Source organism: Tabrizicola sp. T46 (assembly GCF_057219895.1).
The window spans coordinates 1-55,932 of the sequence record NZ_JBXVVV010000001.1 but is presented as its reverse complement, the minus strand read 5'-3'; the positions used below and the strand labels follow the sequence as shown (position 1 = coordinate 55,932).

Annotated in this window: 51 protein-coding genes (1 of these 51 only partly in view); 28 read left to right on the top strand and 23 right to left on the bottom strand. The window is 65.6% G+C overall.

Annotated features, from left to right (window positions below):
• Positions 1–1,191, bottom strand: partial view of a DEAD/DEAH box helicase gene (locus AC2D9V_RS00255; protein WP_484712026.1) — the 5' portion only. The gene continues 402 nt to the left of window position 1, outside the view; only the first 1,191 of its 1,593 coding nucleotides appear in the window; the start codon lies at positions 1,189–1,191; its stop codon lies off the left edge, out of view.
• Between the two features lie 217 nt (positions 1,192–1,408).
• On the opposite strand from AC2D9V_RS00255, the gene AC2D9V_RS00250 reads away from it, so the two are divergent.
• Positions 1,409–1,855 carry a hypothetical protein gene (locus AC2D9V_RS00250; RefSeq protein ID WP_484712025.1) on the top strand — a complete coding sequence of 149 codons (447 nt, stop codon included), beginning with the start codon at positions 1,409–1,411 and terminating at the stop codon, positions 1,853–1,855.
• Here AC2D9V_RS00250 and AC2D9V_RS00245 read toward each other — a convergent pair.
• Positions 1,827–3,422, bottom strand: coding sequence for a peptide chain release factor 3 (locus AC2D9V_RS00245; RefSeq protein WP_484712024.1), 1,596 nt, complete (start codon positions 3,420–3,422; stop codon positions 1,827–1,829). The two genes, AC2D9V_RS00250 and AC2D9V_RS00245, sit on opposite strands and share 29 nt — an antisense overlap.
• A 105-nt stretch (positions 3,423–3,527) precedes the next feature.
• Between AC2D9V_RS00245 and AC2D9V_RS00240 the strand changes: the two genes are divergently transcribed.
• The 3 genes from AC2D9V_RS00240 (at position 3,528) to AC2D9V_RS00230 (ending at position 5,886) form a co-directional block, all read left to right on the top strand.
• The gene (locus tag AC2D9V_RS00240; RefSeq protein ID WP_484712023.1) at positions 3,528–3,893 is read left to right on the top strand and encodes a SnoaL-like domain-containing protein; all 366 of its coding nucleotides are present in this window, start codon (positions 3,528–3,530) and stop codon (positions 3,891–3,893) included.
• Between the two features lie 66 nt (positions 3,894–3,959).
• Positions 3,960–4,736 (top strand): SDR family oxidoreductase, encoded by a 777-nt coding sequence (locus AC2D9V_RS00235; protein WP_484712022.1) that lies wholly within the window; start codon positions 3,960–3,962, stop codon positions 4,734–4,736.
• Positions 4,737–4,806: 70 nt separating this feature from the next.
• The gene (locus AC2D9V_RS00230; RefSeq protein WP_484712021.1) at positions 4,807–5,886 is read left to right on the top strand and encodes an ABC transporter ATP-binding protein; all 1,080 of its coding nucleotides are present in this window, start codon (positions 4,807–4,809) and stop codon (positions 5,884–5,886) included.
• A gap of 136 nt (positions 5,887–6,022) precedes the next feature.
• On the opposite strand, the gene AC2D9V_RS00225 is transcribed toward AC2D9V_RS00230, so the two are convergent.
• The 3 genes from AC2D9V_RS00225 to AC2D9V_RS00215 all read right to left on the bottom strand — a co-directional run bounded on the left by AC2D9V_RS00225 (position 6,023) and on the right by AC2D9V_RS00215 (position 7,602).
• A complete protein-coding gene (locus tag AC2D9V_RS00225; protein ID WP_484712020.1) occupies positions 6,023–6,709 on the bottom strand; it encodes a helix-turn-helix transcriptional regulator in 687 nt (228 codons plus the stop codon).
• A 31-nt stretch (positions 6,710–6,740) separates the two neighbouring features.
• Positions 6,741–7,112 carry a hypothetical protein gene (locus AC2D9V_RS00220; protein ID WP_484712019.1) on the bottom strand — a complete coding sequence of 124 codons (372 nt, stop codon included), beginning with the start codon at positions 7,110–7,112 and terminating at the stop codon, positions 6,741–6,743.
• A gap of 136 nt (positions 7,113–7,248) precedes the next feature.
• The gene (locus tag AC2D9V_RS00215) at positions 7,249–7,602 is read right to left on the bottom strand and encodes a helix-turn-helix transcriptional regulator (protein WP_484712018.1); all 354 of its coding nucleotides are present in this window, start codon (positions 7,600–7,602) and stop codon (positions 7,249–7,251) included.
• A gap of 161 nt (positions 7,603–7,763) precedes the next feature.
• On the opposite strand from AC2D9V_RS00215, the gene AC2D9V_RS00210 reads away from it, so the two are divergent.
• The 5 genes from AC2D9V_RS00210 to AC2D9V_RS00190 are packed head-to-tail and all read left to right on the top strand — an operon-like array spanning position 7,764 to position 11,645.
• Positions 7,764–7,976 carry a twin-arginine translocase TatA/TatE family subunit gene (locus tag AC2D9V_RS00210; RefSeq protein ID WP_484712017.1) on the top strand — a complete coding sequence of 71 codons (213 nt, stop codon included), beginning with the start codon at positions 7,764–7,766 and terminating at the stop codon, positions 7,974–7,976.
• 19 nt (positions 7,977–7,995) lie between these two features.
• Positions 7,996–8,565, top strand: a complete 570-nt coding sequence (gene tatB, locus AC2D9V_RS00205; RefSeq protein WP_484712016.1) for a Sec-independent protein translocase protein TatB — start codon at positions 7,996–7,998, stop codon at positions 8,563–8,565.
• Entirely contained in the window at positions 8,562–9,473 is a 912-nt protein-coding gene (gene tatC / locus AC2D9V_RS00200) for a twin-arginine translocase subunit TatC (RefSeq protein WP_484712015.1), read from the top strand. The genes tatB and tatC overlap by 4 nt, the downstream gene beginning before the upstream one ends.
• Positions 9,470–10,321 (top strand): ATP-binding protein, encoded by an 852-nt coding sequence (locus AC2D9V_RS00195; RefSeq protein WP_484712014.1) that lies wholly within the window; start codon positions 9,470–9,472, stop codon positions 10,319–10,321. Before tatC ends, AC2D9V_RS00195 begins: the two co-directional genes overlap by 4 nt.
• A gap of 52 nt (positions 10,322–10,373) precedes the next feature.
• Positions 10,374–11,645: a hemolysin family protein gene (locus AC2D9V_RS00190; RefSeq protein WP_484712013.1), complete on the top strand. Its 1,272-nt coding sequence runs from the start codon at positions 10,374–10,376 to the stop codon at positions 11,643–11,645.
• Between the two features lie 81 nt (positions 11,646–11,726).
• Here AC2D9V_RS00190 and AC2D9V_RS00185 read toward each other — a convergent pair whose 3' ends face one another.
• The 3 genes from AC2D9V_RS00185 to surE are packed head-to-tail and all read right to left on the bottom strand — an operon-like array spanning position 11,727 to position 14,388.
• Complete coding sequence (locus AC2D9V_RS00185; RefSeq protein ID WP_484712012.1) at positions 11,727–12,878, bottom strand: peptidoglycan DD-metalloendopeptidase family protein; 1,152 nt, start codon at positions 12,876–12,878, stop codon at positions 11,727–11,729.
• A 56-nt stretch (positions 12,879–12,934) separates the two neighbouring features.
• Positions 12,935–13,606 (bottom strand): protein-L-isoaspartate(D-aspartate) O-methyltransferase, encoded by a 672-nt coding sequence (locus AC2D9V_RS00180; RefSeq protein ID WP_484712011.1) that lies wholly within the window; start codon positions 13,604–13,606, stop codon positions 12,935–12,937.
• Positions 13,603–14,388 (bottom strand): 5'/3'-nucleotidase SurE, encoded by a 786-nt coding sequence (surE, locus tag AC2D9V_RS00175; RefSeq protein ID WP_484712010.1) that lies wholly within the window; start codon positions 14,386–14,388, stop codon positions 13,603–13,605. The genes AC2D9V_RS00180 and surE overlap by 4 nt, the downstream gene beginning before the upstream one ends.
• Before the next feature lie 134 nt (positions 14,389–14,522).
• Here surE and AC2D9V_RS00170 point away from each other — a divergent pair, with 134 nt between their 5' ends.
• From AC2D9V_RS00170 to AC2D9V_RS00150, 5 genes are all read left to right on the top strand, one after another.
• On the top strand, positions 14,523–15,296 hold the full coding sequence (locus tag AC2D9V_RS00170; protein ID WP_484712009.1) for an ABC transporter ATP-binding protein: 774 nt from the start codon (positions 14,523–14,525) through the stop codon (positions 15,294–15,296).
• A gap of 30 nt (positions 15,297–15,326) precedes the next feature.
• Positions 15,327–16,094 carry a transporter substrate-binding domain-containing protein gene (locus AC2D9V_RS00165; protein ID WP_484712008.1) on the top strand — a complete coding sequence of 256 codons (768 nt, stop codon included), beginning with the start codon at positions 15,327–15,329 and terminating at the stop codon, positions 16,092–16,094.
• A 195-nt stretch (positions 16,095–16,289) separates the two neighbouring features.
• Complete coding sequence (locus AC2D9V_RS00160; protein WP_484712007.1) at positions 16,290–17,027, top strand: ABC transporter permease; 738 nt, start codon at positions 16,290–16,292, stop codon at positions 17,025–17,027.
• Complete coding sequence (locus AC2D9V_RS00155; protein WP_484712006.1) at positions 17,027–17,803, top strand: ABC transporter permease; 777 nt, start codon at positions 17,027–17,029, stop codon at positions 17,801–17,803. The genes AC2D9V_RS00160 and AC2D9V_RS00155 overlap by 1 nt, the downstream gene beginning before the upstream one ends.
• Before the next feature lie 193 nt (positions 17,804–17,996).
• Entirely contained in the window at positions 17,997–18,176 is a 180-nt protein-coding gene (locus AC2D9V_RS00150; protein ID WP_484712005.1) for a hypothetical protein, read from the top strand.
• Positions 18,177–18,302: 126 nt separating this feature from the next.
• Here AC2D9V_RS00150 and iolB read toward each other — a convergent pair whose 3' ends face one another.
• The 6 genes from iolB to AC2D9V_RS00120 all read right to left on the bottom strand — a co-directional run bounded on the left by iolB (position 18,303) and on the right by AC2D9V_RS00120 (position 25,347).
• Complete coding sequence (gene iolB / locus AC2D9V_RS00145; protein ID WP_484712004.1) at positions 18,303–19,109, bottom strand: 5-deoxy-glucuronate isomerase; 807 nt, start codon at positions 19,107–19,109, stop codon at positions 18,303–18,305.
• Positions 19,110–19,117: 8 nt separating this feature from the next.
• Complete coding sequence (gene iolE, locus AC2D9V_RS00140) at positions 19,118–20,029, bottom strand: myo-inosose-2 dehydratase (RefSeq protein WP_484712003.1); 912 nt, start codon at positions 20,027–20,029, stop codon at positions 19,118–19,120.
• Between the two features lie 7 nt (positions 20,030–20,036).
• Positions 20,037–21,863 (bottom strand): 3D-(3,5/4)-trihydroxycyclohexane-1,2-dione acylhydrolase (decyclizing), encoded by a 1,827-nt coding sequence (gene iolD / locus AC2D9V_RS00135; protein ID WP_484712002.1) that lies wholly within the window; start codon positions 21,861–21,863, stop codon positions 20,037–20,039.
• Positions 21,860–23,770: a bifunctional 5-dehydro-2-deoxygluconokinase/5-dehydro-2-deoxyphosphogluconate aldolase gene (locus AC2D9V_RS00130; protein ID WP_484712001.1), complete on the bottom strand. Its 1,911-nt coding sequence runs from the start codon at positions 23,768–23,770 to the stop codon at positions 21,860–21,862. Before AC2D9V_RS00130 ends, iolD begins: the two co-directional genes overlap by 4 nt.
• Before the next feature lie 76 nt (positions 23,771–23,846).
• Entirely contained in the window at positions 23,847–24,662 is an 816-nt protein-coding gene (locus tag AC2D9V_RS00125) for a MurR/RpiR family transcriptional regulator (protein ID WP_484712000.1), read from the bottom strand.
• Positions 24,663–24,723: 61 nt separating this feature from the next.
• Entirely contained in the window at positions 24,724–25,347 is a 624-nt protein-coding gene (locus AC2D9V_RS00120) for a TetR/AcrR family transcriptional regulator (protein ID WP_484711999.1), read from the bottom strand.
• Positions 25,348–25,514: 167 nt separating this feature from the next.
• Here AC2D9V_RS00120 and AC2D9V_RS00115 point away from each other — a divergent pair, with 167 nt between their 5' ends.
• From AC2D9V_RS00115 to AC2D9V_RS00060, 12 genes are read left to right on the top strand one after another with little or no spacing between them, the layout of a single operon-like run.
• Positions 25,515–26,861, top strand: a complete 1,347-nt coding sequence (locus AC2D9V_RS00115) for an aspartate aminotransferase family protein (RefSeq protein WP_484711998.1) — start codon at positions 25,515–25,517, stop codon at positions 26,859–26,861.
• Complete coding sequence (locus AC2D9V_RS00110; RefSeq protein ID WP_484711997.1) at positions 26,858–28,474, top strand: phytoene desaturase family protein; 1,617 nt, start codon at positions 26,858–26,860, stop codon at positions 28,472–28,474. The genes AC2D9V_RS00115 and AC2D9V_RS00110 overlap by 4 nt, the downstream gene beginning before the upstream one ends.
• Positions 28,461–29,969, top strand: coding sequence for a phytoene desaturase family protein (locus tag AC2D9V_RS00105; RefSeq protein ID WP_484711996.1), 1,509 nt, complete (start codon positions 28,461–28,463; stop codon positions 29,967–29,969). Before AC2D9V_RS00110 ends, AC2D9V_RS00105 begins: the two co-directional genes overlap by 14 nt.
• The gene (locus tag AC2D9V_RS00100; protein WP_484711995.1) at positions 29,966–31,162 is read left to right on the top strand and encodes an aminomethyl transferase family protein; all 1,197 of its coding nucleotides are present in this window, start codon (positions 29,966–29,968) and stop codon (positions 31,160–31,162) included. The genes AC2D9V_RS00105 and AC2D9V_RS00100 overlap by 4 nt, the downstream gene beginning before the upstream one ends.
• Before the next feature lies 1 nt (position 31,163).
• Positions 31,164–32,309: an aromatic ring-hydroxylating oxygenase subunit alpha gene (locus AC2D9V_RS00095; RefSeq protein ID WP_484711994.1), complete on the top strand. Its 1,146-nt coding sequence runs from the start codon at positions 31,164–31,166 to the stop codon at positions 32,307–32,309.
• Complete coding sequence (locus AC2D9V_RS00090; RefSeq protein ID WP_484711993.1) at positions 32,306–33,523, top strand: aromatic ring-hydroxylating oxygenase subunit alpha; 1,218 nt, start codon at positions 32,306–32,308, stop codon at positions 33,521–33,523. The genes AC2D9V_RS00095 and AC2D9V_RS00090 overlap by 4 nt, the downstream gene beginning before the upstream one ends.
• Before the next feature lie 42 nt (positions 33,524–33,565).
• On the top strand, positions 33,566–34,669 hold the full coding sequence (locus tag AC2D9V_RS00085) for a polyamine ABC transporter substrate-binding protein (protein WP_484711992.1): 1,104 nt from the start codon (positions 33,566–33,568) through the stop codon (positions 34,667–34,669).
• 3 nt (positions 34,670–34,672) lie between these two features.
• Positions 34,673–35,779: an ABC transporter ATP-binding protein gene (locus AC2D9V_RS00080; protein ID WP_484711991.1), complete on the top strand. Its 1,107-nt coding sequence runs from the start codon at positions 34,673–34,675 to the stop codon at positions 35,777–35,779.
• Positions 35,780–36,694, top strand: coding sequence for an ABC transporter permease (locus AC2D9V_RS00075; protein WP_484711990.1), 915 nt, complete (start codon positions 35,780–35,782; stop codon positions 36,692–36,694).
• On the top strand, positions 36,691–37,530 hold the full coding sequence (locus tag AC2D9V_RS00070; RefSeq protein ID WP_484711989.1) for an ABC transporter permease subunit: 840 nt from the start codon (positions 36,691–36,693) through the stop codon (positions 37,528–37,530). Before AC2D9V_RS00075 ends, AC2D9V_RS00070 begins: the two co-directional genes overlap by 4 nt.
• Positions 37,496–38,374 (top strand): dimethylsulfonioproprionate lyase family protein, encoded by an 879-nt coding sequence (locus AC2D9V_RS00065; RefSeq protein ID WP_484711988.1) that lies wholly within the window; start codon positions 37,496–37,498, stop codon positions 38,372–38,374. The genes AC2D9V_RS00070 and AC2D9V_RS00065 overlap by 35 nt, the downstream gene beginning before the upstream one ends.
• Entirely contained in the window at positions 38,367–39,971 is a 1,605-nt protein-coding gene (locus AC2D9V_RS00060) for an amidohydrolase (protein WP_484711987.1), read from the top strand. Before AC2D9V_RS00065 ends, AC2D9V_RS00060 begins: the two co-directional genes overlap by 8 nt.
• 58 nt (positions 39,972–40,029) lie before the next feature.
• Here the strand turns inward: AC2D9V_RS00060 and AC2D9V_RS00055 are convergent, their stop codons facing one another.
• From AC2D9V_RS00055 to AC2D9V_RS00035, 5 genes are all read right to left on the bottom strand, one after another.
• Positions 40,030–41,121 (bottom strand): LysM peptidoglycan-binding domain-containing protein, encoded by a 1,092-nt coding sequence (locus AC2D9V_RS00055; protein WP_484711986.1) that lies wholly within the window; start codon positions 41,119–41,121, stop codon positions 40,030–40,032.
• A gap of 260 nt (positions 41,122–41,381) precedes the next feature.
• Positions 41,382–42,491 carry a hypothetical protein gene (locus tag AC2D9V_RS00050; protein ID WP_484711985.1) on the bottom strand — a complete coding sequence of 370 codons (1,110 nt, stop codon included), beginning with the start codon at positions 42,489–42,491 and terminating at the stop codon, positions 41,382–41,384.
• Positions 42,492–42,599: 108 nt separating this feature from the next.
• Positions 42,600–42,761, bottom strand: a complete 162-nt coding sequence (locus AC2D9V_RS00045; protein WP_484711984.1) for a hypothetical protein — start codon at positions 42,759–42,761, stop codon at positions 42,600–42,602.
• 15 nt (positions 42,762–42,776) lie between these two features.
• Positions 42,777–45,113 (bottom strand): serine/threonine-protein kinase, encoded by a 2,337-nt coding sequence (locus AC2D9V_RS00040; protein ID WP_484711983.1) that lies wholly within the window; start codon positions 45,111–45,113, stop codon positions 42,777–42,779.
• 193 nt (positions 45,114–45,306) lie between these two features.
• Entirely contained in the window at positions 45,307–45,861 is a 555-nt protein-coding gene (locus AC2D9V_RS00035; protein WP_484711982.1) for a gluconokinase, read from the bottom strand.
• A 291-nt stretch (positions 45,862–46,152) separates the two neighbouring features.
• Here AC2D9V_RS00035 and AC2D9V_RS00030 point away from each other — a divergent pair, with 291 nt between their 5' ends.
• Positions 46,153–47,334, top strand: a complete 1,182-nt coding sequence (locus AC2D9V_RS00030; RefSeq protein WP_484711981.1) for a porin — start codon at positions 46,153–46,155, stop codon at positions 47,332–47,334.
• A 35-nt stretch (positions 47,335–47,369) separates the two neighbouring features.
• The gene (locus AC2D9V_RS00025; protein ID WP_484711980.1) at positions 47,370–48,485 is read left to right on the top strand and encodes an alpha/beta hydrolase; all 1,116 of its coding nucleotides are present in this window, start codon (positions 47,370–47,372) and stop codon (positions 48,483–48,485) included.
• On the opposite strand, the gene AC2D9V_RS00020 is transcribed toward AC2D9V_RS00025, so the two are convergent.
• The 4 genes from AC2D9V_RS00020 to AC2D9V_RS00005 all read right to left on the bottom strand — a co-directional run bounded on the left by AC2D9V_RS00020 (position 48,471) and on the right by AC2D9V_RS00005 (position 55,552).
• Positions 48,471–49,718, bottom strand: coding sequence for an MFS transporter (locus tag AC2D9V_RS00020; protein ID WP_484711979.1), 1,248 nt, complete (start codon positions 49,716–49,718; stop codon positions 48,471–48,473). The genes AC2D9V_RS00025 and AC2D9V_RS00020 overlap by 15 nt on opposite strands.
• Positions 49,711–52,776: an efflux RND transporter permease subunit gene (locus AC2D9V_RS00015; RefSeq protein WP_484711978.1), complete on the bottom strand. Its 3,066-nt coding sequence runs from the start codon at positions 52,774–52,776 to the stop codon at positions 49,711–49,713. The genes AC2D9V_RS00020 and AC2D9V_RS00015 overlap by 8 nt, the downstream gene beginning before the upstream one ends.
• A complete protein-coding gene (locus AC2D9V_RS00010) occupies positions 52,773–53,861 on the bottom strand; it encodes an efflux RND transporter periplasmic adaptor subunit (protein ID WP_484711977.1) in 1,089 nt (362 codons plus the stop codon). Before AC2D9V_RS00010 ends, AC2D9V_RS00015 begins: the two co-directional genes overlap by 4 nt.
• Positions 53,862–53,974: 113 nt before the next feature.
• The gene (locus AC2D9V_RS00005) at positions 53,975–55,552 is read right to left on the bottom strand and encodes an AbgT family transporter (RefSeq protein ID WP_484711976.1); all 1,578 of its coding nucleotides are present in this window, start codon (positions 55,550–55,552) and stop codon (positions 53,975–53,977) included.
• Positions 55,553–55,932 lie beyond the last annotated feature (380 nt).

Here is a 55,932-nt window from a genome sequence, read left to right as displayed (position 1 = left end):
GCGCGGACGCTCCGGACGGCCATCATCCTCGCTGGGCGCGAAGCCTTCCGGCAGGGCACCACGCGGAATCTCGGCCTTGATCAGGCTTTCGATCGCCTTGAGATACTTGTCGTCCGAAGGCACCGCGATAGTGAAGGCCTTGCCCAGCCGCCCCGCCCGCCCGGTGCGGCCGATGCGGTGGACGTAGTCTTCGGGGTGCGAGGGCACGTCGAAGTTGAAGACATGGCTCACCGCCGGGATATCAAGGCCGCGCGCCGCCACATCCGAGGCGACCAGAAGGTGCAGCGTCCCGTCGCGGAAGGCGTCCAGCGTCTTCATCCGTTCGGACTGCGCAAGGTCGCCATGGATCGGCGCCGCATTGAACCCGTGCGATTTCAGCGACTTCGCCACCACATCCACATCCATCTTGCGGTTGCAGAAGATGATTGCGTTGGTGCAGGCCTCGCCTTCCGCCTTGATCAGCGCGCGCAGAACGGCGCGCTTGTCGCCGAAGCTGCGGTCCTTCCGCGCCGGCTTCACCTCGATCAGACTTTGCGTGATCGTGGTCGAGGTCGTCGCCTGCCGGGCCACTTCGATCTTTGCGGGGTTCGTGAGGAACGTGTTGGTGATCCGCTCGATCTCGGGCGCCATGGTGGCGCTGTAGAACATCGTCTGGCGGGTGAAGGGCGTCAGCTGGAAGATCCGCTCGATGTCCGGGATGAAGCCCATGTCGAGCATCCGGTCAGCCTCATCGACCACCATGATCTGCACACCGGTGAGGAGGAGTTTGCCACGCTCGAAATGGTCCAGAAGCCGGCCGGGGGTAGCGATCAGCACGTCGACACCACGGTCGATCAGCTTGTCCTGTTCGCCGAAGGCCACGCCCCCGATGAGAAGCGCCTTCGTCAGCTTCGTGTGCTTGGCATAGACATCGAAGTTCTCGGCCACCTGGGCGGCAAGCTCGCGAGTCGGCGCCAGCACGAGGGAGCGCGGCATCCGGGCGCGGGCACGGCCCTGGCCCAGAAGCGTGATCATCGGCAGCGTGAAGCTTGCCGTCTTGCCGGTGCCGGTCTGGGCGATACCCAGGACGTCGCGGCCTTTCAGCGCTTCGGGGATGGCCTGGGCCTGGATCGGGGTCGGGGTTTCGTAGCCGGCTTCGGTGACGGCTTGCAGCACGCGCGGGTCCAGCGCGAGGTCGGAAAATTTGGTCATAAGCGTCCTATGGATGCGGTATCGGACCGCATGAATGATGGGACGCAAGTTTCCGGGCGCCCCGGCGTCTCGGCCCGTTTGGCCGCGCGTCGCGCATAACAGAAAAAGGGTCCGTGGGTCAAGGCGGGGCAAGAAAACCTTGCCGGATGGCCCGATCAGGCGCATGCTGCCCCTCATTTGAACGACCCATTTTTCAGGATGACTCATTATGCAACGAATGCTTGCAGGCGTTGGCCTGCTTACGCTCCTGGCCGGCAGCGCCCATTCCGACACCTGTACCCGGGCACCATGCCCTCATATCGTCCAGATCGCTGCGCTGGCTGAAGACAAGTCCTATGGCCTTCTGCTCCGCGCGCCCGAGGAAGGGTGCCGCCGGGTGCGCTACCGGATCGAGACGACGGGGGAGGTCCTTCTGGGACAGAGCCCGGCCCTTGCCGCGGGTGAAGTGGCGGTGGTGCGGATCGGCAGGGGGTTTCACCCCGGGACGTCTGACATTGTCGTCACCTCGGAAGGGTGCACGAAGGCGCCCGGCCTGATGCGTCTGGTCACCTTGCACAAGGCCTCGCCGGACCACGGCTGGCGCGCCGCGCCGATACTGGCCCCCGAACCCCCGACGCTTCACGCATCGGTGGACCTCAGACCATCATCTCCTTGGTCGCCGTAAGGCGGACGCCCGGATAGTCGCGGACCACGCGGTCGATGTCCCATTGCAGGCGGGTAAGGAACACAAGGTCCCCGTCGCTGTCATGGGCGATGTGGCCCTTGTTGACGTTGACCAGCTTTTCGATCTCGGCCTTGTCGCCGGAAATCCAGCGGGCGCTGGTGAAGTTCGACCCTTCGAAGCGGACGGGCAGGGCATATTCCTGCTCGATCCGGCTGGCCAGCACATCGAACTGCAGGGCACCGACGACGCCGACGATATAGCCCGAGCCGATCATCGGCTTGAACACCTTGGCGGCCCCTTCCTCGGCGAACTGCATCAGCGCCTTTTCCAGGTGCTTGGCCTTCATCGGGTCCATTGCCCGGATCGACTGGAGGAGTTCCGGCGCAAAGCTCGGGATGCCGGTAAAGCGCAGCGTCTCACCTTCCGTCAGCGCGTCGCCGATGCGCAGTTGCCCATGGTTCGGGATGCCGATGATGTCGCCAGCCCAGGCTTCCTCGGCAAGCTCGCGGTCGGCGGCAAGAAAGAGGACCGGGTTGGTGATCGACATCGGCTTTTTCGAACGCACATGGTGCAGCTTCATGCCACGTTCGAAATGGCCCGAGGCGAGGCGGACAAAGGCCACCCTGTCACGGTGCTTGGGGTCCATGTTGGCCTGGACCTTGAAGACAAAGCCGGTGACCGCCGGCTCCGAGGGATCGATCTGCCGTTCGGCAGCCTTCTGCGGTTCCGGCTCTGGCCCGTATTCGCCGATGCCGTCCATCAGTTCCTTCACCCCGAACGAATTGATGGCCGACCCGAACCAGATCGGTGTCATCGAGCCGTTCAGGAACGCCGCGCGATCAAAGGCGGGCAGCAGCTCCCGCGCCATTTCCAACTCTTCGTGGAACTTCGTAAGCAACTCCGCCGGGATATGCTCGGCCAGCTTGGGGTCGTCGACGCCGTCGATCTTGATCGATTCCGCCACCTTGTTGCGGTCGGCGCGGTCCATGATCTCCAGCCGGTCATGCAGCAGGTCATAGGCCCCGATGAACTCGCGCCCCATGCCGATGGGCCAGCTTGCCGGCGTCACGTCGATCGCCAGGTTTTCCTGGATCTCGTCAATGATGGCAAAGGTGTCGCGGCTTTCCCGGTCCATCTTGTTGCAGAAGGTCAGGATCGGCAGGTCGCGCAACCGGCAGACCTCGAAGAGCTTCCGCGTCTGGGACTCCACGCCCTTCGCCCCGTCGATCACCATGATCGCGGCGTCGACGGCGGTCAGCGTGCGGTAGGTGTCTTCGGAAAAGTCGCTGTGGCCGGGGGTGTCGACCAGGTTGAAGCGGTAGGTCCGGTAGTCGAAGGACATGGCCGAGGCCGAGACGGAAATCCCCCGCTCCTGCTCCAGCTTCATGAAGTCCGACCGCGTCCGCCGCGCATCGCCCTTGGCGCGGACCTGGCCCGCCATCTGGATCGCGCCGCCGAACAGCAGGAACTTTTCGGTCAGCGTGGTTTTCCCGGCGTCCGGGTGCGAGATGATCGCAAAGGTCCGGCGACGGGCGATTTCTGGCGGAAGGGGCGCACGATTTGTCATGGGGCGTCTATAGGGTGGCCGCGCGCGCACCGCAACAGAAGCGGGCTTGCACGACTCGTTTCGGTGGCGCAGGATGAGAACATAAATGGAACATTGGAGGATGTCATGACCCTGAACGAGATAGCGAACGAACTGGTCGCCGGCTGCCGCGAAGGCCGCGAGAAGGCCAACCTCAAGACGCTCTATGCCCCCGACGCCGTGTCGGTCGAGGCGATGGACATGGGCGAAGGCACCACGGTCACCGGGGTCGATGCGATCCTCGGCAAGCACGCGTGGTGGGAATCCGCTTTCGAGTTCCACGGCGGCAGCATCGAGGGGCCCTTCGTACATGGAGACGACCGCTTTGCCGTGATCTTCGGGATGGACACCACCGACAAGGCGACCGGCCAGCGCAGCCAGGGCCGCGAAGTCGCGGTCTACCATGTGAAGGACGGAAAGATCGTGCGGGAAGAGTTCTTCTACTCGGTCTGACGCGGGGCTCTGGCGTCTTTCCGGCCCTGCCGCTAGCCTGACTCTTCGAGGATGGGGGGTCAGGCGATGGATCTTGGGATCAGGGGGAAGCGGGCGCTCGTCTGTGCCTCGTCGAAAGGGCTTGGGCGAGGCTGCGCCGAGGCGCTGGCCGAGGCGGGCGTGGACCTGGTGATGAACGCCCGTGGGGCGGAAGCCCTGGAGGCGGCGGCTTCCGATATTCGCCAGCGTTTCCAGGTAGATGTGGTCACCGTTGCCAGGGACATCACGACCGAGGCCGGCCGCGCGGCGGTGCTGGCGCATGGGCCGTTCGACATCCTGGTGACCAATGCCGGCGGCCCGCCGCCCGGCCTTTGGTCCGATTGGGGGCGTGAGGATTTCCTCAAGGCGCTTGACGCCAACATGCTCACCCCGATCGCGCTGATGCAGGCGGTCCTGCCGGGGATGATGGACCGGGGCTGGGGGCGGGTGGTCAACATCACCTCCGTCTCGGTCAAGGCGCCCATCGCGACGCTGGGCCTGTCGAACTCCGCCCGCGCCGGGCTGACCGGATTTGTCGCCGGGACGGCGCGGCAGGTGGCCGGAAAAGGCATCACGATCAACAACTTGCTGCCCGGCATCCATGCAACCGACCGCGCCATTGCCCTTGATGGCGCGGTGGTCAAAGCGCGGGGGATCAGCCTTGAACAGGTCATCGCCGAACGCAGCGCCACCATCCCCGCCGGCCGCTACGGCACGGCGGCCGAGTTCGGGGCGACCTGCGCCTTCCTCTGCTCGCAGCATGCGGGGTTTATCGTGGGGCAGAACATCCTTCTGGACGGTGGCGCGACCAACACCACGCTTTGATCGCGGACGGGGACCTTGCCGGGGGCGGGGCGGCCTGATACCTCAAGCCTGACGAAATCAGTAGTGTTTCATGCCCGACGCGCCAGTTCGCCTTGAAGTTCAACACCTTGGCCGCAGTTTCGGCGGGCGGGCGGTGGTTGACGACGTCTCGCTTTCGGTGGCGGCGGGGCAGGTGACCTGTCTGCTGGGCCCCTCGGGCTGCGGGAAATCCACGACGCTCCGCATGATCGCCGGGGTTGACCGCGCCGACCGGGGCGAGGTTCGGATCGACGGACGGCTTGTCGAAGGGCAGGGCGTTTCGGTCCCGTCCGAGGCGCGGTCGGTTGGGCTGATGTTCCAGGATTTCGCGCTTTTCCCGCATCTTACGGTGGCGGAAAACGTGGGGTTCGGGCTGCGCACCGACAAGGCCGAGAAAGCCCGGCGTGTCGGGGAACTACTTGAAAAAGTGGGGCTTTCCGGCTTTGGCCCAAAGTATCCGCACCAGCTTTCGGGGGGCGAACAGCAGCGCGTGGCGCTGGCGCGCGCGCTGGCGCCGCGACCGCGCGTGATGCTGATGGATGAACCCTTCTCGGGCCTCGACAACCGCCTGCGCGACGGCATCCGCGACCAGACGCTGGAGCTTCTGAAGGACTCCGGGACGGCGGTCCTTCTGGTCACACATGAGCCGGACGAGGCGATGCGGATGGCCGACGAGATCGCGCTGATGCGGGCTGGTCGGATCGTGCAGAAGGGCGCGCCCTACAACGTCTACAACGCCCCCGTGGACAAGGCGGCGGCGGCTTTCTTCAGTGATATCAACGTGATCCGGGGCGTATCGAAAGGCGCGCTGACCGAAACGCCCTTTGGCGCGTTCCTGACGCCCGGCCATGCCGATGGCGCGAAGGTCGAGATCGTGATCCGTCCCCAGCACCTGAGGATCGACTTTGACCGGGGCGGCCGGGGCCCTAATCCGACCCCGGAAGAGGGCGTTCCGGCGCGGGGAACGGTGGTGCGAAGCCGGTATCTGGGGCGGGAGAGCCTGGTCGACTTTGCGATGGACTTCGAAGGCGCGAAACTGACGGCAAGCGTGCCGGGGGTGTTCCTGCCGAAACCGGGGACGGTGCTTTGGCTGATGATCCGGCGGGATCGGTGCTTTGTCTTCGGGGTCTAGGAAGCGATCCGGGCGCAGGACACCAAGCTACTGAGAACGCAGGCTTAATCCCCAGGTTTTCGGATCTGGCGGCGGTCTTGCCCGCGTCTTCCTTCTGTCTTCCTTGTGTCTCTACGCGCGGGGCCTTCGTGCACCGTTAACCAAGGCTGCCCGATCCGGCCTGTAGCCGCCAGTCGGCCAGCGTCTTTCCCGGTTCTTCGGCAAAGATCTGCCCGGTCAAGGTCAGGCTTTCGATCCGGTCGACGCGAAAGCTGCGAAAGTCGCCCCGCGTCTCGCACCAGCTTGCCAGTGTCCAGACCCGGCCCCAGAATTCCAGCACCAGCGGGCGGACCGGGCGGTCCGACCGGCCGCCCGCGCCGTCGACATAGGCAATCACCACCCGTTCGTGCAGCCGGATCGCGCGGCGGAGCGCCGGAAGGTGGCGGGCGGCGGCAAGCGCCTCATCCCCCGGGAAGACCCAGGATTCCTGACCGATGTCATCGGTCAGGCCGGCCGGTAGCACTGCGGCGATCTTGCCCCGAAGGCTTTCTGCTGCCCGCGAGAGCGAGGGGTCGGCGCCGTGGGTCACCAATTGGAGGCCGAGCGTCAGGGCCTGCACCTCGTCCGGCGTCAGGGTCAGGGGCGGCAAGGTGATCGGCTCACGCAGGATGTAGCCGACGCCACGCTCGCCCTCGACCGGGAGACCTGAGGCGATAAGGGTCGCCATGTCGCGCCAAAGCGTGCGGGTCGACACCTCCAACCGCTCGGCCATGTCGCGGGCGGTGTGAAGCCGCCCGTCGCGCAGGATCTGGATGAGGTCGAAGAGGCGGTCGGTGCGGCGCATGGGCGAAGGGTGGCGGGGGGACGGGCCTCGGTCAATCCATCCGCCAGAGGATGGTGTCGTGGCGCATCTGCATGGAGGTGGGGTCGATCAGTGCGACGTAGGGGCCGAAGGCGGGGTCTGCCATCATTGCCTCGGCCGCGGCCATCGCCTGCGGCAGCGAGGCCCAGGTGACATGGTCGGTCCATGTGCCGTCCCCGGCGCGGGTCAGCTGGCGGGAAAGGAAGCCGGGCTGGCGACGCAGTGGCGCCTCGGTCGCGCGGGCGGCGGCGAGGAAGGCCGCGTCGGTCGTGCCGGGGGTCAGGCGGAAGCTGACAACCTCGAGCACCGTGTCGGCACCGCCGGCGCCCGCAAGGTCGGCGGGCAGGGCGCAGAGGGTGAACATGAGGGCGTGAAGGATGCGCATCGGTCTCTCCATCAGTTGCGATGGGACGGGTATGGCAGGGGGCAACTGACAGGGTCTGTCAGCAATGAACGGGGTTGGACCAAATTCCTTGAGGAAGTAATTTGGCAAAATCCTTGCTTAAGGATTTTGGTCCCCGTTACACCTCCGCCTCGATCCCGGATTGGGGCAGAAGGGTCGCCACCTTGTAGAGCAGGCTTCTCGCCGCCCTTGCGCGCGGGTTGCCATCCTGCCCGACATGCCGCAGCCCTTCGACCAGCGCCTCGAGTTCCTCGGGCGTCAGCATCGTCGGTGGCAGCATCAGGGGTGAGCGGAGGAGATAGCCAAGCCCGCGTTCGCCCGAAATCGGAAGCCCGGAGGCGGCCAGCATCTCCATGTCGCGCCAGATCGTGCGGGTCGAAACGCCGAGTCGCGCCGCCAGTTCCGAGGCGGTGTGGAGCCGGCCGTCGCGGAGGGCCTGGACGATGTCGTAAAGGCGGGCGTCGCGTTTCATCGGGGATTCCGGGGCGGACGGGGGACTTACTGACAAAATACTGTCAGTTGACCGCAAATGCCAAGCGGCTTCGCTCTTGGAAGGGCGGTCCCGGTGATCCTAATACGGGGTCAGTTCAGGAATGCAGGTCCCGGTCGGGGCCGGAATCGGAGGATTTTCCAATGTTCAACAACATCGGTCTGCCCGGGCTTCTGCTGATCGCGGTGGTGGTTCTGGTCCTGTTCGGCCGGGGCAAGGTCAGCGCGCTGATGGGCGAGGTCGGCAAGGGCATTACCGCCTTCAAGAAGGGCGTGAATGACGGTGCTGCCGAGATCGAGGCGCAGAAGGCGGATGCGGCGAAGGACGTGACCCCCGCCGAGAAGGACAAGGTCTGAGGCCTGAAGGAAACCGGGAATGGATCTCAGCTGGTCCGAGCTTCTGGTCGTCGGGATCGTGGCGCTGATCGTGATCGGCCCGAAGGACCTGCCCGGAATGTTCCGCGAGCTTGGCCGGTTCACCGCCAAGGTCCGGTCCATGGGGCGCGAGTTCAGCCGCGCGATGGAACAGGCCGCGAAGGAAAGCGGCGTGAAGGACGTGGCCGATGACCTGCGCAAGGTGTCGAACCCCAAGTCGATGGGGCTGGATGCCGTGCGCTCGGCTGCCGACAAGTTCGAGAAATGGGATCCCTTGAAGCCCGCGACCGCCGGGGCCAAGCCTGCCGCGGCCCCGATGACACCGCCGCCGATGCCGGCTGCTGCAGTGGCTTCCGCCCCGGCTGCCGCCCCGGCTGCCGTCGGCCCGGCGACCGCCGCGCTGAAGGAGAAGGTTTCGGCGGACAAGGCCGCCTCGGCCGAGAAGGTTGCGGCGATCCGTGCGGCGCAGGCACCGGCGCCGGAACCGGTGGCGGCGGCGGAAGCGCCGGCGGCCAGGCCGCGCGGGCGGGTGCGCAAGAAGGCCGAGCCGGGCACGGGTGACGCGACATGAGCACCAAGGACGAGATCGAGGACAGCTCGGCCCCCCTGATCGAGCATCTGATCGAGCTTCGCAACCGGATCATCTGGTCGGTCGCGGCTTTCCTCGTCGCGATGATCCTGTGCTTCATCGTGGCCGAGCCGATCCTGGATTTCATGCTGACGCCGATCGAGCAGTCGATGCGGGCGCTGGGCGACCCGAATCCGGTCATGCAGTACACGGCACCGCAGGAGTACTTCTTCACCTTGGTGCATATCTCGGTCGTAGCCGGGCTGATGGTCAGCTTTCCGGTAATTGCCTACCAGATGTGGCGCTTCGTGGCGCCCGGGCTTTACCGCAGCGAAAAGCAGGCGTTCCTGCCGTTCCTGATCGCCTCGCCGGTCCTGTTCCTGATCGGGGCGGCGTTTGCGCATTATGTGGTCACGCCGATCGCGATGACCTTCTTCCTGGGCTTTGCGGATGCGTTTTCCGTGGTGACGGCGCTTATCCCGGGCCTCGCCGATGGCGCGGTGGTCGAAACGACGGCTCCGGTGGCCGACACCGGGATCGACATCGTCTTCCAGGGCAAGGTGAACGAGACGCTGGACATCAGCCTGAAGCTGATCCTGGCTTTCGGCCTCTGCTTCCAGCTTCCTGTCCTCCTGACGTTGATGGGCAAGGCGGGGCTGGCGACATCGGCCGGACTGGCGAACATGCGGCGCTATGCCATCGTGGTCATCCTTATCGTCGCCGCCGTGGTCACCCCACCCGACGTGATGAGCCAGCTGATCCTCTTCTTCGCGGTCTATCCCCTCTATGAGGTGTCGATCTTCCTGATCAGGCGCATCGAAAAGCGGCGTGAGGCGGAGCTTCGGGCGCAGGGCCTGTGGGATGACGAGACCGACAGCCCGGCCGGCGACGGGACGGAGACCAAGGCTTGAGCGACGCGTTGGAGCGGATCGCGGCGGCGCTGGAGCGGCTGGCACCGGCCCCGTTGCCGGCCCCGGATTTCAGCGCCGAGGCCTTTGCCTGGCACGCGAGGTCAGAGGGGGGGCCCGACCGGCTGGAACCCGTGGCGCGGGTTTCCCGGGTGGACATCGGCCTCCTGATCGGGGTCGACCGGTCGCGCGACACGCTTCTGGAAAACACCCGGCATTTCGCCGCCGGGCTGCCCGCCAACAACGCGCTTCTCTGGGGCGCGCGGGGGATGGGGAAGTCAAGCCTCGTCAAGGCGGTCCATGCCCAGGTCCGGGCCGAAGGGCATGACCTGAAGATCGTGGAGCTTTCCCGCGAGGACCTGCCGAGCGTCCAGCGTCTTCTGTCGCATCTGCGGGCCGCGCCGCACCGGTTCCTTCTTTTCTGCGACGACCTGTCGTTCAGCCATGACGACCAGCATTACAAAAGCCTGAAGGCGGTGCTGGACGGCGGGATCGAGGGGCGGCCGGAGAATGTGCTGTTCTACGCCACCTCCAACCGCCGCCACCTGATGCCGCGCGACATGATCGAGAACGAACGGTCGACCGCGATCAACCCAGGCGAGGCGGTGGAGGAGAAGGTGTCGCTCTCGGACCGCTTCGGCCTCTGGCTCGGGTTCCATCCCTGCGGTCAGGACGATTACCTCGCCATGATCCGGGCCTATTGCGCGGCCTACGCGGTCACCGTGCCGGAGGAACGCCTTCTGGCCGAGGCGATCGAATGGCAGGCGACGCGCGGGGCGCGGTCGGGGCGGGTGGCCTGGCAGTTCTTCTGTGATCTTGCCGCCCGCGAAGGGGTGCGGATCGGGGTCTGAGCCCACGCGGCGCTTGCGATTCCGGCTGCCTGGCCCTATCTGGCGACGGACCATGTTATCCGAGATCCTTGTCATCCTTGCACTGATCGTGCTGAACGGCGTGCTGGCCATGTCCGAACTGGCCATCGTCAGCGCAAGGCCCGGGCGGCTGAAACCGCTGGAAGGCAAGAGCCGGGGCGCGCGGCTGGCCCTCCGCTTAGGCGAGGACCCGGGGCGGTTCCTCTCGACCGTGCAGATCGGGATCACGGCGGTCGGCATCCTGTCGGGTGCCCTTTCGGGTGCGACGCTGGGCGAGCGTCTGGAAGACTGGCTTCTCTTGCAGGGTGTGGCGCCGGACTGGGCCACGACGCTGGGCGTGGGCGGGGTGGTCATCGCGATTACCTATGTCAGCCTGATCATCGGCGAGCTGGTGCCAAAGCAGATCGCGCTTCGGAATGCCGAAGGCATCGCGATCCGCATGGCCCCGGCGATGACGCTTCTGTCCGTGGTCGCCGCCCCGCTGGTCTGGTTCCTCGACCGGTCGGGCAGGGTTGTCCTGTGGCTTCTCGGGCAAAGGGGCGACAGCCAGAATCGGGTGACCGAGGAAGAGGTCCACGTCCTTCTGGCCGAGGCGCATGAAGGCGGGGTCCTGGAAACCGAGGAACGCGAGATGATCTCGGGCGTGATGCGGCTTTCGGACCGCACCGCGCGGGCGTTGATGACCCCCCGGCACGAGATCGACATGCTGCCCCTCGATGCGACAGGCACCGAGGCGATGGCCTCCCTGCGCCGGGTCGCGCGGGCGCGGATGCCGGTCGCGAATGCCGAGGGTGACGTGGTCGGGATCGTGCTTTTGTCCGAGGCATTCCAGGTCGTCTCGCGGCGCGAGGCCTTGGACATCAAGGCCTTGGTTCGGGAAATCCCCGTGGTGTCGGACCGGGCCGAGGCGCTGGACGTTCTGGAGATCCTGCACAAGTCCGAACATCATATCGCGCTCGTCTATGACGAATACGGGCATTTCGAGGGGATCATCACCTCGGGCGACATTCTGGGCGCGATCACCGGATCGGTCGCGTCAAGCGAGGCGGATGAACCGGCGATGGTGACGCGGGATGATGGCAGCTTCCTCGTCGCTGGATGGATGCCGGTGGACGAATTCTGCGACCGCCTTGGCCTGCCGCGCGAGATGGCCGGGGAGTATGACACCGTTGCCGGGCTGATCCTGCACCAGCTGGGCCAGATCCCCGAGCTTGGCGCTGCCTTCACCGCCGAGGGCTACCGTTTCGAGGTGATCGACCTTGACGGGCGGCGGATCGACAAGGTGCTGGTGTCGGAAGCCCATTGAGGCCGATTTCTTCGAAGAAATCGCTCCGGACCCTTTGAAGGGTCCGAACCGGAGTTTTCGAAAACTCCGGCTTACGACGGGTTATTGCAGGTAGGTCATCGGGTCCAGGCTGTCGACGCCCCTGCGGACCTCGAAATGCAGGAAGGCCGGATCGCCCTGGCGCACCGCGCCGATGGCCTGCCCGCGCGAGACGGTGTCGCCCTTCTTGACCTTCAGCGCGTCAAGCCCGGCGTAGACCGTGAGAAGGCCGCCGTCATGGCGGATCACCACGATCGGAACCTGGTCGGTGTCCTTCGTCACGGCGGCGACGGTGCCGGAGGCGGCGGCCTTGACCGGGGTCCCGGCCGGGGCGGCGATGTCGATGCCCTGGTTCGTCTTCCGGTCATAACCGCGGATGATCTTGCCCTGCACCGGCATGGCGAAGGCCGAGGCCGAGGCTGCCGTGGCGGCCTCGCCCAGTTCGGGCGAGGGCGGCGCGGCCTTCGCCGCTTCGCTGGCGGTGGGAATGTCTTCGTCGGGCAGAGGCTTGGCGGCCGAGGGCGGCTCGGGCGTCGGCGAGCCGGTGCCGGGCGGGGTCGGCACGGGCTCGGGGTCCGGCGCGGCGGCCGTCGCGATCGGGATGATCAGGGTCTGGCCTTCGCGCACCGCGAGGTCGGGGCCAAGCTGGTTCCAGTCGGCCAGCGCCTTGGCCGAGACATTGTAGGCCCGCGCGATGGTAAAGGCGGTTTCGCCGCGGGCGACCCGGTGGGTCAGCGGCTGGCCCGAGGCAGGCTGCGCGCTGACAGGGGCGGGCGCGGTGGTTCCGACTTCATCCAGTGCCGTCGTGGCTATGGCGGCCACGTCGACCGAGCCGGGGGTGCCGGCCAGAGCGGGCTGCGGGGCGGCAGAGACGCGGCTGGGCAGGAGGAGAAGCTCGCCTTCGCGCAGGGGGTCGGTCGGGCGGACGGCGTTCTTCTGGGCCAGCTGGTCGGCATTGACGCCAAGCCGGCTTGCCATGGTGCTGACGGTTTCACCCCGGCGGGCGGCGGCCATCTGGTAGTCCGGGTAGGAGATGATGCCGTTGGCATCGGCTGTAGGGGCCGGGGCCGTCGCCTGCCGGGCGGCGGCCGTCGTGTCGCCGCCGCCGGCGCGCAGGTCCCAGTCAAGTTCGTTGGTATTGACGCAGGCGGTCAGGGCAAGGGCACTTGCGCCCATCACGAATGTGGTCCGGATCGTTCCGCCAAAGCTTTGCATAGGGTCCCGCCTCTTGCCGCCCTTGTCCGGGTTATCCCGGTTTCTGGTGCGCCATCCTACTCGGACCCAAGGCCTTCGACCAGTGGGACAAAGCGCACCGGGCGGAGTTCTTCGTAGTCAAATCCCTGTGTGGTGCGGGTGACCTTGATCAGGCTTTGCACCGCGTCGGACTGGCCGACCGGCAGGACCATGATCCCGCCGGGCTTCAGCTGGGCCAGAAGGGGCCCCGGCGGGTCCTCGGCGGCGGCGGTGACGAGGATCCGGTCGAAGGGACCCTGCTCGGGCAGGCCGTGGCTGCCGTCGGCGGTGAAGGCGGTGATGTTGGCGATATCGAGCTGGCGGAAAAGTTCGGTCGCCTCGCGCACCAGGCGGCGGTAGCGGTCGACGGTGTAGACCCGGCGGGCGAGCTGGGCGAGGATCGCCGCCTGGTAGCCGGACCCGGTGCCGACCTCGAGCACCGTGTCGCGCGGGTTGACATGAAGCGCCTGGGTCATCAGGCCGACGACCGAGGGCTGGCTGATCGTCTGGCCGCAGGCGATGGGCAGGGGCATGTCCTCATAGGCCTTGTCGGCGAAGATGCCACGCACGAAAAGCCCGCGGTCGACCTTTTCCATCGCGGTCAGGACCCGGGTGTCCGTCACCCCGCGGGACCGGAGCGCAAAGAGGAACCGCATCTTGCGTTCGGCAAGCTCTTCGGCAGAGCCCGGGTCCTCGGGGGTGTCGGTCATCCGAGCCGCGCCCCGAGATCGGCAAGCAAGTCATGCGCGGTCAGGTCGGCCCGCATCGGGGTGACCGAGATGAAGCCGTCAAGGTTCACCGCCGCGTCCGAGCCGGGCAGGGTGGGCGTGTGCTGCGGGCCGCCCTTGATCCAGAGGAAGCGGCGACCGGAGGGGGAGATATGGGGCTCGACGCTGAAGGCAGTATCGCGGCGGAAGCCCTGCGGGGCGACCTTCATGCCAAGGGTTTCGGCGCCGGAATGGGGCGGGAAGTTTACGTTGTAGAAGATGCGGTAGTCGTCCTGCGTCCAAAGCCCCCGCTCAAGCAGCCTCCGCACGACGCCTGCGCCATGCACCCGGGCGCTGTCGAAGGGATCGTCCAGCCGCGCATTGCCGGGTCCGAAGAACTGCGAGAGCGCAATCGCGGGCACGCCTTGCAGGGCCGCCTCCATCGCCCCGCCGATGGTGCCGGAGTAAAGCACGTTCTCGGCGGCGTTGTTGCCCCGGTTGACGCCGGAGAGGACGAGATCGGGCTTTGCGCCGTCCAGCACGTCATAGATCGCCGCCAGCACGCAGTCCGCCGGGCTGCCTTCGGCGGCGAAACGGCGGGGGCCAAGCTCGGCGATCATCATCGGGTGGGTGTAGCTGATGCAATGCCCGACGCCGGACTGCTCGAAAGCCGGGGCGACGGTCCAGACCTCGCCCTTCGGCCCGGCGATCTCGGCCGCGATCGCCGTCAGCACCTCCAGCCCCGGCGCGTTGATGCCGTCGTCATTGGTGATCAGGATGCGCATATCGGTCCCCGCTTGCCCGGTCCTGATTAGACGACCGGCAGGTGCCCTTCAAGGCGCGATCCCGCCCGGGCCTCAGGAAGGATTTACTTGCACTGGCCCGGATTGCCGGGTCAGATAGGTGAAACGGGGGCTTCATGACCAATACTGACGACCGACGACCCGAGGCAATCGAGGTCGCCGACCTGCACAAGTCCTTCGGCACGCACAAGGTGCTGAAGGGCGTCTCGCTGCGAGCCTGTGAGGGCGACGTGGTGGCGATCATCGGCGGGTCGGGCTCGGGCAAGTCCACCATGCTCCGCTGCATCAACTTTCTGGAAACGCCCACTTCGGGCAAGATCCGCATCGCGGGCGAAGAGGTGGAGATGCGCGCCGACGGCTCGCCCGCCGACCGCCGGCAGATCGAGCGGATCCGCCAGTCTCTTGGCATGGTGTTCCAGTCCTTCAACCTCTGGACCCACCGGACGGTGCTGGAGAACCTGATCGAGGTTCCGGTCCATGTGATGAAGACCCCGAAGGACGAGGCGATCGCCCGGGCGCGAAAGCTTCTGGCGCGGGTCGGGCTGGCCGAGAAAGAGGGCGCCTATCCTGCCTTCATGTCGGGCGGCCAGCAGCAGCGCGCGGCGATTGCCCGCGCGCTTTGCATGGAACCGAAGGCGATGCTTTTCGACGAGCCGACCTCGGCCCTTGACCCCGAGCTTGTGGGCGAGGTGCTGCAGGTCATCCGCGGCCTCGCCGATGAGGGGCGGACGATGATCCTTGTCACCCACGAGATGAAGTTCGCGCGCGAGGTCGCTTCCCAAGTCATCTACCTGCACAACGGCCAGATCGAAGAGCAAGGCCCGCCCGAGCAGTTGTTCGGTGCGCCGAAATCCGACCGTCTGAAACAGTTTCTCAAATCCGTCGCCTGAAAAGACGGAACAACCAGCAAGGAGACATACATGAAATTCAAGTCCCTGATCGCCGCAGCACTGCTTGCCGCAAGCCCGGCAGTTGCCGACGAAGTCAAGATCGGCATCGCCGCCGAGGCCTATCCGCCCTTCGCCAGCCCAGATGCCTCCGGCAACTGGGTCGGCTGGGAGATCGACTTCATCAACGCGATGTGTGCGGCGGGCGAGATGAACTGCGTCATCACCCCGGTGGCATGGGACGGGATCATCCCCTCGCTGACCTCGGGTCAGATCGATGTGATCATGGCCTCGATGTCGATCACCGAAGAGCGGATGCAGACCATCAACTTCTCGGACAAGTACTACAACACCCCGACCGTCGTGATCGGCACCAAGGGCGTCGAGATGGCCCCGACCGCCGAAGGGCTGGCGGGCAAGATCATCGGCGTGCAGGCCTCGACCGTCCATGCCGACTATGTCGAGAAATACTTCGCGCCGACGGCGGCGGAAGTGAAGATCTACCAGACCCAGGACGAGGCGAACCAGGACCTGGCCGCCGGGCGGATCGACGCGGTGCAGGCTGACAGCATCGCCATGGATGCTTTCCTTGCCTCCGAGGCCGGTCAGGCCTGCTGCGAGCTGAAAGGGGCCGTGGCCGATGACCCGGCGATCTTGGGCAAGGGCGTCGGCGCGGGCGTGCGGAAGGAAGACACCGAGCTTCTGGCCAAGATCAACGCGGCCATCGCCAAGGTCATCGCCGACGGCACCTATGACACGATCACCGCGAAGTACTTCGCCTCGTCGATCTACGGCAGCTGATCGGCAGATGTCCGGGGGAAAGCCCGCGGCACGGCAGGAGTTTCCCTCTCTCCCCGGGGGAGAGGGTCAGGCTGAGGGGGTCTCCCCCGGCGAACTCGCTGACCGGGCGCCCACCGCCCCCATCCCCTCCCCACGCGGGGGAGGGGAAACACCCAGCTACTGGCACCAGTGCCACGGCCATATCTGGGGAAGCGCATGATCGCGGCCAGCCTGATGACCTCGACGCTCGATCTTCTCGCCTGGGCCCCGCCCGGCTGGGGGGCGACGCTGGCCGAAGGGCTGCTGAAGTCGATCCTGATCGCGCTTGGCGCTTTCGGCCTGGGCCTTCTGATCGGCATCTGCGGAGCCTATGGCAAGCTTTACGGCGGGCCGGTCACCCGTGACCTTCTGGGCATCTACACCACCATCGTGCGGGCGGTGCCGGAACTGATCCTGATCCTGATCCTTTATTTCGCCTTCACCTCGTCGATCAACAACCTCCTCCTCGCCTGGGGGTTTGAACGGATCCAGATCTCGGGCTTTGCCGCAGGGATCGCCGTGCTTGGCGTGGTGCAGGGGGCCTATGCGACGGAAATTCTGCGCGGCGCGATCCTGTCCGTCCCGCCCGGCCAGATCGAGGCGGCGCGGGCGATGGGGATGCCGCCCCTGACGCTGGCCTGGCGGGTGACCTTCCCGCAGATGCTGGCGGCGGCGATCCCGGGGCTGGCGAACCTGTGGCTGATCGCAACCAAGGACACGGCCCTCCTGGCCGTCGTGGGCTATGCCGAACTGACGCTCGTCACCCGGCAGGCGGCCTCGACCACCAAGGCTTTCTTCACCTTCTTCATGGCGGCGGGCATCCTTTACCTGATCGTGTCGATCCTCTCGACGTTGCTTTTCAACCGGATCGAAGCCTGGGCGCGGCGCGGGCAGGTCCGGCCGGAGGGGCGGTGATGCAGGGTTTCTGGGTTCCCCGCCGGATTGTCATGGCCGCAATCGCGGCCTTCATCGTCATATGGTGCGCAACCGAGCTGAACTGGACCTGGCTCGCCGATCCGAAGTATCAGGCGCTGATCCTGCAAGGCATCTGGACGACGACCTGGCTTCTGGTCGTGACCATGATCCTCGGGATGCTTCTGGCCATTCCCCTTGGCTTTGCGCAGGCGGCGGGGCCGTGGTGGCTGGCAAAGCCCGCAGCGGGGTTCTGCGGGCTGATCCGGGGCACGCCGCTTCTGTTGCAGCTCTGGCTTCTCTACTACGGGCTGGGGTCGCTTTTCCCTTCGATCCCGTGGATACGGCAATCCGACCTCTGGCCCATCCTGCGCCAGGCCTGGCCCTACGCGGTGCTGGCGCTGACCCTGTCGGTCGCGGGCTATTCGGGCGAGGTGATGCGTGGCGCCTTCAAGGGCGTTGCGCATGGCCAGTTGGAGGCGGCAAAGGCGATGGGGATGCCGCGTTTCACCATCTTCCGCCGGATCTGGCTGCCACAGGCCCTGCACCGCGTGCTGCCGACGCTGGGGGGCGAGACGGTGCTGACGCTGAAGGCGACGCCGCTGGTCGCGACGATCACGGTGGTCGACATCTACGCGGTCTCCTCGCGCGTGCGGCAGGATACGTTCATCGTCTACGAGCCGCTTCTGCTTCTTGCCGTGGTCTACATGGTGATCGCCGGGGTGATCGTGCTTCTCTTCCGGCGGCTTGAGGCGATGGTGCCGCAGAAGAGGGTCTAGGCCGCGATTCGCCTTCCGGGAGAGCGGTTTCTTCCAAAGCGAGTCAAAACGCCCCGATGCAGGCGATTGTTCTGCGGCTGGATGCAATCCACGAGAATGCCACGTTGCCGCTGCGTCATTTCCCGATTCAGCCATATTGCGCGCAACTTGCGCGGTAGTCTTGCCTGTAATGGAAAATCCAGAGGAGGTTCCGATGACTGCGTTCAACCTTCTGCGGTTCCTGTCGCGTCCGCAGCCCAAGACGGACGAGCCGCTGATGCACCGCCTGGAAGGGCTGCAAGGGCATCAGGAGGCCACGACGACGCCACCCGCGGTCCCGGTCTTCAGCGTGCCCCGCCGCCGCACGCTGGCCCGTGAGGGCCAGCCGTCCTGAGCGGGCGGCAGCAGGACCGCCTGTGGGCACAGGTTAACGCCGGGTAAATACCCACGAGCAAGTCGCTGATGCGTCAGGATATTTCTGATTTGACCACTGTGGTCACTGCCGCCCGGGCGGGCCTTTTCAGGCGTCGCGCCGGGCGATCCAGTCATGGTCCGGATCGTTCTGGAACCGCCATTTGCGGATCGGCCCGGCCATCACGTTCAGATAGTACATCTCGTAGCCATAGGGCGCCCCGCAGGGATGGTGGCCTTTCGGGACCAGGACGACATCGTGGTTCTTCACGGCCATCGTCTCGTCCAGCGACCCGTCCTCGGTATAGACCCGCTGGATGCCGAAGCCCTGCGCGGGGTTCAGGCGGTGGTAGTAGGTTTCCTCGAGGTAGGTCATGCGGGGGAAGTCATCCTCGTCATGCCGGTGGGAGGGGTAGCTCGACCAGTGCCCCGCGGGGGTGAAGACCTCAGTGACCAGAAGGCTGTCCGCGACCTCGCGCCCCTCCATCGCGATGTTGTTGACGTGGCGGGTGTTCGTCCCCTTGCCGCGCGGGGTGAGGGTGATGCCATCCGGCCCCAGCCGCTGCGCCGGGTGGCCGCCCTTGCCGGGGGCCTTGCAGACGCCGATCGTGCAGGGGGTGGTGGCGGTGGCCTGCCACTGGCTGCCGTTCGGGACGTAGAGGCAATGGGGCGGGGTCTTTTCGAAGACGTCCATCCGGTCGCCCATCAGCCCCCAGTCCTGCCCGGCGGCCTGGACGGTGGCCTTCCCCTCGACGATCACGAGGATCACCTCCTCGTCCCCCGTCGCCTCCGCGGCCACGTCGCCCGGTTCCAGCCGGTAGAGGGTGAAGCCGACATAACCCCAGCCGGCGGAGGCCGGGGTGATGTCATGCACCTTGCCGCGGGTGCCGGTGGGGTGGCGGAGGAGGTCGGGCATGGCGGGCCTCAGGCGGGGCGGGAGTGGTCGATCGTCAGGCCCGCCTTGGCGCAGACCTTCAGGATGTGGTCGTAGCCGAGCTTCGAGTATTCGTAGGGCGGGGCCTTGGCCGGGTCCTGTTCAGCCTCGACCACGATCCAGCCGGCGTAGTCCATCGCCTTGAGCTTGTCGGCAACGGCCTGAAAGTCGATGCAGCCATCGCCCGGCACGGTGAAGGCCCCGGCGATGACGGCATCGAGGAAGCTGCGGTTGTTCTTCCGCACATCCGCCACGACCTCGGGCCGGATGTCCTTGAAATGGACGTGGTGGACGCGGGAGGCCCAGGTGTTCAGGACCCGCATCACGTCGGCCCCGCCGAAGAGGAGGTGGCCGGTGTCGAAGAGAAGCTTCACCTCGGGCGTGGAGCCTTCCATCAGAGCGTTCACGTCGTCTTCGGATTCCATGAACGAGCCCATGTGGTGGTGGTAGGCGAGGGTCACACCCTGGTCGGCCATCCATTTCGCAAGCTCGGACAGCTTCGCGCCATAGGCCCGGACGTCGGCGGCGGCAAACTTCGGGCGGTTGTTGACCGGGACGGCGATGTTGCCCTGCACGGTGTTCGAGCATTCCGCATAGACGATGCAGGGGGCTTTCAGGGCCGCGAATTGCTCCACCTGCTGGCGGACGGCTTCGATCTCGGTCTTCACGTCGTTTGTGAGGAGATTGCCGGAACACCAGCCGCCACAAAGGAAAAGTCCGTTTGCGTTGAGATACGACCGCAGCCCTTCGGTGTCCGACGGCATCCGGCGGCCGCGTTCCACGCCGGTGTAGCCGATCTCGCGCGCCTCGGCCAAGGCCTGCTCCATCGTGTAGGCGGCGGTCAGGTCAGGCAGGTCGTCGTTCTGCCAGGAGATGGGGGAGATCCCGATCTTGATGCTCATTTGATCCTCAGTTCACAAGCCATTGGGCCTTGGCGCCCGCTTCATGTTCCTTGCGGGCCTCGAGCACCTCCTTGCGGGTGGAGACCTCGGGCACGCCGACCTCCCACCACGCGCCGCCGGCGCCGGTGCCGGGGCCGGGATCGCTGTCGATCACGATCACGGTGGGCAGGGTGGCCGCCCGGGACGATGCAAGGGCCGCCTCAAGCTCGGCGATCCCGCCGGCCTTGACCACGTTCGCCCCCATCGACCCGGCGTGGGCGACGAAGTCGATGTGGCTGGGGTTCACGTGGTGGCTGTCGTCGAGAAGGTTGTTGAACGGCGCCCCGCCAGTGTGCTTTTGCAGGCGGTTGATGCAGCCGTAGCCGCGGTTGTCGGTCAGGACCACGGTGAAGGGGACGCCCATCATCACGGCAGTCGCGAGCTCCGAGTTCGCCATCATGTAGGAGCCATCGCCGACCATGCAGATCACGTCGCGGTCAGGCTGGGCCATCTTGATGCCCAATGCCCCGGCGATCTCATATCCCATGCAGGAAAAGCCGTATTCCATGTGGTAGCCGCCCTCAGACCCGCGCCAGAGGGTGTGGAGGACGCCGGGCATCGAGCCTGCCGCGCCCATCACGATGGTCTTCGCAGTGGCGCTGCGGTTGACGGCGCCCACGACCTGCGCGTCCGAGGGGAGCTGGTTGCCGGTCGGGGCGGCGAAGAGGGCGTCGGTGGTGCGGAACCAGGCGTCACGGGCGGCGAAGTCGGGGTCGGCGAAACGGTGCTTGCCAAGGGCTGCAGAGAGGCGCTGAAGGCCGACCTTGGCGTCGGCGACCAGCGGCATCGCCCCGCGTTTCGTCGCGTCGTAGGATTGCACGTTCAACGAGATGATCTTGCGGCCGGGCTTCTTGAAGATGGTCCAGCTGCCGGTGGTGAAGTCCTGAAGCCGCGTGCCGACGGCGAGGATGACATCCGCCTCGGCCGCAAGCTTGTTGCCGCAGTCCGATCCGGTGACGCCGGGCGAGCCGAAGTTCAGCTTTTCCTCCCAGTCCACCGCGCCCTTTCCGGCCTGGGTTTCGATCAGGGGGATGTTGTGGCTGCGGGCGAAGTCGCGCAGCGTGGCATCGGCGCCGGAGTAAAGTACGCCGCCGCCTGCGACGATCAGCGGGTTCCTTGCTGCCTTGAGCGTGGCGACGGCGGCCTCCAGTTCCCGCTGGTCGGGTTCGGGGCGGCGGATGTGCCAGACCCTGGGCGTGAAGAATTCGACAGGGTAATCAAAGGCTTCGGCTTGCGTGTCCTGGCAGAAGGCGAGGCAGACCGGGCCGCAGGTGGCGGGGTCCGTCATCACCTGGAGCGCGCGGGGCAGGGCGGTCAGCACATGCTCGGGCCGGCTGATCCGGTCGAAGTAGCGCACCACGGGGCGGAAGCAGTCATTGGCCGAGACGATGCCATCGCCGAAATCCTCGACCTGTTGCAGGACGGGATCGGGCGCGCGGGAGGCGAAGACATCGCCGGGAATGAGGAGGACTGGCAGGCGGTTCACATGGGCAAGGGCGGCGGCGGTGACGAGGTTCGTCGCGCCCGGTCCGATTGAGGTGGTGACGGCCATGGCCTTCCCGCGGCGCGAGGCCTTGGCATAGGCGATGGCGGTATGGGCCATCGTCTGCTCGTTGTGCCCGCGCCAGGTGGGGAGCACGTCGCGGTGGGCGTGAAGCGCCTCGCCCAGGCCCGCGACGTTGCCGTGACCGAAGATCGCCCAGACGCCTTCGATGAAGCGCGAGCCGTCTTCGGCCTGTTGCAGGGACAGCCAGCGCACCAGGGCCTGGGCGGCGGTAAGGCGGATCGTGGTCATTTCTTCCCCTCCTCGCGCGCGGCATCCCATGTCTGGCTGATGCGCGCATAACGGTCTGACATCTGGGCGACGGCTTCGGCGTCGGTCATCCGGCCCTTGAGCCAGGCGCGGGCGGCGTCGCCAAAGATCGTGCGGCCGATGGCGAAGCCTTTCACCAAGGGCTGCCTGGCCGCAAGGGCCAGCGAACGGGCAAGGTCTTCTTCCCTGGCATCGAGGCCAAGGACGACGACGCCCCGGACATGGGGATCGTTCCGGGTGATGGCGGCGCAGGCCTTGTCCCAGGCGGCAGCGGTGGTGAAGGGTTCAAGCTTCCACCAGTCGGGGTAGACGCCAAGGTCGTAGAAGCGCTGGATCACCTGGGCCGAGGTATCGTCGATGACGGGGCCGACCTTGGAGGGGATGATCTCGAGCAGCATCTCAAGCCGGTTGCGGCGGCAGGCGTGGAAAAGGCGGCGGACGGTGTCTTCCTGGCTCGCCTTCGTCGCGGCGTCGTCGTCGGGGTGGTAGAAGCAGAGGACCTTGACGACATGTTCCAGCGGCCATTCCTGCAGGCCGCCGAAATCGGGGCCAAGTTCGGGTTCCAGGGTCAGGGGGCGCGAGCCGGGCCATTCGACGGGACGGCCGATCCAGAGGCCGGTGCCGGCGGCCTGGAAGAGGGCGTCGCGGCCAAGGCGGCTGTCGCAGAGGATACCGTAGCCGGGCTGGCCGTTTGCCACCTTAAGGGCGGCTTGCAGGCACAGTTCCTTGAAGGCGCCGATCTTCTGCGGGGTGGCCCCTTCCATCTCTTCAAGCTGCATCCGGTGGTCGAAGGCGAAGACGCGCATGGTTGAGCGGTCGTGGTGGCGGTTGGTCGCCCAGTGGACCTGTTCAAGGGCCGCGTCCTTGCGCAGCGCCTTTTCGACGACGCCGCGTTTCAGGAAGAATTGAAGCTCCTCCCAGGACGGATAGGCCGGGGTGCAGCCGTGGCGGCTGACGGCGAAGGCGCCGCAGGCGTTGGCGTAAGTCAGGGCAGTTGGCCAGGGTTCGCCGTCGAGCCAGCCTTTCAGGAGGCCGGACATGAAGCCATCGCCCGCGCCGAGGACGTTGAAGACCTCGATCGGGAAGCCGGGGCCGGACTGGCCTTCGTCGAGCGTGTCCGGGATGGCGCCGGTGAAGGCGACGGCGCCCATCGGCCCGCGCTTGCAGACGAGGGTGGCCGTGCTGACGGCGCGCACGGCGCGGAGGGCGGCGATGGTGTCGGTGGTGCCGCCGGCGATGTGGAATTCCTCCTCGGTCCCGACGATGAGGTCGAAGAAGTGGAGGGTGGACTGGAGTTTCGCGGTGACCTTGGCGGACTCAATGAAGCGGCTTTCGCCGGCGTCGTGCCCGGCGAGGCCCCAGAGGTTCGGGCGGTAGTCGATGTCGAGCGCGGTCTGGAGGCCGTGCTTGCGGGCAAGGGTGAGGGCCTTCAAGACGGCGGCTTCGGTGCGCGGGTGGGAGAGATGCGTGCCGGTGGCGACGACGGAGCGGGACGAAGCGATGAAGGATTCGTCGATGTCGTCTTCGCAAAGCGCCATGTCGGCACAGTTTTCGCGGTAGAAGATCAGCGGGAACTGCTTGTCATCGCGGATGCCGAGAAGGACGAGGGCGGTCAGGCGTTCGGGGTCGGTCCTGACGCCGCGGGTGTCGACGCCTTCGCGGGCAAGCTCCTCGCGGATGAAGCGGCCCATGTGTTCGTCGCCGACGCGGGTGATGAGGGCGGACTTCAGGCCAAGGCGCGCGGTGCCGGCGGCGATGTTGGTGGGGGAGCCGCCGATGTACTTCTGGAAGGACCCCATGTCCTCCAGCCGCCCGCCGACCTGCGCGCCGTAAAGGTCGACCGAGGAGCGACCGATGGTGATGACGTCAAGCGGGCGCTGGTCTGGCATGGCGGATCCCTGGGCGGAAGGGCGAGTCGGCTGCTATGTTGGAACGAATATTCCATTTCATCCGGAAAGGGAAGCCCTAGCCCTCGCGACGGGTGGCGACGGCGACGGCAAGGGCGAGGGCCAGCGCGATGGTCGCGGAGAGCGACCGGAAGGCGCCGAAGTCGACTTCGGTCACCGTCAGGACGACATCGGCGAGGCCGGAAAGCGGGGTGGCGGGCGGGTCGGTCAGGAGGACGACAGGCAATCCGGCAGCGCGGGCGTGGCGGGCAAGGGTGAGGGTTTCGTCCGAATAGGGGGCGAAGGTGATGGCCAGAAGCGCATCGCCGGGTTGCAGGGCGGAGGCCTGGGAGAGGCCCGCGACGCCGTCATGCAGCATGGCTGGAAGGCCGAGCTTGTCGCAGACATAGGCTAGGTAGGCGGCCGCGGGGAAGGACCGGCGGAAGCCGGCGAGGTGGATCATGCGGGCCTGGGAAAGGAGTTTAACCGATTGATCCAGCTTTGATTCATCGAGGTCGCGGGCGAGGCCTTCGATCGAGAGACGGCCCGCCTCGACAAACTCGGCGACGAGGGCGGAGGGTTTGTCGGCCCCGCCCGCCTTGAGGTTGGCGAGGCGTGTTGCGTAGTCGGGTGGCGTCTTCGTGAGCGCGCGACGGAAAAGGCGCTGCATCTCGGCATAGCCCGAGAAGCCCATGATCTGGCAGAAGCGCATCATGGCCGAAGGCGGCACGTCGGCGGCGCGGGCAAGATCGGCCACGGTGGAAAGCGCGATGTCGTCAAGGTGCCGGGCGACGTGGTCGGCGCATTGCTGGAGGCGGCGGGGAAGGGTGCCGTGCAGGCTGTCCAGCCGGGCGGTGAAGTCGCTGACGGTTGCGGGGGGATCTTCCTGGGTCATGCCGTGCCTATCTGGTCCCGGCGCAGCATAGCATATGGAACGGATGTTCCAAGAGCGTTGATCAGGGACGCTTTCGGGCGGCCTTCAGGCCTTCGGGTGCGAAGTGATCAGGAAAGCAGAGGGCGGCGGAGGTGCGGGCGGTGGCAAGCCCTTCCTCGCGCGAATAGGGGGTCGCCATGGTCATCATGTCGAGCCAGACGCCCTCGATCGTCACGCGGATGATGCGGGCGATGCGCACCGGGTCACGGCCGTAACCGCCAAGGTCGGAGAGCCGGGCGCAGATCCCTTCGAGCTGGCGGTTGTAGGCGTCGTCCCAGGCTGAGACGGCCTCTTGGTAAAGCGGGCGGGACTGCGCCTCGCCCCAGAAGGCGCACCAGGCGGCGAGCCGGGTGGGGGTGCAGATCGCGGGGTTGAAGTCGGCCTCGATCAGCGCGTTCAACTGTTCGGCTGGGTCGGTGCCGACGGCCGCAAGGGCGGCCTCCCAGTTCTGGCGGTATTCCTGGGCCAGATACATCAGCGTATCGGCGAGAAGAGTTTCCTTGGTCTTGAAGTGGAACAGCACAAGGCCGTGCGAGAGGCCGGCGGTCTGGGCAACCTCGGTCAGCGTGGTGCGCGAGTAGCCGCGGGCGGCGATCGTCTCGATGGTCGCCTCGATGAGCTGGGTGCGCCGGGCCTCACGGCTCATGGTGCGGGGCGGGCGCTGGGTGGATGAGGATTCGGTCACGCTTTCCCCCGGGTCATGCTGTGTTCGCATAGCGGAACGACCAGAAATCACAACGAAAAACTTCTGATTGACAGAACAGTCAGTCGAATGCGAGCGTGGCGGAAGCCCGAAACAAGCCATGGTTTCCCATGCCGACCCTGCCTCACCGGCCGCTTCAGAAGTCCAACGCCCAGTTCGCCCGCGCCGTTCAGCGCCTGCCACTGGGGGTGTCCTCGACCTTCCGCTACTGGGGCGATGACCGGACGATCTATGTCCACCACGGCAAGGGCGGGCGGACCTGGGACATCGACGGGAACAATTACGTCGATTACCGGCTGGGCTATGGTCCGGCGATCCTGGGATATGCCGATGACCGGGTGGATGCGGCGGCAAAGCGGGGGATGGAGGTTGGCGGGGTCTTCGCGCTGTCGACCGAGCGCGAACTGATCGTGGCGGACCGGATCGCGAAGATGGTGCCGGCGGCGGAACTGGTGCGGTTTTCGAATTCCGGGACCGAGGCGGTGATGGCGGCGCTGCGGCTGGCGCGGGCCTACACCGGGCGCGAGGAATATCTGCTGGTCGAGGGCGGCTACCACGGCCTCTTCGATGCGGCGATGTGGATGTCGAACATGGAGGAGTGGGACCTGGGGTCGAACACCGACCCGGAGCTTGTGCCCTATGGCAAGGGCATCCCGCCCACGGTCAAGAAGCTGGCGCATATCACGCCGATGAATGACTTCCAGCGTCTGGAAGATGTGTTCAAGCGCCACGGCGACAAGCTGGCTGCGATGCTGATCGAGCCAATCCAGGGCAACTGCTGTTCGATCATGGCGCGGACGGAATATGTGCAGCTCGCCCGCGAGCTTTGCACGAAATATGGCGTGATGCTGATCATCGACGAGGTGAAGTCGGGCTTCCGCGTGGGCAAGTCGGGCATCCAGGGGATCATGGGGGTTACGCCGGACATCACCACCTTCGCGAAGGCGGTGGCCAATGGCTATCCGATCGCGGTGGTGGCGGGGCGGGAAGAGGTGATGCGCACCTTCCGCTATGGCGGGGCGAGCCACGGCGGGACCTATACCGCCCACTCCGTCAGCCTGGCCGCCGCTGAGGAATGCCTGCGGATCCTGGATGAGACCCCGGCGCTGGAGACGATCGCTGCTTACGGCGAGCGGCTGAAGGCGGGGATTTCGAAGATCCTGAACGCGCGCGGGATCGTGCATTCCTACACCGGGCATCCGTCGATGTTCGGCCTCTTCTTCGCCGAGATGCCACCGGACAATTACCGGGACTGGAAGACCAGCGACTACAGCTTCTACGATGCGATGGCGCATTACCTGCATGACCTGAACATCATCGTGGAGCCCGACAGCCGGGAGCCCTGGTTCATCTGCGAGGCGCATGGGCTGGACGAAACTTGCCTGACCGACACGCTGAAGGCGGTGGAAACGGCGGTCGACCTGGTCTTGGAGCATGGGGTCGAAGCCGCGGAATGACCCATGACGCGATCATCATCGGGGCCGGGCACAACGGCCTTGTCACGGCGTGCTACCTGGCGCGGGCAGGGCTGAAGGTCCTTGTCGTCGAGAAGAACGACTGGATCGGGGGTGCTGCGGTCAGCCGCGAGCTTTACCCCGGCTTCACCTATTCCAACTGCTCCTATGTCTCGAGCCTTTTCCGGCCCGAGATCATGCGCGATCTGGAACTGGCGAAACACGGGTTACAGATCCTGCCCTATGAGGGCGGGGCCCTGTTCACCGAAGGCGGTGGCTACCTTGGCATGTTCCGCGACCATGAGGCGAACCGGCGCGAGTTTGCCCGGCATTCGCGCCGGGATGCCGAGGCCTATGACCGCTATGCGCGCGACATCCTGCGGAACTGCCGCCTGATCCGCCCGATGCTGATGCGGCGCCCGCCGGACCTGGGCAGTTTCCGTCCGCGGGACCTGGCCGAGCTTGCCTGGCTGGGTAAGCAGGTGACCGGGCAGTCCGAGGCGCAGATCTACCGGATGCTGCGGTTCTGGACGATGTCGATCGCCGATTTCCTGGACGAGTATTTCGAGAACCCGGCGATGAAAGCCTATCAGGCGGTGGGGTCGATCATCGGCACGGCGCTGGGTCCGATGTCGCCGGGGACGGCCTATGTTCTTCTCCACCACGCGATGGGGGATGTGGATGGCAACGTCGGGTCCTGGGGCTATTCGCGCGGCGGGATGGGCGGGATCACCAAGGCGCTGACCGCGTCGCTGAAGGCCTCGGGTGGCGAAGTCCGCACCGGCTCGGGGGTGGAGAAGGTGCTGGTCCGGAACGGCCGGGCGGTCGGCGTGGTGCTGGAGAACGGCGACGAGCATCTGGCGCGGCGGGTGATTTCCAACATGGATGTGCGGCGGACCTTCCTGAAGCATGTTGATTCCAAGGAGTTGCCGGAGGCGTTCCTGAAGCGGGTGCAGACCTTCAAGACGCGGGGGTCGTCAGGCAAGCTGAACATCGCGCTGGACGGGGTGCCGGAGTTCAAGGCGCTGCCCGCGGGGGCGCCGAACATCCGGGGCGACCTGCATTTCACCGACACGATCGAGAAGATGGAGGCCGCCTATGACGACTGGAAGGCGGGGCATTACAGCCGCAATCCGTTCCAGGACGTGATGATCCCGACGATGATCGACCCGACGATGACACCGCCGGGCAAGCATTTCATGTCCTGTTTCGTGCAGTACGCTCCCCCGAAGATCGAGGGGCGGGACTGGACGGATGCCGACCGCGACGGGTTCCGCGATGCCTGCCTGAACCAGATCGAGGCCTATGCGCCGGGGTTCAAGTCGAAGGTCCTGCATGTCGAGGTGCGGACCCCGCGCGAGCTGGAGGCGGAGGTGGGGCTGACGGAAGGGAACATCTTCCAGGGGGAGCTGACCTTCGACCAGATGTTCTTCAACCGGCCGGTTCCGGGCTATGCGAACTATCGTTCACCTATCCGCGACCTCTGGATCTGCGGGTCCTCCACCCACCCCGGCGGGGGGGTGATGGGGGCGCCCGGACGGAACGCGGCGGCGGAAGTGCTGCGCGACATGAAGCTGCCCGCGAAAGACATGAGCGACGCCTATGCCATCGTTTGACACAATCGTCATCGGCGCGGGGCCGAACGGGCTGGCGGCGGCGCATCGGCTGGCGTCACGTGGCGCGAAGGTCGTTGTGCTGGAGGCGGCCGAGGCCCCGGGAGGCGGGGCGGGGCTGGCGCATCTGTCCTACAACCTCGATCCGCGGGTCGCGCAGACGATGGACCTTGAGGGGCATGGGCTGGCGTGGCTGAGCACGAACCTAGCGACGACGGTGCTCGATCCCGGCGGCAATCATCTCCGGCTGGAGGGCGCGGTCGGCGCGCGGCTTTCGGGTGGCATCGGCGAGGCGGACCGGAAGGCGTGGGCGGCCCTGCGGGCGCGGCTTCTGCGCTTTGCCGATGTGCTTTCCCCGTTGAACGAGATGCCGCCGCCCCGGATTGCGAAGGGTGTGGGCAACCCGATGCTGAAGCTGGCGATGATCGGGTTGAAGGCGCGTCTGATGGGTGCGGCGGAGGTGCGGGAGCTGGGGCGGATCCTGCTGACGAACGTGCACGACCTGCTGGATGACGAATTGTCCGACCCGCGGCTGAAGGGGGCGTTGTGTTTCGAGGCAACGCTGGGGGGCTGGCTGGGCCCAAGGTCGCCGAACTCGGTCCTGCCGTGGCTGGTGCGGCTTTCGGGGCGGACGGGGGGCGTGCAGGGCGCGCTCGGGCTGCCGAAAGGCGGCATGGCGGCGTTGGGGGCGGCGATGGCCCGGGCGGCCGAGGCAAAGGGGGTGACGCTGCGCTGCGGAGCGCGGGTGGCACGGATCCTGGTTGAGCAGGAGATGGTTGCGGGCGTGGTCCTGGCGACGGGCGAGGAGCTGCGGGCGGGGCGGGTCGTTTCGGCGGTGGCGCCGAAGACGACGCTTCTGACCCTCGTCGGTCCACGGCACCTTGACGCGGGGCTGACCACCAGCGCCCGTCACCTGAAGGCGCGGGGCGGGGCGGCGAAGTTGGCGCTTACCCTGCGGGCGCTGCCCGACTTCCGGGGGGCGGAGGTGAAGGACCGGCTGATCCTCGCGGGGTCCGAGCATGACGTGGAGCGCGCCTTCAACCCGGTGAAGTACGGCAGGGTGCCGGACCGGCCGGGGATGGAGATCGTGATCCCGACGGCGCATGAGGCGGGGGCGGATGGCAGGCACAGACTGTCCGCCATCGTGCAGTTTGCGCCGCATGCCCCTGCGGATCGGGACGCGGCGCGCGCGGCGATGCTGGCGGCCTGCATGACGCAGCTGGAGGCCCATGCGCCGGGGATCGGGGCACTGGTGGAGGGGGCGGAGTTGCTGATGCCTTACGACATCGAGGCGCGCTATGGCCTGCCGGGCGGGCAGTGGCATGCGGGCGAGTTGAGCGTGGAGCAGATGCTGTTCCTGCGCCCCTTGCCGGGGATCGCGCAGTACCGGGGGCCGGTGCCGGGCCTTTGGCTCGCCTCGGCGGGGTGTCATCCGGGTGGGGGCGTCTCGGGCACGCCGGGCTGGAACGCGGCCCTTGCGATGGAGGCTGCGGAATGACCTCCGGGGCGCGCGATCTGCGGCACTACGAGACGCCGCTTCTGAAGACCCCGTTCCACCCGCGCACCGAAGCGCTGAACAGGCTTTGGTCCTGGGGCAACTGGGGCGGCTATACGACGGTTCTCAGCTATGACGACCTGTCGATGGAGCATTCGGCGATCCGCAACACGGCGACGGTCTATGACCTGTGCCCGATGATCAAGTACCGGATCGAAGGGCCGGAGGCGACCGTCTACCTGGAGCGTCTGACGATCCGCAATGTCTCGAAATTGTCGGTGGGCGGTGTGCAGTACACGGCCTGGGTCAATGACGCCGGGCACCTTCTGGACGATGGCACGCTTTTCCGGCTGGAGGAGAACCGCTATCGCCTGTGCTGCCAGGAGCGGCATCTGAACTGGCTGGAGGACAGCGCCTTCGGCTTTGACGTGACGGTGACCGAGGAGACCGAGGACATCGCCGCTCTGTCCTTGCAGGGACCGACCTCGGCCGAGATCCTGCGGCTGGCGGGCTTCGACATCGACGGGCTGAAGCCCTTCCGCATGGCGGAGTTTCCGCTTGGCACCGGGCGGCTGATGATCTCGCGCACCGGCTTTACCGGCGACCTCGGCTACGAGCTTTGGACGACGCCCGATCAGGCGCTGGCGCTGTGGGACCTGCTGTTCGAGGCGGGCAAGCTGCATGGCCTGCGCCCCATCGGGTCGGAAGCGCTGAACATGGCGCGGATCGAGGCGGGGCTTCTGATCACCGGCTATGACTTTGTGCCCGCCGATGCCTGCCTGCGAGAGGACCGGTTGCGGAGCCCGCTCGAGATGGGCCTTGGCTGGATGATCGACTGGGAGAAGGGCCATTTCACCGGCAAGGCGGCGCTCATGCGCCAGCGGGAGCGGGGCACAGACTGGACCTTCGTCGGGCTGGAGATCGACGGGAACATTCCGGCGGACGGGGCTATCCTCTATCACGACCGGAAGACCGAGGCGGGCGTGATCACCGCCGCCATCTGGTCGCCCGCCCTGAAGAAGAACATCGCGATGGCGCAGGTCCGGACCAGATATGCGGCGGGCGACAGTCTTTGGGCGGAAATCTATGCGCTGCGCGAGCTGCATTATGAGAAGATGATGATGCAGGCGAGGGTGGTGGACCGCCCGTTCTTCACCCATCCCCGCCGGCGGGCAACGCCACCCGGGAGGTTCTGAGATGGGACATGAAGACCGCCACCCGCTGTCGCCCCGGCTGGACCATTGCCCGGAGGGGCTGCCGAAGGCCGCCTACTTCGATCAGGGCTGGTACGACCGCGAGATGGCGACGGTCTTTTCCCGGCAATGGGTGATGGTCGGGCGAGCCAGCGACTTTCCGGCGGGAAAGATGCGCCGGGTTGCGGTGGGTGCGGCGCAGGTGATCGTGGTGCGCGACCGGGATGGTGCGCTGGCGGCCTGGCACAATTCCTGCCCACATCGCGGTTCGGAACTTTGCGTGACGGACGAGGAGGAGGTGGGCAAGCTGATCCGCTGTCCCTACCACGCCTTTGCCTTTGCGGCGGCGGATGGCCGGCTGGTGTCGACCGCCCATGCCGTTCCGACAAAGGATTTCGACCGGTCGGCGCATGGGTTGCGGCCCGTATCCTTGCGGGTCTGGAACGGGTTCCTGTTCCTGAACCTGTCGGCAGAGCCGGGGGAGATCTGGGCGGATGTCGGGCTTCGGACGCTGGACAACTGGCCGATGGACAGCTTGGTGGTCGGCCATCACTGGGAGCATGACCTGAACTGCAACTGGAAGGCCTTCTGGGAGAACTACTCGGAATGCCTGCACTGCCCCGGCATCCACCCCGAGCTGTGCGACCTGGTGCCGATCTACCGGACCGGGGTCATGGGGCCGTCAGAGGCGCTTGGCTGGAAGCCGGATGACAGCCCGCCACAGTCGAACCTGCGGCCGGGGGCGGTGACCTGGACGATGGACGGCCAGCCCTGCGGGCCGATCTTCCCGGGGCTGAGCGAGGACGAGCGGCGCGTCGGCTACAGCTTTGTGACGCTGTGGCCGTCGACCTATGTGGTGGCGCATCTGGATTACGTGCGGGCGGTGCGGCTTGTGCCGATGGGGCCGGAAAAAACCCGGCTGATCGCCGAGTGGTACTTTCTGCCCGAGACGCTGGCCCAGCCCGGCTTTGATGCCGCTGCCGTGGCGGATTTTGCCAAGATCGTGATCGGTCAGGACGGTGCCGCGTCCGAGATGAACCATCGCGGCATGGCCTCGCCCGCCTTCAAGGCCGCGCGGCTGATGCCTGAGGAATACGAGATCTTCCGGTTTCACGAATGGATCCGGGCCGAGATGGAGGTGACCCCATGACCGAGCTGCCCTACCCCTTGATCACGATCCCGAACGACTGGGACCGGCGCGGACTGCCGGCCTGGACGTACCATTCGCCGGCGCTGTTCGCGCTGGAGCGAGAGAAGGTCTTTCTGAACCACTGGCAGATCGTCGGGCATGAATGCGATATCCCGGACCCCGGCGACTGGCTGGCCTTCGACCTTCTGGGCGAGCGCGCGGTGGTGATGCGCGGGCAGGACGGGGTGGTCAGGGCGTTCCACAACCTCTGCCGCCATCGCGGGGCGCGGGTGGTGGATGGGACGGAAGGGCATTGCAAGGGGTCGATCGTCTGTCCGTTCCACGGCTGGGTCTACAACCTTGACGGAACCCTGCGCGGGGCGTCGCAGCCGAAGAGTTTCGGCACAATGGATCGGGAGGCCTTTGGCCTGAAGCCGATCGAGATGGAAAGCTTCCACGGCTTCCTGTTCCTGCGCTTTGCGCCGGGGCCGCAGCCGCCAATAGCCAGGCTGCTGGCGCCCTTCGATGCGGACTTTGCCGCCTATGGCCTGTCCAACGTGCTGCCTGCCAGTGTGCCGAATTGGTCGACCGACCTGCCGGTGAACTGGAAGTCGGTGCGCGATGTCGACAACGAGGGCTACCATGTGGCCCTGGCCCATCCGGGGCTGCAGGACCTCTACGGCCGGACCTACCGCGACCATTACCTTGAGGACGGGCTGTCGATGTCGATCGGCTGGTTCGGGGATGTGCCGGGCAAGGGCTGGTCGGTCAGGCATTACGGGAAGATTTCGCCACCGCGACCGGACCTTCCGCAGCATTTGCAGCGGGCCTGGGTCTATTACGGGTTGCAGCCGAACCAGGTCTTTTCGATCACGCCGGACGGGGTGAGCTTTTACCACGACCTGCCGCTGACCGAAGGCATGACCCGCCTGACCGGCAGGCTTTACCGCTGGCCGAACGAGACGCGGGAGCGGCGACTGGCGCGGTACCTGAGTTATCGGATCGACCGCGAGACCTCGGTCGAGGACCAGCAGCTGTCGATCTGGTCGAACGAGTCGATGAAGTCGGATGCCTTTGAAGGCTTCCACCTGTCCGACCTGGAGTACGGGCTGCGCCGGCACCATGACGGACTGCGGCGTCTCTTGCCGGTGATGACGTTGGGGAAGGCGCCGCCAGAGGACCAGATCGCGCGGCTGAACGCAGAATTGACTTGCCAGACCAAGGGTCAGGGGTAAGCTGACTGAAAAGATAACCAGAATACCACCGGGGAGACTGCCATGAGACTGAACCGCCGACAGGCCCTTTTCGGGGCCACTGCAACTGTTGCCATGCCTTGGGTGCGCCCGTCCTGGGCACAGGGCGGGGTGGTGAACGTCTACAACTGGGCCGACTACATCGGCGAGACTACCCTGACCGACTTTACCGCCGAGACCGGGATCGAGGTGGTCTATGACCTTTACGCGAGCGCCGAAGAGATGCAGGCGAAGCTTCTGGCGGGGTCGACCGGCTATGACGTCGTGCTGCATTCGGGGCAGGGGCTGCCGCGGTCGCTGGCGGCGGGGGTGTTGCAGAAGCTGGACAAGTCGAAGCTGACGAACTGGGGCAACCTTGACCCCGACATTCTGAAGACCTTCGCGCTATACGACCCGAACTACGACTATGCGGTGCCCTACATGTGGGGCTCGGTGGGCATGACCTACAACATCGACATGGTGAAGGAGCGTATTCCCGACGCGGACCTTGAATCGCTCGACCTGATCATGAAGCCCGAGTTTGCGTCGCTGCTGGCCGATTGCGGGATCTCGCTTCTGGACAGCCCGAACGACATCGGTTTCATGATTCTGAGCTATCTCGGCATCGATCCGAACACCGCCGGCCCGGCCGAATGGGCCAAGCTGGTCGAGGCGGTGAAGCCGGTGCGCGAGTACATCGCGACCTTCGACAATGCGAACTACCTGACGGCGATCCCGAACGGCGAGCTTTGCGCGATCAACAACTGGTCGGGCGACTACGGTGTTGCGAAGGCCCGCGCCGCCGAAGCCGGGATCGAGATGAACCTGGGTTATTTCGTGCCGAAGACCGGCGCGCCGGCTTGGTTCGACGTCTGGGCGGTGCCTTCGGATGCGCCCAATGTCGACAACGCCCATACTTTCCTGAACTACATGCTGCGCCCCGAGGTGATCGCCGCCGCGACCAACTTCACCGGCTATGGCAACGTGAACAAGGCTTCGCGGGAGTTTGTTGATCCGGCGATCCTTGCCGACCCGGCGGTCTATCCAGATGCCGAGGCCATCTCGCGGCTTTACACGCCGCTGCCGCAGACGATCGAGCAGGAAACGGACCTGAACCGCGCCTGGACCGAAATAAAGACTGGCGGCTGACACATGCCGTCTGCTGACGCAGAGCCGTTCCTGCGGATCGAGAATGTCTCGAAAAGCTTTGGGTCCTTTCAGGCGGTCAGGGACGTCACCCTGACCGTCGGCAAGGGTGAGATCTTCGCGCTTCTGGGCGGATCCGGCTGCGGCAAGACCACGCTTCTGCGGATGCTGGCGGGGTTCGAGGAACCGACGGCAGGGCGCATCTTCCTTGACGGTCGCGACATGGCGGGCGTTCCACCCTGGGAGCGCCCGGTCCACATGATGTTCCAGTCCTATGCGATCTTTCCGCATATGACGGTCGAAGCGAATGTCGGCTATGGGCTGAAGCACGAGAAAAGCATGACGAAGGCCGAGCGCGCGGCCCGGGTGGCCGAGATGCTGGACCTTGTGCAGCTGACGCAGTTCGCGCACAGGAAGCCGCACCAGATTTCCGGCGGCCAGCGTCAGCGCGTGGCGCTTGCCCGGGCGCTGGCGCGGCAACCAAAGCTGCTCCTCCTCGACGAACCGCTTGCGGCGCTGGACAAGAAGCTGCGTGAACACACCCAGTTCGAGCTGATGTCGATTCAGCAGCGCACCGGGGTGACGTTCATCGTCGTTACCCACGACCAGGAAGAGGCGATGACCCTCGCGGACCGGATTGCCGTCATGGACAAGGGCGAGGTCCGGCAGGTGGGCAGCCCGAACGAGGTCTACGAATTCCCGTCCTCGAAGTTCGTGGCCAGTTTCATCGGGTCGGTGAACAGCTTCGAGGCCACTGTCGTGGCGCGCGAAAAGCCGCATCTGCGCCTTGCCGTGCCGGCCTTGGGGGGCGAGGTGTTGGCCCGTGATGTTCCGGGGGTGACCGAGGGGCAGAAGGTCTGGCTTGCGATCCGCCCCGAGAAGATGCGCCTGACGAAAGAGCGGCCCGACGCCCCCAATGCGGTGGCCGGTCATGTCAAGGACCTTGCGTATTTCGGAAAGGACAGCCTTTACCGCATCGCTCTTCCAGGGGCGCTGGTGCAGGCCCATGCCGTGAATGCGCGGCGGGGCGATGAAGGCTCGCGGGTCGCCGACTGGGACGAGGACATCTGGGTCTCGTTCGATCCTTCGGCTGCCATCGTCCTGGTGGAGTGAATGGAAAAGGGCCGCTTCCAGCGCTGGTTCGATCAGAAGGGCTGGACCGGCCTTCTGATCGGCGCGCCCTATGTGTGGTTGCTGATCTGGTTCCTGCTGCCGTTCCTGATCGTCGTCGCGATGAGCGTGGCGACCAATACCCCGACCGCGCCGCCGTTTTCGTTCGGGGGCGAGCATCCCTGGATCAACCTTGAACCCTTTTCCCGTGTCGTCACGGACGGGCTTTACCTCAGGGCCTTTCTGACCTCGGTCCTGAACGCGGCCTTCGCGGCGTTCCTCTGCCTGCTTATCGGCTATCCGATGGCACTGGGCATGACGCGGGTGTCGAAAAGCTGGCGCAACATCCTTTTGATGCTGGTGATCCTGCCCTTCTGGACCTCGTTCCTGCTGCGCGTCTATGCCTGGATGGGGCTGATGGGGAAGAATTCCTGGTTTAACGGGCTTCTGACCGACTTCTGGAATTTCCTGGTGCCGATCGACTGGGCGATCCGGTTCGTGCCGATGATGCAGACGAACTTCGCGGTCGTGCTGGTGATGGTCTACACCTACCTGCCGTTCATGATCCTGCCGCTTTACGCGAGCCTGGAGCGGCTTGATCCGACGCTGGACGAGGCGGCAATGGACCTTGGGTCGCGTCCGTATCAGGTTTTCCGGGACATCACGTTGCCGCAGTCGATCCCCGGGATCGTGGCGGGGGCGATGCTGGTCTTCATCCCTGCGGCCGGTGAGTTGGTGATCCCCACGCTGGTCGGCAATGCCTCGCAGCCGATGATCGGGAAGATCATCGCCGACGAGTTCGGGCAGGCGCGGGATTGGCCGATGGCCTCGGCCGTGGCGGTGGCGCTTCTGGTGCTGATGGTGGTGCCGACGATGATCTACAGCCATTATCAGGCCAAGGCGGAGGGGTCGAAATGAAGCGCCTTTCGCCCTTCCTGATCACCGTGCTGTGCTTCGGGTTCGCCTTCTTCTACATCCCGATCCTGTCGATGATCGTCTACTCGTTCAACGCGTCGCGGCTGGCGACGGTCTGGGGCGGATTCTCGACCAGGTGGTATCAATCGCTCTTCTCGAACCAGCAGGTCTGGGACGCGCTGATCCTGTCGCTGAAGATTGCGCTCGTCTCGGCGACCATTGCGACCATCCTTGGCACCATGGCCGGGATTGCCCTGGCCCGGTTCACCAGGTTCCGGGGGCGGATCCTGTTTTCGGGCCTTGTCGTGGCACCCCTGGTGATGCCCGAGGTGATCACCGGGATTTCGATGCTGGTCTTCTTCATCCTGATGGCCGACTGGATTGGCTGGCCGGGGGCCCGTGGCTTCACCACGATCACGCTGGCCCATATCACCTTTTCGATGGTCTTCGTGACCACGATCGTGCAGGCGCGGATGCTGCAGGCCGACCGCGCGATCGAGGAGGCGGCGATGGACCTTGGGAGCCGCCCCTGGCAGGTGATGTTCGACATCACGCTGCCGGTGATCTCGCCCGCGATCCTGTCAGGGTGGCTTCTGGCCTTCACGATCAGCCTTGATGACGTGGTGATCTCGTCCTTCGTGACCGGGCCGGGGAACACGACGCTGCCGCTTCTGGTCTGGTCGAAGGTCAAGCTGGGGGTGACACCTGACATCAATGCGCTGGCGACCTTGATGATCCTGACGGTCGGGATCGGGGTCATCGCCGCCGGGATCATCATGAACCGGACGGAAAGGAAACGCCTGCGTGAAGAACGATTGGCGTTCCAACGCAATGACTGATCCGGCCAACTTCCTGAACGCTCCCATCGGCCAGCCGGGCTCGGGTCGCGTACGCTATGGGGCGGCGATGGAGCTGTGGCGCGCGGGCAAGATCAGTGCCGAAGTGCTGGAGGTGTACCGCGTCGCCTCGGCCCATGACGGGCGCGATCCAAGCGAAATCCTGCGGGAGCGGGGATTGCCAGTGCCGGAGATCATCATGACCGACAGCCCGTTGAACCGGCTTTATACCGCCGCTCGGGACTATCTTCTGACCCTTGACCACCCTGGTGCCGCCGAGGTGCGCAGAGGACTGCCCGTCGACCCCGGCCCTGAAGAGGCAAGACCGGCCCGCAGGAATGCCGTCGTCGACCGCTGGCTCGCCCCCGCGTTGCAGGCGATGGACAAATCCCACCACGGTCTTGCACAGGCCATCGGCGACGCCGCAGACAGCCTCGAGTGGATCACCTATGACGCCTACCCCGCTGCCGACATCGGTCCGCAGTTTCCCGGCGGTCACGCCTATGCCATGATCCTTGGCGGCGGGGCCCCGTTTGCCGCCGACGACTTTGACGTCGACCTTTTTCTGATCGCGCCCCACACCCTTTACCGCGATCACCACCACGCGGCCCCCGAGCTTTACGCCCCCCTGACCGGCCCGCATGGCTGGCGCTTTGGCGTTGGGAGGCCCCTTGTGGTGAAGCCCGCGCATCAGCCGGTCTGGAACCCTGCCCATCATCCGCACCTGACCAAGACAGGGGCCGTGCCGTTTCTGGCGCTGGTCGTCTGGACCCGCGACGTGAACGCGGTCGCCCGCGTCATCCCCGCCCCGGATTGGGCCGAACTGGAGGCACTGCGCCTTGGCTGACACGGTTCTGCACAACGCCCGCATCCGCACGATGGACCCCGCATTTCCGCAGGCCGACTGGGTCCTCGTGCGCGAGGGCAAGGTCGCGGCGCTGGGTCAGGGCGTCCCGCCGGACGCGAGCCACAGGATCGACGCGGGCGGGCGTCTGGTGCTGCCGGGGTTTCAGGATGCGCATATCCATCTTCTGTCCGGCGGGATCGACATGGCCACGGCGGCCTATCTCTTCGACGTGGGCAGCGAGGAGGAGCTGATAACCACCTTACACGCCCATGCGGTGGCGCGGTCGGAGATGCCGATCGTCCTTGGCTCGGGCTGGCAGGCCGGGGTGTTTGGCGATCACAACCTGACGGCGGCGGTCATCGACCGGGCGGTGAGCGACCGTCCGGTGATGATCTATGACAGTTCGTTCCACAATGCCTGCCTGAACAGCCGCGCGCTGGAGATGGCGGGTGTGCAGGAGATGGCCGATCCGCCGAACGGGCATATCGTGCGGGATGCACGCGGCAGGGCAACGGGCATGCTGCATGAGGAGGTGATTCCGGTCGTGGCCGCGCGGCTGCCTGACCTGACGGATGACGACCGGATGGTCGGCCTGGACGCGGGGCAGGCCCATGCCAACCGGCACGGGATCACCGGGGTGCTCGATGCCCGCATCACCGAGATGGAGGCGCGGATTTACGGCCGGGGTCAGGCCGAGGGGAGGCTGACGCTGCGGGTTGCCGGGACGGCGCTGGTGACAGCGGCGGATACGCCCGAGACGGCGGTGGCGCGACTTTCGGCGCTCCGCGAGGCCTACCCCGGTCCGGACTTTCAGGTCCATTCGGCCAAGTTCTTCATGGATGGGGTCTATGAGAACCGGACGGCGGCGAACCTTGCGCCCTATGCGGATGCGGAAGGCGGCAATGCGCCTTGCATGTTCGGGGCGGAAGCGACGAAGGCGCTGATGAGCGCCCTTGATGCCGCGCGCTTTGCGATCCATGTCCATGTCATCGGCGATGCCGCCGCCCGCCGGGCGATCGAAGGGCTGGAAGCAGCGCGGGCCGTCAACGGTCCCTGGCCCGCACAGCACCAGCTGGCCCATCTGCAACTGGTTGACCCCGCCGACTTCGGCCGGTTGCAGGGCCTTGCGACGGCGAATGTCCAGCCGCTTTGGGCGAGGTTCGAGCCGCCCTATTCCGACCCGTCGCTGTCGATGATCGGCCCTGCGCGCTGGCCGGATGTCTATGCCTTCCGCAAGATGCTGGATGCGGGGGCGGACTGGTGCCTGTCGTCCGATTGGCCGGTCAGCACGCTGAACCCGTTCGAGATCATGGAAACCGCGATCACCCGCCAGAAGCGTCTGGACGATGACCCGCAGGAGCCGTTCTGCCCGGAAGAGCGGCTGACCGTGGAGGAATGCGTGCTCGGCTATACGACCCATGCGGCGCGGGCCTGCTGGCGGGAGAGCTACACGGGGATGCTGCGCCCGGGGTTCTCGGCGGACCTTTTGGTGCTGGACCGGGACATCTTTGCGATACCGGCGCAGGAGATTTCGCAGACGCAGGTGCTGCTGACTCTCTTCCGCGGGAACGAGGTCTGGCGCGATCCGGCGTTCTGAAAGCGAAAGGCCCCCGCACCTTGCGGTGCAGGGGCCCCGTCAGCCGGCCAGTCGAGGGTTACTGGCTGAGCTTGTTGTAGTCAGCGAGGCTGGTGGCAACGATGTCGTACCATTCGCCGGACTCGCGCATCTCGGTGATGCCGCGGTTCAGCATGGCAATGTAGACACGGCCGCGCGGGTTGGTCTTCGAGGTGATGAAGTGGTAGGTCACGAAGGTCGCCAGCGCCGGGTTGACCGTCACCTTGTCGGTCGCGCCGAGTTCCTCGAAGTTCGCCGTCGCGGTTTCGGATTCGATCGAATAGATGTCGGCCTCGCCGTTCATGACGGCATTGGCGCAGTCCATCGGGTCCACCGGACGAACGTATGTGACCACGCCTTCGGCAAGGCCGCGGGTGATCAGTTCGCTGATCGACCAGGCTTCCGGACGGCAGATGCGCGCGCCGGCGAGTTCTTCGAAGCTGCGGGCGTTGGCGTACTTGTTGTCGTTCAGCGCAGTGAAGGTGTAGACGGTTTCGTAGATCGGCAGCGAGTATTCGAACTCGGTGCACATGCGGACGGAGAATTCGTCCAGGATGTCGAGTTTCGAGCAGTCCGGGCCTTCCCAGGCAACCGACATGTCGAAGGCGCCCGAGGGAAGAAGCGTGTCGACGTGGCTCATCCAGTCATCGACGTAGGCGACAGTATAGCCGCGGTCGTTGCCGCCGCGCTGCATGGCGGTGGCCCCGATGCGGACGAACATCCCGCCGCCAAGCAGGTCTTCACCGGTGAAGGGAGCCCAGTTGTTCGCTGTGACGAACTTGAGCGGCGGCTCGTAGATGTTGTTCTTCGGACGGGCTTCCTGCGCTTCGGTCTGTTCCGCGATGATCGTGCCGACCTCGGCATCCGGGGTCAGACGGCCGTCTTCGCAAGGCAGAATGAGCTGAAGGCCGGCGGGCAGGGCATTCGGGTTCGCGGCCAGCGCATCGCGGTTGGCGTTGAAGATGTTCTGGTAGTCGTAGGAGCCATAAGCCGCCTGGGCAATGGTGCCGAGCGTGTCACCGTCCTTGACCGTGTAGGTGGTGCAGGCTTCCTGAGCGTAAGCCAGCCCCGGGAGGGCGATGACCAGGGTCGACAGTGCCGCCGACCGGAGTTTGTCACATGCAGTCTTCATGTCTTGGTGTCCTTCTGACGACGGGTTCGTTGAGGCGAGTTTAAGTGCCACTTGCGAAACAATAGCATTCCTTTGGTGATGAAGGGGGTCGGAAGTGGCACGAATATGGCAATTCAAAGGATTCACTGCATCAGGTCGCCACTTACGGGAAAAGTGAACAAGTCCAGATAGCAACAGGGCGATATTAAAGTTTGTGGGGCGATTCACCCGGGTTGACCGCGTTGCAACTGGGGACAGACTGTCGCGCATGGCGGGTGTCCTCAGTTGCGCAGGGCGTTCTGTGCGAGCGCGGAGGAAACGATGTCGTACCACTCGCCCGTCTCATACATCTCGACCAGCCCGGAATCGAGTTGCACGATCAGCTCGATCGCGCGCGGGTTCGACTTGTGCGCGATCACGTGCAGGCTTTGGAGCGATGCCAGATGCGGGTTCTGCGCAAAGCGCCCGACCAGGCCAAGCTGGGCGATGGCGGAGTCGCCCACCTCGGCGTCGATCGACACGAGGTCGACTTCGCCAGCCGCGAGAGCCTCGAAGCAGTCAGTGACTTCGACCGGACGCACGAGCCTTATGGACGACACGTCCAGCCCCGCCGTGTCGAGAACTCCGGTCGTGAATCCCTCGGGCCGGCAGATCCGCTTGCCCTCGAACGCCGCATAGGAAGTTGCCAAGACGAGATCGCTTTCAGCGAGGGCGAAGAAGCCGTCGACAATTTCGTAGAAGGGGGCCGAGAAGACGAAGTCATCGCACCGCGCCTGATCGCCCGGGCTGAGCATGACCTTGCCGGAGCAGTCCGGCTTGATCCATGGAAAGCTGATGTCATAGGCTTGCGACGGGAGCAGGGCGTCAATATGTGCCTGCCAGTCGTTGATGAAGGTCATCGTGTAGGGAATGGCCGGATCAGCGCGGAAGATGGCCATTTCGACCAGTTGGGTGAAGAAGCCCCCGCCGGGCAATGTTTCGTCGGTGAAGGGAGCATAGCCGTTTCCGGTGACCATGCGGACGGGCGAAGGGGCCGGCGCGGCCGGTGCCGGTGCGGCCTCCGGCGCTGCGGCAACAAGTTCGACGGTGGCGTCGTCAGCCGTCGCCGCGGTGGTGTCCGCCGCTGCAGCGGTCGGGTTGGCAGGATCGCAGGGGATCACCAGTCGCGCGCCGACCTCGATCAGGTCGGCCTTGGCACCGATGACCTCGACATTGGCGTTGTAGATCACGCGGAACAGGTCGGCGTCGCCATAGGCGGTGCGTGCGATGAACCGCAGATTGTCACCGGCAACCACGGTGTAGGTCGTGCAGGCTTCCTGTGCGTGAACTGCCCCACCGGACAGAAATGCTGCGGTACATCCGATGCAAAGCGATCTTGCAGTGGTCTTCATCAAGGCAACTCCATTACGCACCGTTGCTTTGGCTCATTCCGATCTTCGTCAGAGGCCTTCGCTGTCAGCAGTCGAGGCGGAAGGTTCGGAGAGCGTTCGGGTCCGGTATCAGGTTTCTTTGGTCTCGGCCGACTGCTTGCGCACGACGGCCCGGTTCAGGGCATACACGAGAAAATCCATGGGTCGTTCGGCCTTGGGCACGAATGCGGCTGAGGTTTCGTCGCCAGTTTCGCGCCTTGCCGTTTCCTGTGTCGATGCGAGGAACGCCATCACATGTCCTTTCGGTCAGTCCGCGGCCAGCTGCATTGCAGCATCCTGGATCCGGTTGTCGCGCAGCACCGAGAACGTGGTGACACCGACACCCTGTTCGACAAGCGCTGCCAGGATCGTTTCAAGGGCCTCGGGCGTCTCGAGCGCAGTTCCGGTGGTCCGGTCACGATAAATGACGTCGCCCTGGCGGAGGCTGGTCGTTTCAGGACGGGTGACGCCCGCAACGATCGTCTGCCACTGACCGTCCACGGTTCGGATTTCGAGGTTCAGTCCGTTGCCAAGGCTGACGAGACGGGTCGCGGGGACGGTCATCAGGCCGGCTTCGCGTTGTTGGTCTGCACCGGCGTATTCCACAACGACGCGGGCCATGCCGTCGGGATCGACTTTCATCGAGTTCAGGACGGACGTTGCGACGCTGCCCGTGAGTTGCACATCGTTGCCATTGACCGTGTAGATGAGGACGCCCGGAGCAAGCCAGGTTCCCGCTTCGGCGATGTCGAACCCGGGCAGCAGGCCCTTGACGACGGCCGTGCGCTGCCCATCGATGATCCGATTGTCCTCGACGAAAGGAAGCTTGATGTCCCAGACGGCAAAGCTGACCTGGTTCGCCCGGAGGACGCCCTCGGGTGCGGGGAAGGCGGGTGCCGCGGCAACTTCGGGTTCGGCAGCGGGAGCCGGTTCCACAGCGTCGGTGGATGTCGCTGCGGCCTCGGTCGCACTGGCCGGCTCGGCTTCGGCACCAGCAAGAGGTGCGGCGGGTTCGGTCGGAGCGACCGCAGCTTCGGCTTCGGCGACGACTTCCGGTTCCGTCGTGACAGGGGAGGGAGCAGCGGAAGCTTCCGGTTCGGGTGAAGAGGCCACAGCTTCGGTCCCGCTTGTGGATACCGACGCCGCTGTGACTGGGGCAGTTGCCGGCGCATCGGTTGCGGCTGGCTCGGGGGCCGCCGTGATAACGGTCTCCACGGGGGCGTCAGCTTGTGGCGCTGCCGGTGTATCGGTTGCAGCCGGCACGGGGGCCGCTGCGGAAGCGGTCTCCGCGGGGGCACCGGCTTGTGGCGCTGCAGGCGCCGTGGTCGAAGGGGCAGGAGCTTCCGCAGCGGCCGCGATCTCCGAAGCTGGCGGTGTATCGTCGCCCTGCATGGACATGATGGCAACGCCGACAACTGCCAGGGTGACGGCGATGCCGGCGAGAATCTGGGCGGTGCCGATCCCCGGTTTCGCTTGCTTGGGCGCAGCTTCGGCGAGGGCGGCCGTCCCTTGGGCCCGGGAGGTGGTGCGTGCGAATTGCGGCGGCGCGCCGAAAGAACCGGCGTCCGGCGCCAAGGTTGCCGCGATGCGCTCGGCCTTGGCCCGATCATGGACGAGGTCTGGCGCAGGTTCCTTCGACTTCACGATGCGACCGCTGCTGGCGGAGACGGTCGTGTTGTCCGAGAACATCGCCAGCCATTCCGACGCAGACTGAACCCGCTGCTTCGGCATGGTCGAGAGCGCCTTGTCGATCGCTGCCAGAAAGCCCGGCGGATAGCCTTCGAAGCGCCCGTCGAGCGGGACGTAGGGATCGGGCCGGTTTTCCGCCAGTGCAGCGAGCCGCGCCTGGCCGTTCGCTGGCGCTTCGCCGGCGATGAGGTGGAAAAAGGTTGCCCCGAGAGCGTAAAGGTCGCTCCACGGGCCTTGCTCGGACCCGGCGATATAGAACTCTTGCGGCGAATAGCCGTCCTTCACCACGCGAAGGGCAGACATCGCGCGGTTCGACTTCGAGGCCTGCTCGCGCGCGGCACCGAAATCGATCAGCACGGGTTCTCCGGACTTGGCAATCAGCACATTGTCCGGGGAAATGTCACGGTGCAGCATGTCATTGGCGTGAATGAAGCCGATCGCGTGAAGCAGCTTTTCGACAATGACGACGATCTCGGGAACGGTCGGCATGACGCCTTGGCCGTCGATGATCTGTTGCAGGTCAAGTCCATCAACGAAGTCAAGCGCCATGTAAGCGGTGCCGTTGTCCTCGAAGACCTGATGGACGGCCACGATGTTCGGATGCACGATCTTGGAAAGGTTGCGCGCTTCCTTGACGAAAAGCTGAACGACCGACCGGAGTTCGGCCGTGTGCGCGCGGGACCGGGCAGCAACCATCGTCTTGCTGCGGCGGCTGAAGGCAGACGGGAAGCATTCCTTGATCACCACATCGCGATCAAGGCTGTCCTTGGCAAGATAGGTGATCCCGAAGCCGCCGCTGTTGAGGTAGCGCGTGATCGTGTACTGGCCCTTGAGCAGCTTGGTGCCCGGCGGCAGTTCATCGACCACATCCTCTGCATCCTCGATCGGCATTTCGACAGCTTTTTGCTGCGCCATCTCGGCAATCCTTCCGCGCGTAATTTCTGGCTCAGGCGTCCGTGGGAAGATGCCCAGGACCTTGCCTTGGGCATGATGCCCCTGGGCTGATCAGACATCGTCCACACGAACGCATCAATCCACACTTTAAGGGATGGTTGTGGATGAGGGCGAAAATGGGGCGCTCAGGTGGAATCTTGAAGGACCGGACCAGTCAACTTCTGGGCGAGAAACGCCCCGATTCGACTGGGAAAAGCTGCGTAAGGACACCCGCAATGATGCCCTCTGGCGATTGTGCGATATCGACGGTGATCGCATCTTCGTCAGGGCCAGGCGGCTCCAGATCCCGGATCTGGCTGTCCAGAAGTGCGGCTGGCATGAAGTGACCCGTGCGGTCTTCCATTCGGCTGCGAACGAGGTCGGGGCTACCGTGCAGATGCACCGGCAAGAGCCCGGGAAGGTGCTTCCGCAAGAGGTCACGATAGCGTCGCTTCAGCGCCGAACAGGCAATGACCACCGGGCGATTATCGCCTTGCCATGCGGTGCCGGCGGCGATTGCGACGGCTTCGAGCCAGGGTTGGCGCATCGCGTCGTCCAGCGGGCGGCCGGCGCGCATCGCCTCGATGTTCGCCGTTGGGTGAAGGCTGTCACCTTCGATGAAGGTGCCACCAATGGCTTCGGCAAGCCCGGCTGCAACGGTCGACTTTCCGCAGCCCGATACGCCCATGACCAGCACGAATCTGGGGGCTGCGGTGTTCGGGCCGGTCATCCTCGTCGTTCTCCTGACACCGCATCAGCCTTACGGGAATGCGGGGAAACCGGTCAACTGGCACCGGACGCTGTTCGGCCCCCAGGAAGGCAGATTCCGCAGCGGCGGCACAAGTTCTTGCGCCCGCATCAAGGCAGCGCTTGCCTGACCGGGCAGCACAAGTTAGCGTGTCAGAACAGAAGCTTGCCCGGCTTCGGATAAGGGGGCCGGGCGGCAGTCGTCAGGCTGTATGTGCCCAGTTCGCCAGGTAGGGCGTCAGAGCCAGAATACCGTCAGAAGCTGGAGGGCCGAATGCCAAACGACCTGCGCTACCTGGTGCCCATCATGTTGCTGCTGCAGGTACCGTCGGTTGCGGCGGAGGACGTGGATGAGCTGGACTTCTACTACGGCGACCTCGAGGCGGATGCGCCGATCGAGGTCGATGAAGAGGACGAGCTGACCTATGGCATCGAGACCGGGGGCGAGGTCACGGTCTACGGGCAGTTCAACCCGGTCTACCAGAGCTTTGACGATGGACAGGAGACAACCAGCGGCATTGTCGACAACGGAAACTGGAACAGCCGGATCGGCGTGATGGGCACCCAGCCTTTGGATTTCGGGACGCTCCGCTTCCGGGCGGAAACGGCCTTCGGCCTGCGCAACAGTGCCCTTGTATCACAGGACTTCACACCGGACGTTCTGGACTGGAACCGGGGCTGGTTGCGCTGGTTCGAGGTAGCCTTCGATACCGATTACGGCACCTTTTCCTTCGGGCAGGGCAGTTCGGCCTCGGATGGAACGGCGGGGCTGGACGACAGCTTCACCTTTGTCGCCGGGGCGACGGATTCGTCCGACGGCTTCGGTGCCTTCCGGTTCCGGGACGCGGACGGCAACCTGACCGGGGTAAGCGTCGGCTCGGTAAATGCGGTCCTGAACGGTGCCCGACGGTTTCGGGTGCGGTACGACACCCAGGCAATGCAGGGCTTCGTGGCCTCGGCCTCGTACGGGGTCAACCTGCTTTCGACCACGGATGACAACGACTACTACGACATCGCCCTGCGCTGGACTGGTGAGCTCGGCGATGTCGCGGTGCGCAGCGGCATCGGCTATCAATGGATCGACAATCCCGAAGGCACGAACGTCCGGCGGATCGCCGGTTCGGTCTCGGCTTTGCACGGGCCGACCGGGTTGAACCTTGCCCTGTCGGCGGGCGAGGTGATCGACGGTGAAAGCTATGTCTGGACGCGGGCCGGCTGGCGTGCCGATCTCTTTGCGGCCGGTACGACCTCGCTTTCGGTGGACTATTACCGGGGGCGCGACTTCAGGACCGACGGCGCGCGCACGGGGCACTACGGGGTCTATGCCGTGCAAAGCCTGGATGACGCCTCGCTTGACCTTTACGCCGGTTGGCGGCGGTTTTCCTACAGTGACCTTACGGGGACCGAGTATCAGGACGCGACCGGCGTTCTGGTTGGGATGCGCTGGGCGTTCTGAGCTTTGTCAGGAGGTTTGACCAGGAAAGCGCCACCATGAAGAAGCCGGGAACGCTCGGATTTGTTCTGGTAGCTGCCCTGGCGGCCTGTGCTCCGCGTGGGGCGATCACGCTGTCCCCGGCGGCGGCCGAAATCGGAACGGTCCGAGAGCTTTTCGTGGCGAGCGCGCGAGCCCCGGATGAAGTCGGGCCCGGCTTTTCGGGTGCTCCAGCGGCAAGTCTGGGCTTCGCGGCTTTCGAGGTTGCGGTCCCGCCGGATCGGGCGCCCGGAACTGTGTCCTTCCCGCCGGCCCGGGGCGCGCCTGACCCTAGAACTGACTTCCTGACGGTTTTCGCTGCCAGCTTTTCAAGCAGCGATGCCTTCTTGGCGAGTGTGAATGAGGCCGTTGCGGCCTTGCCACCTGGTCAGCGTGATGCCTTCGTCTTCGTCCACGGCTTCAACACCAACTTTGCGGAAGGCCTCTATCGGCACGCGCAGATGAGCCACGATTTCCGCACGCCCGGCATCAGCATCAGCTTCACCTGGCCTTCGGCCGCGCGGGTCACCGCTTATGGCGCGGATCGCGAGGCGACGCTTGTGGCACGGGACAGGCTGCAGGAGTTGCTCGGCCTTCTCGCCCGATCGGAAGCGGAGCGGATCGTTGTTCTGGGGCACTCAATGGGCGCCATGGTGGTGATGGAAGCCATGCGCCAGACCGCAATGACCAACGACCGTCGGGTCCTGGGCAAGATCGATGCCGTTGTGCTTATGGCACCCGATCTGGATATCAGCGTCTTCCGCGCCCAGATGCAGCCAATCGCGGCGCGCAACCTGGATGTGATCGTCTTCACCTCGAGTGGCGACCGTGCCTTACGCGCCTCGGCCCGGCTGCGGGGGGAAACGGCACGGCTTGGAAACATCTCCAGCGCCCAGCCTATTGCCGGTCTTCCTGTGGTCGTCGTCGACCTGAGCACTTTGCAGGGTGAGGAAGATTCCCTCGGCCATTTCAAGTTTGCCACCTCGCCTGCGCTGATCGCCCTCTTTTCGGGGATGGGAGCGGTGGGATTGGATATGCTGCGCGACCAGCCGCAGGCGATAGGACTGATCGAGGCCGGGGCAGGGCTGGTGACCGGCACCGCAAGCGCGATTGTCGAGCCCTTAGGGCCCGGATGAGTGTTGCGTCGGCCAGACGATGTGGGCCAGCAGTGTTGCGGCCGCGGTCAGGACGCCGAACAGCAGGAAGGTCGCGGGGAGGCCAAGCTCGGCCCCGGCCCAGCCAGCGGCGGAATAGGCGACGAGAAGGCAGATGTTGGTGATCGAGAACTGCGCGGCAAAGAGTGTCTGCAGGTCTTCGGGCGGGGCGACCCGGCGGATGACATAGCTGGCCGGGGTCAGGGCTAGGGCAACCCCGACGCCGAGCAGCATCCAGAGCGCAGCGAGAGTAACCAGTTTGTCGGCGACAGCCCCCGTCAGAAGGGCGACGGCGATCAGGGTGCCCCCGCCAAGCATCACCCAGCGCTCGTGGATGCGGGGCAGTGTGGCCGACACGACCAGCGCGCCGGCGATCGAGCCAGCGCCGAAGACGAAGAAGGCGGTTGCGGCCGCATCGACATCAAGGTCGAAAGCCCCCTGGATGATCACCACCGTGTTGACCATGACCATGGCGGTGGCGAGCGCCATCGCGACGTCAAGCGCGAGGATGGCCCGGAACTGTGGTTCGGCCAGGAAGAGGCGCGGGCCGCGCAGCGCCTTGGCCAGGAACCCGCCCTCGCCGCGCGTTGTGTGGCGCGGGAGGTTCGCCTGCCAGACGAGGACAGCCGAGACAAGGAAGGCGGCGGCGGCAATGATGAACACCCCCGTGACCGTGGCCACGACGATCAGGGCGCCGGCCAGCATCGGGCCGATGGCCCCGTCAAGTTCGGACGCGATGCGCGAGCGGGCAAGCGACTTGGCATAATCCTCGGCATTGCCCAGAAGGTATGGAACGACCGTCATGTAGACGAGCGTGAAGGTCGCCGAGGCCAGGGCAAAGATGAACACGAGGCCAAAGATCTGGCCCTCTGACGTCGCCAGCGGCAAGAGGCAAAGGCTGCCGGCGCGGATCAGGTCAAGCGCAATCAGCAGTTCCTTTCGGGGCAGGCGTTCGGTCAGGGCCGCCGAGACCGGGGCGGCAACGACATAGGCCAGCATCTTGATGGAAAGCGCCGTCCCAAGTATCGCGCCAGACTCTTCGCCCGAAAGGTCGAAGGCCAGAAGCGCCAGCGCGACGGTGGCGATGCCGGTCGCGAAAAGCGCCAGCACATAACCCGCGAAGAGCCGGTAGTAGCTGCGCTTGTCGCTGACCCCGCTCCAGGCCAGTGATCCCGGCGCGGCGGCCCGTTCAGGGTCGGACGGCAGGTCAGGCATCCTGACCTGCGGCCGCCCCTTTCGGCCCATCGCGATGGATCGTGACGTAGACCGTCGGCAAGAGGATCAGCGTCAGGAGCGTCGCCACCAGAAGCCCACCCATGATCGAAATGGCCATCGGGCCCCAGAAAAGCGTGGGCGCGATGGGGAGCATGCCAAGGACGGTGGACAGCGCGGTCAGGAGAAGCGGGCGGAGGCGGCTGGAGGCAGCGGAAACGGCGGCCTCCTCGACCGACTTGCCGGAAGCCCGGTCCTCGCTGATCTGGGTGATCAGGATGACGGAGTTCTTCGCGATCATCCCGATCAGCGCGAGAATGCCGAGGATTGCCACGAACCCCAGAGGGCGCCCGAACATCAGAAGCGCGCCTACGACGCCGATGAGGCCCAGCGGCAGCAGAAGCAGCACCGTGCCCACGTCCTTGAAGTTACGAAGCTGGATCATGAGGAGTGTGACCATGATGAACAGCATCAGAGGCACGACGGCGAAGACCGAGCCGCTGCTTTCCTCGCTGGTCTCGACCGTGCCGCCGACCTCGATGGTATAGCCGACGGGCAGGGCAGCGTTCATCGCGGCGATCTGCGGCTCGAGAGCCGCGACCGCAGCCTCGGGCGTATCGCCGTTCACGACATCGGCCAGGATCGTCAGCGTCGGAACCCGGTCGCGCCGCCAGAGGAGCGGCTGTTCCTGGTCGAAGCGGAAGCTTGCGAACTGGCTGAGCGCCACCGTCCGCCCGCCCGGCACCGGCACCTGCAGGGTCGCAAGATTGTCGAGGGACACGCGGCTGCCATCGGCGGCGCGGGCCACCACGTTTACAAGGTAGATGTCGTCGCGGAGTTGCGTCACCGGTGCGCCGGACACTGCCGTCTGCAGAACCGAGGCAAGCTGCGCCGAGGTTAGCCCCAGGCGTCGCGCCTGGGCCTGGTCAACCTCGATCCGAAGCTGGCGGGCGGGCTCGATCCAGTCGAAGTGCACCTGCCGGGCGTTCGGGTAGCTTGCGACCAGCCCGGCAAGCTCCAGCGCCTGGCTGCGCAGGACCTCCGGGTCCGGTCCGGACAAACGGTATTGCAGCGGCCAGCCGATCGGGGGCCCAAGCTCCAGCGGGCTGACGCGGCTGACGGCTTCGGGGAATTCTTCGGTCAGGAATTCCGACAACCCATCCTGCAGGCGCTGGCGTGCCTCGAGATCATTGGCCATGACGACGATCTGGGAATGGTTGTCGCTTGGCGGCCGGATCGACAGCGGCAGGTAGAAGCGGATGACGTTGCGTCCGACGTAGGAGGTATAGAACTGTGCGTCGCCGCTGGCCTCGATCCAGTCCTCGATCCGCTTGATCGCATCCTCGCTGGCGAAGATCGAGCTGGAGCGGGGAAGCTGGAAGTCGACGATCAGCTCGTTGCGGTCGGAGGCGGGGAAGAACTGGCGATTGACCTGCCCGAAGCCGAGATAGGCGAGCACCACCAGCGCAGCCGTCACGGCAAAGGTGATCCAGCGGAAGCGGATCGCCGTCCGGAGGATCGACTGGTAGGCGAGGAGAAAGCGTCCCGGGGGCGGTTCAGCCGTGCCCGCGGCCGGCGGCTTCAGAAGGGCGGAACTGATGAGGGGGGTGAAGATGACCGCCACCAGCCACGAGGTCAGAAGCGCGATGGCGACCACCTGGAAGAGCGAGATGGTGTATTCGCCGCCCTGGCTTTCGGCAAAGCCGATCGGGACGAAGCTCGCGATGGTGATCAGCGTGCCGATCAGCATCGGCGCGGCAAGGGTGCTGTAGGCGAAGCTTGCCGCCTTCTCCATCGTGTCACCGGAAGCAAGGCGCCGCAGGGTGGCGTCCACCGTCGTCATCGCGTCGTCCACCAGAAGCGCCAGCGCGATGATCAGCGCGCCGAGCGACACCCGCTGCAGGTCGATCTGCATCGATTGCATGATGACGAACACGATGGACAGCGTCACCGGAATGGCGATCGCCACGACGGCGCCGGGCCGGACCCCCAGGAGCAGGAAACTGACGACGAGGATGATCGCCACGGCCTGCCAGAGCGAGGCGGTGAAGTCTCCGATGGCAAGATCGACCACGGCGGGCTGGTCCGAGATCAGGATCGGCTCGATCCCGACGGGAAGGTTCGCGACCGATTGGCGCATCGAGCGGGTGACGTTCTCGCCAAGTTCGAGGATGTCGCCGCCCTCGGCCATCGAGATCGCGAGCGCGATGGCCCGCTGGCCATTGACCCTGAGCAAGGGCTGCGGCGGGTCGATGTTGGCGCGCCGGACGGTGGCGATGTCGCCCAGCCGGATCGTGCGGCCCCCGGCGACAAGTGTGGTCTCCAGCACGTCCACCTCGGAGGTGAAGGCGCCCGAGACGCGGAGTGCGAGGTTCTCGGTCCCCGAGTTGATGACGCCCGAGGGCCGGACCGCGTTCTGCGCGGCGATGGCGTTGAAGATCTGGCCGTAGTCGAGGCCCATCGCGGCCACACGGTCGGGCTGGAACTCGATCAGGACCTGTTCTTCCTGCGCGCCGATCCATTCGATCTTCGAAATTCCCTCGACGTTGCGCAGAAGGTCGGACCGCACGATGTCGACCTGATCGCGCAGCTCGCGGTCGGAAAAGCCGTCGGCGGTGAAAGCGTAGATGATGCCGAACACATCGCCGAAATTGTCGTTCATGAAGGGACCGAGCACACCCTGCGGAAGGGTGTGGCGAATGTCGCCGATGTTGTTGCGCACCTCCTGCCAGACGGCGGGAACGCGTTCCGGCGGGAATTCGCCCAGAAGGTCGACATAGATCGTGACGATCCCGGGCCGGGTGATCGACCGCACCGCGTCAAGCCCGGTGGTTTCCTGCAGGCGACGCTCCAGCCGGTCAGTCAGCTGGGTCTGTGTCTCTTCCATCGTGGCACCGGGCCAGACGGCGGTGACAAGCATGGTCTTGATGGTGAAGCCAGGGTCCTCGTCGCGGCCAAGGTTGATGAAGGCGAAGACCCCGGCCACGACACCGACCAGCATGAAATAGATGGCAACCTGCTTCGTGCGCAGCGCCCATTCGGAAAGGTTGGGGCCGATCACGAGGCACCCCCGGCAAGCCGGACGACCTGGTCGGGGCGCAGCGCCTGTACACCGGCGGTGACGACAATGTCACCGGGGTTCAGGCCCTCAAGCACAACCACGGCGGCGGGAGTGAAGCGGTCGACCGTCAGCTGGCGCAAGGACACCGCCATCGTGGCCGGATCGACGACCCAGACCGCCGGCTGCCCGTCGATCGACGTCAGGGCCGAGGCTGGGATCTCGATGCTGCCGACGGCGTCAAGCGTGGTCGTGGCCGTGATGGCCGAGCCGAGCCGCATGTCGGCGGGCGGGTCGATGAGACCGATCCGGACGCGGAAAGTTCCGGTGACGGCATCGGCGCGCGGGGCGACCTCGCGGATACGTCCCTGAACGGTCACGGCGGGATTCTGCGACAGGGCGACGGTGATGGTCAGGTCCGTCGCGTTCGCATCGCCGACGATACCGGCGGGGACATCGACAACGGCATCCTTGCCGTCGTCCCGCGCGATCTGGACGATCATCCGCCCGGGTTGCACGACCTCGCCCGGTTCGGCCCCGACCACGGTGACAGTGCCGGGTGCGTCGGCCAGAAGGACGGTATCGTTCAGTCGGCGCTTGGCGATGCCAAGCTGCGCGCGCGCGGAATCCGCTGCCGAGGTGGCCGAGGTCAGCTGCGCTTCGGCCCGGTCAAGCCCTGCCCGCGCCAGAAAACCCCTGTCGTAAAGCTGGCGCTGACGGTTGAAGTTCTCCTGCGCCTCGGTCAGGAGGGCCTGCGCGGAGGCGACGGCGGCCTCGGCAGCACGCAGGCCGTTCTCCTCGTCCGCCGGATCGAGTTTCGCCAGCGGCTGCCCCGCCGTCACGACGTCACCGACGCTAACCAGCCGTTCGATCACCCGGCCACCGATCCGGAAGCCGAGGTCGGCCTGCAGCTGGCTTTCGACCACGCCTGCGACCGTCACGGTCTCGCCCGCGAGTTGTTCCTCGACCGTGATGGTCCGGACGGGGCGCGCCTCGACCTCATCCGGGGCCTCTTCTTCGACGCAGCCGGCCAGCGTGAAGCCGGCAAGGCCAAGACCGACACCAAGGGCAAATCTGCGAAGCGTCATGAGTGGCATGTGTGCAATCCTATCGGGGTAGGCGTCCGGCCACCTCTAGAGGCGACCGGCCATTGGTGTCGATCCCTCGTCGGGACCAGGAAGCGGGCCGATCCGGGCGACGATCACGCCGGCCCGAGCGGCAGTCCAAGAAGGAACCAAGCGATCAGAAGGAGCGTCCAGAGCACCAGCAAGATGGCGGTGTAGGGCAGCATCAGCGCGACGATCGTCCCGATCCCCGCCTCCTTCTGGTACTTCTGGGCAAAGCCCACCATCACCGCGAGATAGACGTTCAGCGGGGTGATCACGTTCATCGGGCTGTCGCCGACGCGATAGGCGGCAAGGACGAGGTCCGGATCACCGCCAAGGCGCATGAAGAGCGGCACGAAGACCGGGGCCAGGATCGCCCATTTCGCCAGTGCCCCCGTCAGAATGATGTCGATGATCGCGACCACCACGACGAACAGGATGATGTAGGCCGTGCCACCCAGCGCTGTCGTCTGCAGGAAGTCGGCCAGGTTGACGGCGAGGACGGTCGCAAGGTTCGTGTAGTTGAAGAAGGCGATGAAGTTCGCGATCACGAACAGCAGGAAGATCATTCCGGCCAGCCCGCTCCATGTCTTCACGATCAGGCCGATGGCCGCGGTGACGTTCGGGATCGTGCCGGCGGCCTTGCCATAGGCATAGCCGACGAAGAGGAACAGAAGGCTGATCATGATGATGAGGCCGCTCATGAAGGGCGAGCCGGACATAATGCCGCCGGTCGTCTGGTTCCGCAGGATACCGGCCCAGGGACCCCAGGTAATCGGCGGGGCGGTCAGCGCGAAGATCACCAGCGCGAAGATCAGGAGCGCGCGCCCCGCAGCCTTGAGGCCGGCCTGCTGTTCAGCGGTCAGTCCTTCGCTCTTCTCAACCGGAACCCCGCCCGTATAGGCGCCAAGCCGCGGCTCGACGTATTTCTCGGTGATGACCGTGCAGACCAGCGCCATGACGATGGACGAGACGATCATGAAGAAGAGGTTGCCAACGGGCGTGATCACCTGGCTCGGGTCAACGGTGCGCACCGCGTCGTTCGTTACCTCGACCAGAAGGGCATCGGTCGGCGTCACGAAGACGTTGACCAGGAACACCGCCGCAACGCCGCTGAAGCCGGCAGCAAGGCCCGCCAGCGGATGCCGGCCAAGGCTGTGGAAGGCAGCCATCGCCAGGGGCACCAGCACCAGGTAGCCGGCATCGGCGGCGATCGAAGAGATGACGCCGACGAACACGATGATGAAGGTGAAGAACTTCTCGGGGGCGATGGCGACAAGCTTGCGGACGAGGGTGGCGATAAGGCCCGATTCCTCCGCAAGTCCCACGCCGATCATCGCCACGAGGATCACACCGACCCCGGTGAAGGCGAGGAAGTTGGCCACCGGGGTGGTGAGCATGAAGCGGAGTCCGTCCGGTGACAGGAGGCTGCGAACCGTCGCCTGCTGCTCGACAATGTCGCCCAGACCTTCGTCGTAGCCCTCGAAAGTGACCGTCGTTCCCAGCGCCCCGAAGATTGCTGACAGCACGATCACGATGCCGATCAGGATCATGAAGATGATCGCCGGATGCGGAACCGCGTTTCCAACCCGTTCCACCGTGGCGAGAAACCCGCCCGGCGCTTCCTTCTCGGCGATCAGTTCCTTTTTCGGCTTCGTTGACTTCGCAGCCATTCGTTGTCTTCCCCCGTTGTTCGTGTACGGCTGCCGGAGGCACCAGGCCGCAGGCATGGCATCGACCAGGCTTTCGGCCGACCCTGTAACCGTCAGCGTGTTCAGTCTTGCCGGCAACACCGATACGTCATCAAGAGTCGATATCCATTCCCGGTATTGTGTTTGTCCGAAACCGGACTTTGTGCCTGAGCGCAAGCTGGCACCCCAAGGCATGGCCGGCCGACCGGTTGGCAGCAAGAGGTCTGAAGGGAGTTGCGTGATGCGGGCTTGGGCAAGGGCAATGGTTCTGGCAGCGGCAGGGGCCCTTGCGGCACCGATGGCCGCGGCAGAGACGCTGACGGATGCGCTGATCGCCGCCTATCGCAACTCGAACCTTCTGG

Excerpts from the sequence above, each read along its gene's own strand:
- AC2D9V_RS00250 (WP_484712025.1), top strand. The coding sequence starts at position 1,409 with ATGCTTGCAGGCGTTGGCCTGCTTACGCTCCTGGCCGGCAGCGCCCAT.
- AC2D9V_RS00245 (WP_484712024.1), bottom strand. The coding sequence starts at position 3,422 with ATGACAAATCGTGCGCCCCTTCCGCCAGAAATCGCCCGTCGCCGGACC.
- AC2D9V_RS00240 (WP_484712023.1), top strand. The coding sequence starts at position 3,528 with ATGACCCTGAACGAGATAGCGAACGAACTGGTCGCCGGCTGCCGCGAA.
- AC2D9V_RS00235 (WP_484712022.1), top strand. The coding sequence starts at position 3,960 with ATGGATCTTGGGATCAGGGGGAAGCGGGCGCTCGTCTGTGCCTCGTCG.
- AC2D9V_RS00230 (WP_484712021.1), top strand. The coding sequence starts at position 4,807 with ATGCCCGACGCGCCAGTTCGCCTTGAAGTTCAACACCTTGGCCGCAGT.
- AC2D9V_RS00225 (WP_484712020.1), bottom strand. The coding sequence starts at position 6,709 with ATGCGCCGCACCGACCGCCTCTTCGACCTCATCCAGATCCTGCGCGAC.
- AC2D9V_RS00220 (WP_484712019.1), bottom strand. The coding sequence starts at position 7,112 with ATGCGCATCCTTCACGCCCTCATGTTCACCCTCTGCGCCCTGCCCGCC.
- AC2D9V_RS00215 (WP_484712018.1), bottom strand. The coding sequence starts at position 7,602 with ATGAAACGCGACGCCCGCCTTTACGACATCGTCCAGGCCCTCCGCGAC.
- AC2D9V_RS00210 (WP_484712017.1), top strand. The coding sequence starts at position 7,764 with ATGTTCAACAACATCGGTCTGCCCGGGCTTCTGCTGATCGCGGTGGTG.
- tatB (WP_484712016.1), top strand. The coding sequence starts at position 7,996 with ATGGATCTCAGCTGGTCCGAGCTTCTGGTCGTCGGGATCGTGGCGCTG.
- tatC (WP_484712015.1), top strand. The coding sequence starts at position 8,562 with ATGAGCACCAAGGACGAGATCGAGGACAGCTCGGCCCCCCTGATCGAG.
- AC2D9V_RS00190 (WP_484712013.1), top strand. The coding sequence starts at position 10,374 with ATGTTATCCGAGATCCTTGTCATCCTTGCACTGATCGTGCTGAACGGC.
- AC2D9V_RS00185 (WP_484712012.1), bottom strand. The coding sequence starts at position 12,878 with ATGCAAAGCTTTGGCGGAACGATCCGGACCACATTCGTGATGGGCGCA.
- AC2D9V_RS00180 (WP_484712011.1), bottom strand. The coding sequence starts at position 13,606 with ATGACCGACACCCCCGAGGACCCGGGCTCTGCCGAAGAGCTTGCCGAA.
- surE (WP_484712010.1), bottom strand. The coding sequence starts at position 14,388 with ATGCGCATCCTGATCACCAATGACGACGGCATCAACGCGCCGGGGCTG.
- AC2D9V_RS00170 (WP_484712009.1), top strand. The coding sequence starts at position 14,523 with ATGACCAATACTGACGACCGACGACCCGAGGCAATCGAGGTCGCCGAC.
- AC2D9V_RS00165 (WP_484712008.1), top strand. The coding sequence starts at position 15,327 with ATGAAATTCAAGTCCCTGATCGCCGCAGCACTGCTTGCCGCAAGCCCG.
- AC2D9V_RS00160 (WP_484712007.1), top strand. The coding sequence starts at position 16,290 with ATGATCGCGGCCAGCCTGATGACCTCGACGCTCGATCTTCTCGCCTGG.
- AC2D9V_RS00155 (WP_484712006.1), top strand. The coding sequence starts at position 17,027 with ATGCAGGGTTTCTGGGTTCCCCGCCGGATTGTCATGGCCGCAATCGCG.
- AC2D9V_RS00150 (WP_484712005.1), top strand. The coding sequence starts at position 17,997 with ATGACTGCGTTCAACCTTCTGCGGTTCCTGTCGCGTCCGCAGCCCAAG.
- iolB (WP_484712004.1), bottom strand. The coding sequence starts at position 19,109 with ATGCCCGACCTCCTCCGCCACCCCACCGGCACCCGCGGCAAGGTGCAT.
- iolE (WP_484712003.1), bottom strand. The coding sequence starts at position 20,029 with ATGAGCATCAAGATCGGGATCTCCCCCATCTCCTGGCAGAACGACGAC.
- iolD (WP_484712002.1), bottom strand. The coding sequence starts at position 21,863 with ATGACCACGATCCGCCTTACCGCCGCCCAGGCCCTGGTGCGCTGGCTG.
- AC2D9V_RS00130 (WP_484712001.1), bottom strand. The coding sequence starts at position 23,770 with ATGCCAGACCAGCGCCCGCTTGACGTCATCACCATCGGTCGCTCCTCG.
- AC2D9V_RS00125 (WP_484712000.1), bottom strand. The coding sequence starts at position 24,662 with ATGACCCAGGAAGATCCCCCCGCAACCGTCAGCGACTTCACCGCCCGG.
- AC2D9V_RS00120 (WP_484711999.1), bottom strand. The coding sequence starts at position 25,347 with ATGAGCCGTGAGGCCCGGCGCACCCAGCTCATCGAGGCGACCATCGAG.
- AC2D9V_RS00115 (WP_484711998.1), top strand. The coding sequence starts at position 25,515 with ATGCCGACCCTGCCTCACCGGCCGCTTCAGAAGTCCAACGCCCAGTTC.
- AC2D9V_RS00110 (WP_484711997.1), top strand. The coding sequence starts at position 26,858 with ATGACCCATGACGCGATCATCATCGGGGCCGGGCACAACGGCCTTGTC.
- AC2D9V_RS00105 (WP_484711996.1), top strand. The coding sequence starts at position 28,461 with ATGCCATCGTTTGACACAATCGTCATCGGCGCGGGGCCGAACGGGCTG.
- AC2D9V_RS00100 (WP_484711995.1), top strand. The coding sequence starts at position 29,966 with ATGACCTCCGGGGCGCGCGATCTGCGGCACTACGAGACGCCGCTTCTG.
- AC2D9V_RS00095 (WP_484711994.1), top strand. The coding sequence starts at position 31,164 with ATGGGACATGAAGACCGCCACCCGCTGTCGCCCCGGCTGGACCATTGC.
- AC2D9V_RS00090 (WP_484711993.1), top strand. The coding sequence starts at position 32,306 with ATGACCGAGCTGCCCTACCCCTTGATCACGATCCCGAACGACTGGGAC.
- AC2D9V_RS00085 (WP_484711992.1), top strand. The coding sequence starts at position 33,566 with ATGAGACTGAACCGCCGACAGGCCCTTTTCGGGGCCACTGCAACTGTT.
- AC2D9V_RS00080 (WP_484711991.1), top strand. The coding sequence starts at position 34,673 with ATGCCGTCTGCTGACGCAGAGCCGTTCCTGCGGATCGAGAATGTCTCG.
- AC2D9V_RS00075 (WP_484711990.1), top strand. The coding sequence starts at position 35,780 with ATGGAAAAGGGCCGCTTCCAGCGCTGGTTCGATCAGAAGGGCTGGACC.
- AC2D9V_RS00070 (WP_484711989.1), top strand. The coding sequence starts at position 36,691 with ATGAAGCGCCTTTCGCCCTTCCTGATCACCGTGCTGTGCTTCGGGTTC.
- AC2D9V_RS00055 (WP_484711986.1), bottom strand. The coding sequence starts at position 41,121 with ATGAAGACTGCATGTGACAAACTCCGGTCGGCGGCACTGTCGACCCTG.
- AC2D9V_RS00050 (WP_484711985.1), bottom strand. The coding sequence starts at position 42,491 with ATGAAGACCACTGCAAGATCGCTTTGCATCGGATGTACCGCAGCATTT.
- AC2D9V_RS00045 (WP_484711984.1), bottom strand. The coding sequence starts at position 42,761 with ATGGCGTTCCTCGCATCGACACAGGAAACGGCAAGGCGCGAAACTGGC.
- AC2D9V_RS00040 (WP_484711983.1), bottom strand. The coding sequence starts at position 45,113 with ATGGCGCAGCAAAAAGCTGTCGAAATGCCGATCGAGGATGCAGAGGAT.
- AC2D9V_RS00035 (WP_484711982.1), bottom strand. The coding sequence starts at position 45,861 with ATGACCGGCCCGAACACCGCAGCCCCCAGATTCGTGCTGGTCATGGGC.
- AC2D9V_RS00030 (WP_484711981.1), top strand. The coding sequence starts at position 46,153 with ATGCCAAACGACCTGCGCTACCTGGTGCCCATCATGTTGCTGCTGCAG.
- AC2D9V_RS00025 (WP_484711980.1), top strand. The coding sequence starts at position 47,370 with ATGAAGAAGCCGGGAACGCTCGGATTTGTTCTGGTAGCTGCCCTGGCG.
- AC2D9V_RS00020 (WP_484711979.1), bottom strand. The coding sequence starts at position 49,718 with ATGCCTGACCTGCCGTCCGACCCTGAACGGGCCGCCGCGCCGGGATCA.
- AC2D9V_RS00010 (WP_484711977.1), bottom strand. The coding sequence starts at position 53,861 with ATGACGCTTCGCAGATTTGCCCTTGGTGTCGGTCTTGGCCTTGCCGGC.
- AC2D9V_RS00005 (WP_484711976.1), bottom strand. The coding sequence starts at position 55,552 with ATGGCTGCGAAGTCAACGAAGCCGAAAAAGGAACTGATCGCCGAGAAG.